The sequence below is a fragment of the Kitasatospora sp. NPDC088548 genome (assembly GCF_044753005.1).
Lineage (GTDB): Bacteria > Actinomycetota > Actinomycetes > Streptomycetales > Streptomycetaceae > Kitasatospora.
Genome location: NZ_JBIVMI010000021.1, coordinates 80,352 through 137,163 on the forward strand (window position 1 = coordinate 80,352; position 56,812 = coordinate 137,163).

Annotated in this window: 49 protein-coding genes and 3 pseudogenes (1 of these 52 running past the window's edge); 33 read left to right on the forward strand and 19 right to left on the reverse strand. The window is 72.8% G+C overall.

All coding sequences use genetic code 11. The features are described from left to right. Positions 1–122: 122 nt before the first annotated feature. On the reverse strand, positions 123–2,606 hold the full coding sequence (locus ACIP82_RS25220; RefSeq protein WP_400656468.1) for a Tex family protein: 2,484 nt from the start codon (positions 2,604–2,606) through the stop codon (positions 123–125). A 234-nt stretch (positions 2,607–2,840) separates the two neighbouring features. On the opposite strand from ACIP82_RS25220, the gene ACIP82_RS25225 reads away from it, so the two are divergent. Then, the gene (locus tag ACIP82_RS25225) at positions 2,841–3,572 is read left to right on the forward strand and encodes a maleylpyruvate isomerase family mycothiol-dependent enzyme (RefSeq protein WP_400656469.1); all 732 of its coding nucleotides are present in this window, start codon (positions 2,841–2,843) and stop codon (positions 3,570–3,572) included. A gap of 68 nt (positions 3,573–3,640) precedes the next feature. Here ACIP82_RS25225 and ACIP82_RS25230 read toward each other — a convergent pair whose 3' ends face one another. Beyond that, positions 3,641–3,901, reverse strand: coding sequence for a hypothetical protein (locus ACIP82_RS25230; protein ID WP_400656471.1), 261 nt, complete (start codon positions 3,899–3,901; stop codon positions 3,641–3,643). 74 nt (positions 3,902–3,975) lie between these two features. Between ACIP82_RS25230 and ACIP82_RS25235 the strand changes: the two genes are divergently transcribed. The 3 genes from ACIP82_RS25235 to ACIP82_RS25245 all read left to right on the forward strand — a co-directional run bounded on the left by ACIP82_RS25235 (position 3,976) and on the right by ACIP82_RS25245 (position 9,584). Beyond that, positions 3,976–4,872 (forward strand): aminoglycoside phosphotransferase family protein, encoded by an 897-nt coding sequence (locus ACIP82_RS25235; protein ID WP_363612361.1) that lies wholly within the window; start codon positions 3,976–3,978, stop codon positions 4,870–4,872. Between the two features lie 162 nt (positions 4,873–5,034). After that, positions 5,035–5,466, forward strand: a complete 432-nt coding sequence (locus tag ACIP82_RS25240) for a hypothetical protein (RefSeq protein ID WP_363612359.1) — start codon at positions 5,035–5,037, stop codon at positions 5,464–5,466. Beyond that, positions 5,463–9,584: a hypothetical protein gene (locus ACIP82_RS25245; protein ID WP_400656474.1), complete on the forward strand. Its 4,122-nt coding sequence runs from the start codon at positions 5,463–5,465 to the stop codon at positions 9,582–9,584. Before ACIP82_RS25240 ends, ACIP82_RS25245 begins: the two co-directional genes overlap by 4 nt. Before the next feature lie 60 nt (positions 9,585–9,644). Here ACIP82_RS25245 and ACIP82_RS25250 read toward each other — a convergent pair whose 3' ends face one another. Both ACIP82_RS25250 and ACIP82_RS25255 read right to left on the reverse strand, forming a co-directional pair. Then, positions 9,645–9,941: a DUF4190 domain-containing protein gene (locus tag ACIP82_RS25250; protein WP_363612355.1), complete on the reverse strand. Its 297-nt coding sequence runs from the start codon at positions 9,939–9,941 to the stop codon at positions 9,645–9,647. A 359-nt stretch (positions 9,942–10,300) separates the two neighbouring features. Continuing rightward, the gene (locus ACIP82_RS25255; RefSeq protein WP_400656477.1) at positions 10,301–11,239 is read right to left on the reverse strand and encodes an oxidoreductase; all 939 of its coding nucleotides are present in this window, start codon (positions 11,237–11,239) and stop codon (positions 10,301–10,303) included. Between the two features lie 104 nt (positions 11,240–11,343). Between ACIP82_RS25255 and ACIP82_RS25260 the strand changes: the two genes are divergently transcribed. From ACIP82_RS25260 to ACIP82_RS25290, 7 genes and pseudogenes are all read left to right on the forward strand, one after another. Next, the gene (locus ACIP82_RS25260) at positions 11,344–11,925 is read left to right on the forward strand and encodes a TetR family transcriptional regulator (RefSeq protein ID WP_400656554.1); all 582 of its coding nucleotides are present in this window, start codon (positions 11,344–11,346) and stop codon (positions 11,923–11,925) included. A 319-nt stretch (positions 11,926–12,244) separates the two neighbouring features. Beyond that, positions 12,245–12,388, forward strand: a pseudogene (locus tag ACIP82_RS25265) (peptidyl-tRNA hydrolase); the annotation flags it as partial. Positions 12,389–12,946: 558 nt separating this feature from the next. After that, positions 12,947–14,383, forward strand: a complete 1,437-nt coding sequence (locus ACIP82_RS25270; protein WP_400656479.1) for an MFS transporter — start codon at positions 12,947–12,949, stop codon at positions 14,381–14,383. A gap of 20 nt (positions 14,384–14,403) precedes the next feature. Continuing rightward, entirely contained in the window at positions 14,404–16,056 is a 1,653-nt protein-coding gene (locus ACIP82_RS25275; protein WP_363612419.1) for a glycoside hydrolase family 13 protein, read from the forward strand. Positions 16,057–16,159: 103 nt separating this feature from the next. Beyond that, positions 16,160–16,708: a TetR/AcrR family transcriptional regulator gene (locus ACIP82_RS25280; protein ID WP_400656481.1), complete on the forward strand. Its 549-nt coding sequence runs from the start codon at positions 16,160–16,162 to the stop codon at positions 16,706–16,708. 281 nt (positions 16,709–16,989) lie between these two features. Then, positions 16,990–17,481 carry a DUF6232 family protein gene (locus ACIP82_RS25285; protein WP_400656483.1) on the forward strand — a complete coding sequence of 164 codons (492 nt, stop codon included), beginning with the start codon at positions 16,990–16,992 and terminating at the stop codon, positions 17,479–17,481. Next, positions 17,478–17,801, forward strand: coding sequence for a hypothetical protein (locus ACIP82_RS25290; RefSeq protein WP_400656486.1), 324 nt, complete (start codon positions 17,478–17,480; stop codon positions 17,799–17,801). Before ACIP82_RS25285 ends, ACIP82_RS25290 begins: the two co-directional genes overlap by 4 nt. A 55-nt stretch (positions 17,802–17,856) precedes the next feature. Here the strand turns inward: ACIP82_RS25290 and ACIP82_RS25295 are convergent, their stop codons facing one another. After that, a complete protein-coding gene (locus ACIP82_RS25295; RefSeq protein ID WP_363612345.1) occupies positions 17,857–18,282 on the reverse strand; it encodes a hypothetical protein in 426 nt (141 codons plus the stop codon). A gap of 172 nt (positions 18,283–18,454) precedes the next feature. Here ACIP82_RS25295 and ACIP82_RS25300 point away from each other — a divergent pair, with 172 nt between their 5' ends. Further along, positions 18,455–19,519 carry a Scr1 family TA system antitoxin-like transcriptional regulator gene (locus ACIP82_RS25300; RefSeq protein ID WP_363612343.1) on the forward strand — a complete coding sequence of 355 codons (1,065 nt, stop codon included), beginning with the start codon at positions 18,455–18,457 and terminating at the stop codon, positions 19,517–19,519. A 198-nt stretch (positions 19,520–19,717) separates the two neighbouring features. Next, positions 19,718–20,296, forward strand: coding sequence for a class IV adenylate cyclase (locus tag ACIP82_RS25305; RefSeq protein WP_400656489.1), 579 nt, complete (start codon positions 19,718–19,720; stop codon positions 20,294–20,296). 16 nt (positions 20,297–20,312) lie between these two features. On the opposite strand, the gene ACIP82_RS25310 is transcribed toward ACIP82_RS25305, so the two are convergent. Both ACIP82_RS25310 and ACIP82_RS25315 read right to left on the reverse strand, forming a co-directional pair. Further along, positions 20,313–20,537: a hypothetical protein gene (locus ACIP82_RS25310; protein ID WP_400656491.1), complete on the reverse strand. Its 225-nt coding sequence runs from the start codon at positions 20,535–20,537 to the stop codon at positions 20,313–20,315. A 320-nt stretch (positions 20,538–20,857) separates the two neighbouring features. Continuing rightward, positions 20,858–21,424 carry a MepB family protein gene (locus ACIP82_RS25315; RefSeq protein WP_400656493.1) on the reverse strand — a complete coding sequence of 189 codons (567 nt, stop codon included), beginning with the start codon at positions 21,422–21,424 and terminating at the stop codon, positions 20,858–20,860. 203 nt (positions 21,425–21,627) lie between these two features. Here ACIP82_RS25315 and ACIP82_RS25320 point away from each other — a divergent pair, with 203 nt between their 5' ends. From ACIP82_RS25320 to ACIP82_RS25355, 8 genes and pseudogenes are all read left to right on the forward strand, one after another. Beyond that, entirely contained in the window at positions 21,628–22,641 is a 1,014-nt protein-coding gene (locus ACIP82_RS25320) for a hypothetical protein (protein ID WP_400656495.1), read from the forward strand. A 115-nt stretch (positions 22,642–22,756) separates the two neighbouring features. Further along, a complete protein-coding gene (locus ACIP82_RS25325) occupies positions 22,757–23,524 on the forward strand; it encodes a hypothetical protein (protein WP_400656497.1) in 768 nt (255 codons plus the stop codon). Between the two features lie 179 nt (positions 23,525–23,703). Continuing rightward, complete coding sequence (locus ACIP82_RS25330; protein WP_363613575.1) at positions 23,704–23,985, forward strand: hypothetical protein; 282 nt, start codon at positions 23,704–23,706, stop codon at positions 23,983–23,985. A 91-nt stretch (positions 23,986–24,076) separates the two neighbouring features. Next, positions 24,077–24,807: pseudogene (locus ACIP82_RS25335) on the forward strand (tyrosine-protein phosphatase). A gap of 350 nt (positions 24,808–25,157) precedes the next feature. Beyond that, positions 25,158–25,559: a hypothetical protein gene (locus ACIP82_RS25340; protein ID WP_363613579.1), complete on the forward strand. Its 402-nt coding sequence runs from the start codon at positions 25,158–25,160 to the stop codon at positions 25,557–25,559. Positions 25,560–25,748: 189 nt separating this feature from the next. Continuing rightward, the gene (locus ACIP82_RS25345; RefSeq protein ID WP_363613581.1) at positions 25,749–26,495 is read left to right on the forward strand and encodes an ATP-binding cassette domain-containing protein; all 747 of its coding nucleotides are present in this window, start codon (positions 25,749–25,751) and stop codon (positions 26,493–26,495) included. Positions 26,496–26,497: 2 nt separating this feature from the next. Continuing rightward, positions 26,498–27,796 (forward strand): hypothetical protein, encoded by a 1,299-nt coding sequence (locus ACIP82_RS25350; protein ID WP_400656500.1) that lies wholly within the window; start codon positions 26,498–26,500, stop codon positions 27,794–27,796. Continuing rightward, positions 27,793–28,395, forward strand: coding sequence for a hypothetical protein (locus ACIP82_RS25355; protein ID WP_363613585.1), 603 nt, complete (start codon positions 27,793–27,795; stop codon positions 28,393–28,395). Before ACIP82_RS25350 ends, ACIP82_RS25355 begins: the two co-directional genes overlap by 4 nt. A 74-nt stretch (positions 28,396–28,469) precedes the next feature. Here ACIP82_RS25355 and ACIP82_RS25360 read toward each other — a convergent pair whose 3' ends face one another. After that, positions 28,470–29,072 carry a DUF4240 domain-containing protein gene (locus ACIP82_RS25360; protein ID WP_363613587.1) on the reverse strand — a complete coding sequence of 201 codons (603 nt, stop codon included), beginning with the start codon at positions 29,070–29,072 and terminating at the stop codon, positions 28,470–28,472. Positions 29,073–29,126: 54 nt separating this feature from the next. Continuing rightward, the gene (locus ACIP82_RS25365) at positions 29,127–30,071 is read right to left on the reverse strand and encodes a pentapeptide repeat-containing protein (protein ID WP_400656503.1); all 945 of its coding nucleotides are present in this window, start codon (positions 30,069–30,071) and stop codon (positions 29,127–29,129) included. A gap of 213 nt (positions 30,072–30,284) precedes the next feature. Here ACIP82_RS25365 and ACIP82_RS25370 point away from each other — a divergent pair, with 213 nt between their 5' ends. Together ACIP82_RS25370 and ACIP82_RS25375 are read left to right on the forward strand one after the other, a co-directional pair. Then, on the forward strand, positions 30,285–31,910 hold the full coding sequence (locus tag ACIP82_RS25370; protein ID WP_400656505.1) for a DUF2079 domain-containing protein: 1,626 nt from the start codon (positions 30,285–30,287) through the stop codon (positions 31,908–31,910). 85 nt (positions 31,911–31,995) lie between these two features. Then, entirely contained in the window at positions 31,996–32,742 is a 747-nt protein-coding gene (locus ACIP82_RS25375) for a hypothetical protein (RefSeq protein ID WP_400656507.1), read from the forward strand. 9 nt (positions 32,743–32,751) lie between these two features. Here the strand turns inward: ACIP82_RS25375 and ACIP82_RS25380 are convergent, their stop codons facing one another. Continuing rightward, positions 32,752–33,624, reverse strand: a complete 873-nt coding sequence (locus ACIP82_RS25380; RefSeq protein WP_400656558.1) for an SGNH/GDSL hydrolase family protein — start codon at positions 33,622–33,624, stop codon at positions 32,752–32,754. 388 nt (positions 33,625–34,012) lie between these two features. On the opposite strand from ACIP82_RS25380, the gene ACIP82_RS25385 reads away from it, so the two are divergent. After that, a complete protein-coding gene (locus tag ACIP82_RS25385; protein WP_400656509.1) occupies positions 34,013–35,002 on the forward strand; it encodes an LPXTG cell wall anchor domain-containing protein in 990 nt (329 codons plus the stop codon). Positions 35,003–35,112: 110 nt separating this feature from the next. Here ACIP82_RS25385 and ACIP82_RS25390 read toward each other — a convergent pair whose 3' ends face one another. Both ACIP82_RS25390 and ACIP82_RS25395 read right to left on the reverse strand, forming a co-directional pair. Next, positions 35,113–35,565 (reverse strand): DUF3291 domain-containing protein, encoded by a 453-nt coding sequence (locus ACIP82_RS25390; protein WP_400656511.1) that lies wholly within the window; start codon positions 35,563–35,565, stop codon positions 35,113–35,115. A 67-nt stretch (positions 35,566–35,632) separates the two neighbouring features. After that, a pseudogene (locus tag ACIP82_RS25395) lies at positions 35,633–35,995 on the reverse strand (winged helix-turn-helix transcriptional regulator); the annotation flags it as partial. A gap of 120 nt (positions 35,996–36,115) precedes the next feature. On the opposite strand from ACIP82_RS25395, the gene ACIP82_RS25400 reads away from it, so the two are divergent. Together ACIP82_RS25400 and ACIP82_RS25405 are read left to right on the forward strand one after the other, a co-directional pair. Then, complete coding sequence (locus tag ACIP82_RS25400; RefSeq protein WP_363613597.1) at positions 36,116–37,330, forward strand: pyridoxal phosphate-dependent aminotransferase; 1,215 nt, start codon at positions 36,116–36,118, stop codon at positions 37,328–37,330. 62 nt (positions 37,331–37,392) lie between these two features. Continuing rightward, positions 37,393–37,725 carry a YnfA family protein gene (locus tag ACIP82_RS25405; protein WP_363613599.1) on the forward strand — a complete coding sequence of 111 codons (333 nt, stop codon included), beginning with the start codon at positions 37,393–37,395 and terminating at the stop codon, positions 37,723–37,725. A 65-nt stretch (positions 37,726–37,790) separates the two neighbouring features. On the opposite strand, the gene ACIP82_RS25410 is transcribed toward ACIP82_RS25405, so the two are convergent. Continuing rightward, positions 37,791–39,458: a metallophosphoesterase family protein gene (locus ACIP82_RS25410; RefSeq protein WP_363613601.1), complete on the reverse strand. Its 1,668-nt coding sequence runs from the start codon at positions 39,456–39,458 to the stop codon at positions 37,791–37,793. Between the two features lie 143 nt (positions 39,459–39,601). Here ACIP82_RS25410 and ACIP82_RS25415 point away from each other — a divergent pair, with 143 nt between their 5' ends. Next, a complete protein-coding gene (locus tag ACIP82_RS25415; RefSeq protein WP_400656514.1) occupies positions 39,602–40,267 on the forward strand; it encodes a ThuA domain-containing protein in 666 nt (221 codons plus the stop codon). Between the two features lie 88 nt (positions 40,268–40,355). On the opposite strand, the gene ACIP82_RS25420 is transcribed toward ACIP82_RS25415, so the two are convergent. From ACIP82_RS25420 to ACIP82_RS25430, 3 genes are all read right to left on the reverse strand, one after another. Continuing rightward, entirely contained in the window at positions 40,356–40,610 is a 255-nt protein-coding gene (locus tag ACIP82_RS25420) for a hypothetical protein (protein WP_363613605.1), read from the reverse strand. A 61-nt stretch (positions 40,611–40,671) separates the two neighbouring features. After that, positions 40,672–41,076 carry a (2Fe-2S) ferredoxin domain-containing protein gene (locus ACIP82_RS25425; protein WP_363613607.1) on the reverse strand — a complete coding sequence of 135 codons (405 nt, stop codon included), beginning with the start codon at positions 41,074–41,076 and terminating at the stop codon, positions 40,672–40,674. A 29-nt stretch (positions 41,077–41,105) separates the two neighbouring features. Then, positions 41,106–43,043: a heavy metal translocating P-type ATPase gene (locus ACIP82_RS25430; protein ID WP_363613609.1), complete on the reverse strand. Its 1,938-nt coding sequence runs from the start codon at positions 43,041–43,043 to the stop codon at positions 41,106–41,108. A gap of 65 nt (positions 43,044–43,108) precedes the next feature. On the opposite strand from ACIP82_RS25430, the gene ACIP82_RS25435 reads away from it, so the two are divergent. After that, the gene (locus ACIP82_RS25435) at positions 43,109–43,459 is read left to right on the forward strand and encodes a metalloregulator ArsR/SmtB family transcription factor (RefSeq protein WP_363613611.1); all 351 of its coding nucleotides are present in this window, start codon (positions 43,109–43,111) and stop codon (positions 43,457–43,459) included. Between the two features lie 75 nt (positions 43,460–43,534). After that, a complete protein-coding gene (gene lepB / locus ACIP82_RS25440) occupies positions 43,535–44,221 on the forward strand; it encodes a signal peptidase I (RefSeq protein ID WP_400656518.1) in 687 nt (228 codons plus the stop codon). Positions 44,222–44,479: 258 nt separating this feature from the next. Here lepB and ACIP82_RS25445 read toward each other — a convergent pair whose 3' ends face one another. Continuing rightward, the gene (locus tag ACIP82_RS25445) at positions 44,480–46,135 is read right to left on the reverse strand and encodes an FAD-binding dehydrogenase (RefSeq protein WP_363613615.1); all 1,656 of its coding nucleotides are present in this window, start codon (positions 46,133–46,135) and stop codon (positions 44,480–44,482) included. A gap of 307 nt (positions 46,136–46,442) precedes the next feature. Between ACIP82_RS25445 and ACIP82_RS25450 the strand changes: the two genes are divergently transcribed. Then, positions 46,443–47,318, forward strand: a complete 876-nt coding sequence (locus ACIP82_RS25450; protein ID WP_400656521.1) for an SGNH/GDSL hydrolase family protein — start codon at positions 46,443–46,445, stop codon at positions 47,316–47,318. A 128-nt stretch (positions 47,319–47,446) separates the two neighbouring features. Here ACIP82_RS25450 and ACIP82_RS25455 read toward each other — a convergent pair whose 3' ends face one another. Together ACIP82_RS25455 and ACIP82_RS25460 are read right to left on the reverse strand one after the other, a co-directional pair. Then, on the reverse strand, positions 47,447–49,876 hold the full coding sequence (locus ACIP82_RS25455; protein WP_400656523.1) for a lamin tail domain-containing protein: 2,430 nt from the start codon (positions 49,874–49,876) through the stop codon (positions 47,447–47,449). Between the two features lie 266 nt (positions 49,877–50,142). Continuing rightward, positions 50,143–51,129: a LuxR C-terminal-related transcriptional regulator gene (locus ACIP82_RS25460; protein WP_363613621.1), complete on the reverse strand. Its 987-nt coding sequence runs from the start codon at positions 51,127–51,129 to the stop codon at positions 50,143–50,145. Between the two features lie 385 nt (positions 51,130–51,514). Between ACIP82_RS25460 and ACIP82_RS25465 the strand changes: the two genes are divergently transcribed. From ACIP82_RS25465 to ACIP82_RS25475, 3 genes are all read left to right on the forward strand, one after another. Beyond that, positions 51,515–51,730 (forward strand): hypothetical protein, encoded by a 216-nt coding sequence (locus ACIP82_RS25465; protein WP_400656527.1) that lies wholly within the window; start codon positions 51,515–51,517, stop codon positions 51,728–51,730. A 7-nt stretch (positions 51,731–51,737) separates the two neighbouring features. Next, complete coding sequence (locus ACIP82_RS25470) at positions 51,738–52,007, forward strand: hypothetical protein (protein ID WP_363613625.1); 270 nt, start codon at positions 51,738–51,740, stop codon at positions 52,005–52,007. A gap of 243 nt (positions 52,008–52,250) precedes the next feature. Continuing rightward, a protein-coding gene (locus ACIP82_RS25475; RefSeq protein ID WP_400656529.1) for a DNRLRE domain-containing protein crosses the window boundary here: on the forward strand, positions 52,251–56,812 show its 5' portion. 1,630 nt of this gene lie beyond the right edge of the window; only the first 4,562 of its 6,192 coding nucleotides appear in the window; it begins with the start codon at positions 52,251–52,253; its stop codon lies beyond the right edge, outside the window.

The window sequence follows — 56,812 nt, forward strand, 5'->3', positions numbered from 1 at the left end:
GCGGCGTTCCCCCCGGGCCCCCCACACCCCGGGGGGGCCCCCCCCCCCGCCCGGCGCGGGGGGGCCGGGGGGGGGGGGGGGGGCGCCCCCCCCCCCCCCCCCCCCCCCCCGCCGTCGTCTGCTCAGCGCCGCCCGGAGCGGCGGTTGCCGGACCCGCCCTGGCCGCTGCCCTGGCCGCTGCCCTGGCCACTGTTCTGGCCGCCACCGGTCAGACCGGCCCGGCGCAGCGCGTCCGCCATGGCGCTGTTGCCCAGCGGCGCCGACCCGCCGGAGCCGGAGCCCGAGCCGGAGCCGCGCCGGTCCTGGCGCGGCGGACGCGCCGCCCGCTCGCCGCCGCGCTCGCCACCACGGCCCCGGTCACCGCCCCGGTCACCGCGGTCGCCGCCACCGCCCCGGCCGACCTCGTCGTCCAGCCGCAGCGTCAGCCCGATCCGCTTGCGCGGCACGTCCACCGAGGTCACCCGCACCGTGACGATGTCACCGGGCTTGACCACCTCGCGCGGGTCCTTGACGAAGTTCTTCGACAGCGCCGAGACGTGCACCAGCCCGTCCTGGTGGACGCCCACGTCCACGAAGGCGCCGAAGGCGGCGACATTGGTCACCACGCCCTCCAGCACCATGCCGGCCTCCAGGTCGCCGATCTTGTCGACGCCCTCCTTGAAGGTGGCCGTACGGAACGCCGGGCGCGGGTCGCGGCCGGGCTTGTCCAGCTCGCCGAGGATGTCGGTGACGGTCGGGATGCCGAAGGTGTCGTCGGCGAAGTCGCCCGGCCGCAGCGCCCGCAGCGCGGTGCCGTTGCCGATCAGCTGCCGCAGCTCCCCGCCGGTGGCGGCGAGGATCCGCCGCACCACCGGGTACGCCTCCGGGTGCACGCTGGAGGCGTCCAGCGGGTCGTCGCCGTCCGGGATCCGCAGGAAGCCCGCGCACTGCTCGAAGGCCTTCGGGCCGAGCCTGGCGACGTCCTTGAGCGACTTGCGGGTGCGGAACGGGCCGTTGGCGTCACGGTGGGCGACGATGTTGTCCGCGAGCGTCCCGGTGATCCCGGAGACCCGGGTGAGCAGCGGCGCGGAGGCGGTGTTGACGTCCACGCCGACCGCGTTGACGCAGTCCTCCACCACGGCGTCCAGCGAGCGGGAGAGCTTCACCTCGCTGAGGTCGTGCTGGTACTGGCCAACGCCGATCGACTTGGGGTCGATCTTGACCAGCTCGGCCAGCGGGTCCTGGAGGCGGCGGGCGATGGAGACCGCGCCGCGGATGGACACGTCCAGCTCGGGCAGCTCCTGCGAGGCGAACGCGGAGGCCGAGTAGACCGAGGCGCCGGCCTCGCTGACCATCGCCTTGGTGAGCTTCAGCTCGGGGTGGCGCTTGAGCAGGTCCTCGGCGAGCTTGTCGGTCTCCCGGGAGGCGGTGCCGTTGCCGATCGCGATCAGGTCGACGGAGTGCTTCTTCGCCAGCGCGGCCAGGGTGGCCAGGGCGGCGTCCCACTTGTTGGCGGGCTGGTGCGGGTAGATCGTGTCGTACGCGACGACCTTGCCGGTGTCGTCCACGATCGCGACCTTCACCCCGGTACGGAAGCCCGGGTCGAGGCCCATGGTGGCGCGGGTGCCGGCCGGGGCGGCGAGCAGCAGGTCGCGCAGGTTGGCGGCGAAGACGCGGACGGCCTCGTCCTCGGCCTCCTGCCGGAGCCGGCCGCGCAGGTCGATGCCGAGCCGGACCAGGATGCGGGTGCGCCAGGCCCAGCGGACGGTGTCGCCGAGCCACTTGTCGGCCGGGCGGCCGTGGTCGGCGATGCCGAACCGGGCGGCGATCCGCTGCTCGTAGTCGCTCTCCCCGGGCAGGTCGCCGTCCTCGCCGTCGAACGGGGACAGCTCCAGGTCCAGCACCTCCTCCTTCTCGCCGCGCAGCATCGCGAGGATGCGGTGCGAGGGGAGCCTGGTGTACGGCTCGGCGAAGTCGAAGTAGTCGGCGAACTTGGCGCCGTCCTGCTCCTTGCCGTCCCGGACGGTGGCGACGAGGCGACCCCGCGTCCACATCCGCTCACGCAACGTGCCGACCAGGTCGGCGTCTTCCCCGAACCGCTCGACCAGGATGGCGCGGGCGCCCTCCAGCGCGGCGGAGGCGTCGGCCACCGACTCGTTCAGGTAGCCGGCGGCCAGCGCGGCCGGGTCCTGCACCGGGTCGGCGAGCAGGGTGTCGGCGAGCGGCTCCAGGCCGGCCTCGCGGGCGATCTGCGCCTTGGTGCGCCGCTTCGGCTTGTACGGCAGGTAGATGTCCTCCAGCCGGGCCTTGGAGTCGGCGGCGAGGATGCGGGCGCGCAGCGCGTCGTCCAGCTTGCCCTGCGCCTCGATGGACTCCAGGACGGCGGTGCGGCGCTCCTCCAACTCGCGGAGGTAGCGCAGCCGCTCCTCCAGCGTGCGCAGCTGGGTGTCGTCGAGGGAGCCGGTGACCTCCTTGCGGTAGCGGGCCACGAAGGGCACGGTCGAGCCGCCGTCGAGCAGGTCGACGGCCGCCTTCACCTGCCCCTCGCGGACGCCCAGCTCCTCGGCGATCTGCCGCTCGATGGCCTGCTGGGCCTGCTTGACCACCTGTTCGGCTGACGTGCTCACGAAGCCGGTCACCTTCTCCAGAGTTGCTGTCCCCGTTGTTCCCCGTACGCCCTGCATTCTGGCAGGTACCGGTGACCGGTCCCGGACGCCCCCGGGCGCGCCGGGCGTGGCGCGACTCCGTTCCCGGCTCCGTTCCCGGCCGCGCCGCCTCCTCCGCCGCCGTCTCCGTCCCGCCCCCGCGTCAGCCGAAATCGGTTCGGCGGGCGGTACCGGCGCGGGGTAGCGTCCGCCGGTATGGAGAAGAGCGACTACGCGGCCGCGATGCGGCGTGACACCACCCGGTTCCTCACCGCCGTCACCGGCGATCTCGGCCTGACCGTGCCGAGTTGTCCGGGGTGGCGGGTGGCCGACCTGCTCTGGCACGTCGGCGAGGTGTACCGGTTCTGGACCAGGGTGGCCGAGGGGGAGATCACCGACCCGCACACCCAGTACACCGAGCCCGAGCGGCCCGCCGACGACGCCCTGCCGGGCTGGTTCGCGGAGGGCGCCGAGCAGTGCGCGGCGGTGCTGGAGCGGCTCGACCCGGCGGAGCCGAGGTGGAGTTGGTCGACGCAGGCGAACGCCGGCTTCATCCAGCGGCGGATGGCCCAGGAGATCGCCGTGCACTGCTGGGACGCGGTCAACGCGGTGGGCCGGGACGAGCCCGTCGAGCGGACGCTGGCCCTGGACGGCATCGACGAACTGCTCACCCTCTTCCTCCCCCGGGCCGCCCCCGACGGCCTCCCGGAGGCCGGCCTGCACCTGCACGCCACGGATGCCGAAGGCGGCGCCGGAGAGTGGACCCTCCGCGCGGTGGGCGGGAGTTGGCAGCTCGGACGGGAACACGGCAAGGCCGCGGCGGCGGTCCGCGGCACGGCCTCCGACCTGCTGCTGATGCTCTGGGGCCGGCGCGACGCGGACCGGCTGGAGGTGTTCGGCGACCCGGAGGTCATCAAGGCCTACCGGGCGGCCTTCGAACTCGACTGATCCGGCGGGCCGTTCGAGCCAGGCCCGTTCAGGCCTGCTCAGGCCCGCCCGGCACCTCCCCGGCCCGTTCAGGCCGGGGAGACCGACGAGCGGGGCTCCCCCGACTCGGCCAGGTCGATCAGGTGGACCTGGCCGGTCGAGAACACCAGGGCGACGAAGAGCAGCACGAGGATCAGCGTCCCGAACAGCAACGGCTCGTCAAGCCACTCCCGCAGCACCAGCAGCCCACCGGACCGCCGGCTGAACCGCCCGGTCACCGCCGCCACCGCCAGCGCCGCCACTCCGCCGAGCGCCCCCCACAGGACCCAACGCTCCCGCCTGTTTCTCATCCCCTTCTCATCCCCACACCCTGGTGTTCGAAATCCGGCTGAGGGTCGGGGAGATCCGCTATAGGCTGCCCGCCATGTGTGCTGCCGCGCGGATGCATCCCGACGAGCCGGACATCGACGCGGCCCTGGTCAGGCGACTGCTCGCCGTCCAGTTCCCGCAGTGGGCGTCCCTGCCGCTGGAACGGGTCGCCTCCTCCGGCACGGACAACGCGATGTTCCGGCTCGGGCCCGAACTCGCCGTGCGGCTGCCCCGGGTGGGCTGGGCCGCCGAGAGCGTCGACCGCGAACAGCACTGGCTGCCCCGGCTCGCCCCGCAGCTGCCGCTGCCCATCCCCACGCCGCTCGCGCAGGGCCGGCCCGGCTCCGGCTACCCCTGGCAGTGGTCGGTGATCCGCTGGCTGGGCGGCGGCAACCCGATCGTCGGCAGCATCGCCGAGCCGGTCCAACTCGCCCGCGACCTGGCCGGGTTCGTCACCGCTCTGCGCGCGGTCGACCCGGCCGACGGCCCGCCGTCCTCCCGGGGCGTCCCACTGGCCTCCCGGGACGGCGCCACCCGCGCCGCGATCGCCAGGCTGGACGGCGCGATCAACACCGAGGCGGCGACCGCGGTCTGGGACAAGGCGCTCCGCCTGCCCGAGCACGCCGGCCCGACCGTCTGGGTGCACGGCGACCTCTCCCCCGGGAACGTCCTGCTCGCCGGGCGGCGGCTGGGCGCCGTCATCGACTTCGGCCTGATCGGTGTCGGCGATCCGACGGTGGACCTGATCGTCGCCTGGAACCTGCTGCCCGGCATCGCCCGGTCCGCGTTCCGGACCGCCCTCGCCGCCGACGAGGCCGCCTGGGCCCGCGGCCGCGCCTGGGCGCTGTCGATCGCCCTGATCCAACTCCCCTACTACCGCCACACCAACCCCGCCCTGGCCGCCAACGCCCGCCATGTGATCCGCGAGGTCCTCGCCGACCGCAGCGTCTGAAGCCGGGCGCCCGACCTCGCACACGACCGTTCGGGCCCCCTCGCCCGGGGTGCCACGCCACGGCCTCACCGCCGGGCGGGTTGTCCGGGGCGCCGGTCCGGTCTCAAAATGTGGTGGCATACGCATCTGATGTGACGTCATAGAAAAGGTGGCGGGCTGGAGATGGATCCCGAACTGGTAGCGCTGGCCTCGACGGCCGCGGCCGCGCTGGTCGGCCGGCTGGCCACCGACGGCTGGGAGCAGGCCAAGCAGGCGCTCGAGGCGCTCTGGCGGCGCCGGCACCCGGACCGGCCCGAGGAGACGGAGGCCGTCGAGGCCCGGCTGGTCGAGACGCGCGAGGAACTGCTGGCCGCCCGGCTCTCCGGCGACCGGCAGGTGGAACAGGAACTGGCCGTCGAGTGGCGCACCCGCTTGCGCGACGCGCTCAGGGCCGACCCTTCGCTCGCGACGGAGCTGCGCGGGATGCTGACCGAACTCGACCGCGCGAGCCCCGAGTCCGGCGCCGGCGGAAACCGGGTGACCATGCGGGCCACCGCCTCCGACCAGGCGAAGATCTTCATGTCCGGCAACGACATGCACATCACCGGCCAGTGAGTGGACCGGGGCTCCGGCTGGAGGCCTACGCATCCGGCTACGGCACCATCTACCTGGCCGCCGGGGACCAGCACATCACCGTACGTGACCTGCACGTGCACCACGGGGACGGTGTCCACCGCGTCCGCCGGATCGAGTCCCACCCGGAGAGCGGCGACGACTGCCCGTACCCCGGCATGACCGCCTTCGGAGCGGAGCAGTCGAAGTGGTTCTTCGGCCGGGACAGAGCCCTCGCCAAGCTGACCGGCCGGCTGGACGAGTGCCTGCGGGACGGCGGGGCGGTCGCGGTGGTGGCGGCCTCCGGCACCGGCAAGTCCTCGCTGCTGCAAGCCGGTCTGGTGCCCGCGCTCGCCCGTGGGACGCTGCCCGGCTCGCGCCGGTGGCCCTGCCTGCTGTTCACGCCGGGCGCCCACCCCGTGGCCGCGCTCACGAGGCACCTGGCCGCGCTGACCGACAGCGAACCCGACGACGTCGAGGGCGAGTTGGACGGCGATCCACGGGCCCTCGCCGACCGGCTCGGCGGCGCGCTCCGCAGCCGGGGCGCCGACCGGCTGATGGTGATCGTCGACCAGGCGGAGGAACTGTTCACCCAGACCGCCTCGGAGGACGAGAGACGACGGTTCATCACCGCGCTCGCCCGCCTCACGGACTCCCCCGGCCCGTCCACCGGCGGCCCGCCGGCTCTGGTCGTCTACGGCGTCCGCGCGGACTTCTACGCCCGCTTCGCCCAATACCGCCCCGTCCACGAGGCGTTGGAGCGCCGCCAGGTCTTCATCGGCCCGATGTCGGAGACCGAGCTCCGGGAGGCGATCCTCTTCCCCGCGCAGCGGGAGCGGCTGGAGTTCGAAGAGGGCCTGGTCGAACTGCTCCTGAGCGACCTCGGCGTCGCCGCCGGCGGTCTCCACCGGCCCGAGGAGGACGGGAGCGCGGAGCCCTCGGCACCCGGGCGCGGCTACGAGGCCGGACGCCTCCCCCTGCTGGCCCACGCGCTCCGCACCACCTGGCAGCAGAGACACGGTTCGACCCTGACCGTCGACGGCTACAAGGCGTCCGGCCGGATCCAGGGCGCCGTCTCGGACACCGCCGAGACCATCTACCGGGGGCTCGACACAGCCGGGCGGGAAGCCGCCGAGGTGCTCTTCCGGCGTCTCGTCAGAATCGGCGAGGGATCGGAGGACACCCGGCGCGCGGTCACGGAGGAGCGGCTCACCGAAGGGCTCGTCCCCGCTGCGGCCGAGGCCGTGCTCGCCGGGTTCACGGGCCGCCGGCTGCTCACCCGGAGCCGTGACACCGTACAGATCACCCACGAGGCCCTGCTGCACGCCTGGCCCCGCCTGCGCGCCTGGGTGGACACCGACCGCGCCGACAACCTCCTCCGCCAGCAGCTGGAGGAGGCGGCCGCCGCCTGGGCCCGAACGCCCCGCCGCGACCCCGCCCTGCTGTACCGGGGCAGCCGGCTGGAGGCCGCCCGTGCCTGGGCAGCCCGCACCGGGCGGGCCGGTCTCGGCGCCACGGCCTCGGCCTTCCTGGACGCCTCGATCCGCCTGAGACGACGCACTACCCTCACCCGCCGCACCGCCGTCGCACTGCTGATCGCGCTCTCGCTGATCGCCATGACGGCCGCGGAGTCGGCCCGGGACCAGAAGAAAGTGGCCGATCAACAGCGCCGGACGGCCGTGGAACAGGGCAACCTCGCCATGGAACGCCTGCTCCAGGCCCGGGCCGAGAATCTGCGCGGGACCGATCCCCAGCTGTCGCTCCAGCTGAGCCTGGCCGCGCTGCGCCTCCATCCGACCCAGGAGGCCCGGACCGGGCTGATCACCACCCTTCAGCAGACCCGTCTCGACGGCGGTTCACAGCCGGGCGCCGTCGGATCGCTCATGGACACCGCCGCCTTCAGCCGGGACGGCGGCATGCTGGCCGTCGGGCGGGCGAAGGGCCAGGAGAAGGGGACGGTCCGGCTCTGGGACACCACCGATGCCGGGTACCCGAGTCTGCTCGCCACCCTGACCGGTCATGCCAACGAGGCCCAGGCGGTGGCCTTCAGCCCTGACCTGCGCCGACTGGTCACCGTTGCGGCCCCCACCCCCGATGGCGCGGCCGCAGGCGAGAAGCCGGCCGACAGCGATGTCATCCTGTGGGACCTGACGGACCGCCACCACCCGCGGCGGATGGCCTTCGACGCCGAGGTCGGCGACCGGGTACAAGCCGCGGTGTTCAGCCCGGACAGTCGCAGGCTGGCCCTCCTCGCCGGCGGCTCGACCGGCACGCTGACCCTGTGGGACGTCGGCGACGGCGCGGCCCCGCGCCGGCTCGCCGGCCCGGTCGCGGCCACGCAGGCCCAGTACGCGGCATTCAGCGCCGACGGCCGCCTCCTGGTCACCGGTTCGGGAACGTTCGAGGCCAAGGACGAGTCGGGCACCCCGGGTTCCGTCACCCACGGGACGGGTTGGCAGGTCTGGGACGTGACGGACCCGACGGCCCCGAGGGCGACAGCCGAAGAGCGGCTGATCAACGGGCCGGTCGTCCTGAGCCCGACCGCCCCGGTCCTGGCCACGGGCTGGAGGCGGACGGTCCTCCTCTGGGACCTCACCGACCCGGGCTCGCCGAGGAAACTGGCGGCCCTCAACAACTCCGACGACGTTTCGGCGTTCGCGTTCGGGCCGGACGGCCGGTCCCTCATCACCTCCTCCTCCGACGGCGGCTCCGTGCTCTGGGACCTCACGGACCCGGCGCACCCCCGGCCCCAGCCGCCCCTGGTCGGCTCGCACGGCGCCGTGGCCGCCTCCCGGAACGAGCTCGACCAGCAGACCCGGGCCGGGAGTTTCCGGCGGATCGAGTCCGTCGCGTTCAGCGGGGACGGCCAACGGGTCCTCCAGGTCGACGGCGGCGGGACGGTCTCCCAGTGGCTGGTCGGCGGCCGCCCGGCCCCGGCCGTGATCGCCCCGGTTCCGGGCACGGATCTGCGCAGTGCCGCGTTCAGCCCCAACGGCCGCCGACTGGTCGTCGGCGGGCGGTCGGGTGACGCGCACCTCTGGGACACCTCCGACCCGGCCAGGCCGCAGGAGCTGGCGGTGCTTCCCGGCCGCGCCGGGTGGCAGGCCGTGGCCGTGGGGTTCAACCGGGACTCCACCGTGGTGGCGGTCGGCACGCGGTACGGAGTGTCCTCCGGGCAGGGCGGCGAGGTCACCCTCTGGGACGTGTCCGACCAGGGCCACCCCCGGCGGCTGACCACTCTCGCGGTGCCGTCGGGGGTGGGATCGCTGGCGTTCAGCCCACGGTCCGGAGTGCTCGCCGTCACGGGCGGCAAGGACTGGGCCGACTCCTGGGTGGGCCTCTGGGACACGGACGATCCCTCCGCCCCCGTCCAGCTGAAACTGATCGAGCGGCTCAGCCCGCTGGTCAACTCCTTGACGGCCCCGACGGGCTCCGGCGGCGGACCCCTCGTCACGCTTCCGGACCCCCTGCCCTCCATTCAGCACACGCCGACGGTGTTCAGCCCCGACGGGCGGCGGCTGATCCTTCCGGGATCGCTCTGGGACGTCTCGGATCCCGCCGCGCCGGTTCTGGTGCCCGTCGCCAAACCTGCCGACCCGCTGGCCGGCCTGCTGGCCGGCATCACCAGGCCGCTGTCCGGCACGTCCGCCGCGGCCTTCGGACCGGACGGAACAGTCCTGGCGGACGACGGCCTCGACGGCGTCCGCCTCTGGCAGTCGGGGCAGAGCATCGGACCGGCCCCGCTGGCCACCATCCCGGTGACCGCGGAGCTGGTCCAGGTCGCCTACCACCCGGACGGTGGGCTGATCGCCCTCGGCCAGCGGAACGGTGTCGTCCGGCTCTACGAGACGGCCGATCCGACCGTGCCGGGCTGGGCCGCCGACCTGCCCGATTCCGCCACCGACCTGGCGGACGTCCGTTTCAGCCCCAACCGCAGATCCCTGTTCGTCGTCCGCGACGACGGCTCCGGCCAGCTCTGGGATCTCGGTGCCCTTCCCGCCATCACCGCCGACCCCGTCGGTCTGGCCTGCCGGATCGCGGGAGGCGGCCTCTCGCGCGGCGACTGGGAGCTCACCTACGCCAAGGGGCTGCCCTACCAGGACACCTGCGCACGAAGCTGAGCCCTCACGCCGACGGAGCCGACGGGAGAGGCGTCCGCCCGGGGACGGGGCCGGCCCCGGTCAGTGCCCGGTGAGCTGCTGGTGGACGCACTGCTGGTACTGCCGGAGGCTGTCGGGCCGGTAGCACTCCTGCGTGTTGTTGGCGTACCAGACCATGAAGACGGCGACCAGGACGGACACCACGATCGCGAGGAACGACGCCACCACTCCGGTGATGGCCATGCCCCGGCCGACGCCGCTCCGCCTGGCCTTCGTCAGGGCCACGATGCCCAGGATCAGGCCGATGACGCCGAACAGGCCGCCGACGGAGATGATCGAGGTGATCAGACCGATGACACCCAGCACCATGGCTGCCACGGCCAGGCCGTTCCTGCCGACCGGGGACCGCATGCCATGACCGGGACCCTGGGAGCGGGGGGAGTACGGGTCCGTCCCCGTGGCCCACGTCTCGCTGCCTTGCGTGTTCAACAACCGTCCTCTCGTCGACTGAGCAGGACACGATCCTCGCCTCCGGGGTATCGGGCGCGCATCGCGGGAAGGCGGGAGAAAACGCTCCCCCGATCGGGGGAGGCCACCGGTGAGCCACCAGGACATCGGCGGCCGGCTCGGGCACCACGCACGGCGGAAGAGCACCGGAAGAGCACCGGATGAGCAGAGGAAGCCGGGCCCGTCGACTTCCTGTTCAACCGCCCCCACCGGTCCGGCCGGATCCGTCGTCAGGCCGGGGTCGGAAACGCGAACCGCACGTCGGTCAGCTGCTCCGACACCTCCCACAGACGGCGGCCGGTCCCCTCATCGGCGGCCCCGGCCGACAACCGCACCCGCGTCGGTCCGCCGCGCAGCTCGGCCGGTCCGTCCGGGCCGATGAACTGCCCGCCCTCCACCGTCGGCTCGGTCGCCGCGTACAACTGGGGCAGGGCGCCGCGGTCCGGGGCCTGGGCGAGCAGAGGGTTTCCGACGCTGCCGAACACCACCCGCCACAGGCCGACCGGCCCACTCGTCTGCAGGCTGGTGGCGGTGTAGCCGGGATGGGCAAGCACGCTGCGCACCGGGCTGCCGGCCTCGGCCAGCCGTCGGTGAAGCTCCCGGCCGAAGACGGCGTTGGCGAACTTCGACTGGTCGTAGAAGGCCATCGGCGAGTAGCCGCGCCCGCCCGCGAGGTCGTCGAAGCGCAGGCGACCGTTCCGGTGCCTGAGCGAACTCACCGTGACCACGCGGGGATCGCGCCCGACGGCCAGCAGGTCGAGGAGCAGCCCGGTGAGCGCGAAGTGACCGAGATGGTTGACGGCGAACTGCAGCTCATGGCCCTGCGCGCTCAGCGATCGCGGCGGCGCCATCACGCCCGCGTTGTTCACGAGCACGTCCAGCCGCGGATGATCGGCGCGCACCTGGTCGGCGAAGGACCGGACGGAGTCGAGATCGGCCAGATCGAGGTGGCGCACCTCAAGACCGGCGCCCGGATGCTGATCGGTGATCTCCGCGACCGTCCGGTCCCCCTTCCCCACGTCCCGCACCGCGAGGATCACGTGCCCGCCCCTGCGGACGAGTGCGCGGGTGGTCGCCAGGCCGAGGCCACTGCTGGCTCCGGTGACGACGAACACCCGCCCTGTCTGGTCCGGGATCTGATCGATCGTCCAGCGCTGTTTCTGCGTCATTCGGCACATGCTGTCGCTGGTGTCACTCGGTGTCAAGATGCCCCCGAGTGCCGCGGAAGGCATGGCGTTACCATGGGCCGGTGAGCACCCGCCCCGAATTCACCATGGCCGAACGCAAACGCCGACTCGTCTCGGACGAGCTCACCGCGGCAGCGCTGGAGCTGCTCACGGTGAAGGGGTTCGACGTGGTCACCATCGACGAGATCGCGGCCGCCGCCGGCGTGTCCAAGCGCACGTTCTTCCGGTACTTCGCGTCCAAGGAGGACGTGGTCGTCCAGTTCCTGGCCGACCTGGGCACCGGCATGCGCGCCGGACTGGCAGCCCGCCCCGTCGGGGAGCGGCCCTCCGTGGCACTGCTGCACGCCGTCTCGGTCCCCGTCAGGGCCTGCGGCGACCACGCCGACCGGGCCCTGCGGGTGGTGCAGCTGATCCTGCGGACCCCCGCCCTGCTCGCCCGCTTCCTGGAGCGCCAGGCGCGATGGCGCGACGAGCTGACCGCAGAACTGGCGCTCCGCCAGGGGCTCGACCCCGACACCGACCTTTATCCGCGACTGGCCGCCGGAATGGCACTGACCGCCTTCGACGCCGTGCTGCAGCGGTGGAGCGACAGCGACGGCAGCGAGGATCCCGCCGAACTGACCGCCCGGGCCTTCGCCGTCATCGCCCCGGCACTGGACGCTTCCTGACCTGCTCGCGCTCGACATGGCCGAGCACACCCGGGAGACAGGTCACGCGGGGTTCGCGCAGTTCACCGCCGTGCACGTGACGGTTGCGGTCGCAGAGCCGCCGGAGCAGCCCACAAGCCCCCGTGCCGGACCGGGAAGGGGTTCCCGGCCCGGGCCCCCTGGTCCCGCCCGCGTACATCCCACGGTGCGTGGGTGGGACCCCTGAACCCGCCCCGCCCGTGTGCGCCTCAGCAGCGCACGGGCGGGGCTTCAAGCCGTCCAAGGTCCGAATAGAACTCGCAGGTAGCCTGTCACGGTTGCCTCACTTTCCGAGCCCTTCGACGCCCCGAGCCCAGTCGGCGCCCCCACCGACCGCGACGCCAATCCGCAGTACGTGCTGCCGTTGGTGCTGCACCTGGAGAAGGCGGACCCGCCGGGGCGCACGGACGCGCTGGAGACCTCGGCGCGGGCGGTGCTGACCCTGACCATCACCGACCAGCCGCCGCGCGGGCGGTCGCCGAGGCACTGGAGGCGCGAAGGGCCGAGCCCACGGTGCGGCGCCCGACGAAAGCGCCGCACCCCACCGCCCCGCCGACGAACCCGCCCCCCGCACCTCGCCACCGGAGACCCCTGGTCTGCGAGAGGCGATCGCCGGACTGATCGCCTCCTGCTCGCGCATGTCCACGTACAGGCCTGCGCCGTCCGCGTGCAGCCATGCCTCGCCCGGACCGCTCGCGGTGCGGAGATCCCCTGGGCCGAGTTCCGCACGACGGGGCGACACGGCACCGATCGACAGCTTCCCGGCGCCGGATCGAGGCGTTGGACGAAAGCCGCATCGGCTCGGGGAGCATCAGGGTGGAGCAAGTCGAACGCCGGGTGTACGGTCGTACACGTCGTGGTGTACGGTCGTACATCATCTCGGCGATCGGCCGACGACAGCGACTCCGCGCGCCGCCCGTGAAGCGGTGTGCGCACGCAACGCATGCCTTTCCTCACCTCAGCGACGAGGCGCTCTGCCGGAGCCTCGAAAGGACCGTTTGTGATGCCAAGAACCAGCGGCTCGGTGACAGCTCGCGTCCCATTTCCGGAAAAAGTCGCCTACTCGAGCGGTGACCTCGCGTTCAACCTCGTGTATGTCGCGACGGGCACGTACCTCATGTTCTTCTACACTGAGGTCGTCGGAATTCCGGCAGCAACCGTCGGCACGATGTTCCTGGTGGCCCGTCTGCTCGACGGAGTATGGGACCTCGTTGTCGGCGTGCTGATGGAGAAGCTCAGCTCAAGGTTCGGAAAGGCCCGGCCGTGGCTGCTTTTCCTTGCCGTTCCTTATGGCGCGAGTGCGGCACTTCTGTTCTCGGCTCCGAACCTCGGTGAGACCGGTAAAATAGTCTACGCATTCGCGACCTATATGCTCTCGGGTGTCGTCATCTATACCGCGATGAACATCCCCTACGGGGCTCTCAGCGCTCTTATGACCGAAGACGCCGGGGATCGTGGCCTGTTGAGCACGTTCCGAATGGTCGGTGCTTATGTGGGGACACTCATCGTCGCCGCGCTCACCATGCCGCTCGTCGATGCGTTCGGCGGAGGCGCCAGTGCGTGGACGCTGACGTTCTCGCTGTACGGCGGACTTGCCGTTGTCCTCTTCTTCATCGTGTTCGTGTTCTGCAAGGAGCGCGTCGGTTCGTCCCGCGCGCCGGACGAGGCCGGTTCATCCGACGCGGTGACCCCCGTCGTGGCGGTGGGCCGCCCGTTCACGACCCGTGAGGGTCTCGCGTCGCTGCTGCGCAACAAGTACTGGCTCCAGCTCACGCTCCTCGGAATCCTGCTGCTGTCGGCGTACGGCCTTGTCGGGGTCTACCCGTACTACGCCCAGTACACGCTGGGTGACGAGAACCTCGCGACGATGCTCTTCACGTTCCGCACGATCGTCGAATTCGCCGGTGTGTTCCTTGCGATCCCCCTGGTGAGACGGATCGGCAAGCGCAATATCTCGCTGCTGGGATGCGTCGCGATGGTCGTGGGGCAGTTGGTCATCGCGGTGGCTCCCGCGTCGCTTCCGGTCGTCCTCACCGGTCTCTCGGTCGGCGGCGTCGGCGTGGGAAGCATGTTCGCGGTTCTGTTCGGCATGGTCGCCGACACGATCGAGTACGAGGAGTGGCGCAGCGGTTTTCGCGCCGAGGGGCTCGTCTTCGCGGGTGCGACCATCGGGCAGAAGATCGGCGGCGCCCTCGGCGGTGTCTCCATCGGCTGGATGCTTGGATTCGGCGGATTCCGAGAGGGCGGTGGCGCGACTCAGCCGGCATCCGCCATCAGCGCGATCGACTTCGTCTTCATCTGGCTGCCCCTGATCTTCGCCATCGCGATGGCCGCCGTCCTGGCCTTCTACCACCTCGACAAGGAGCATCCGCAGATCCTCGCTGACCTGCGGAGGCGTCGTGCCGAGTCCGTTTCTCTCGCACCGGAGGGCGAGGCATGAGCCTGCGAAAGCACCACGCGATGACCGGTTCCGCCGTCGAGCACGTGCACGATGCTCTCGACACCGCGGAATGGTGGCGCACCGCGGTGATCTACCAGGTGTACCCGCGCTCGTTCTCCGACTCGGACGGCGACGGGAACGGCGATCTCGGCGGCATCAAGCACCGCCTCGCCTACCTTCGGGACCTCGGTGTCGACGCGATCTGGATCTCTCCCTTCTATCCTTCTCCGCAAGCGGACGGCGGATACGATGTCGCCGACTACCGCGACGTCGATCCGATGTACGGAACGCTCGCCGATGCGGACGACCTGATCGCGACCGCACACGCGCTCGGTATCCGGGTGATCATCGACATCGTGCCCAACCACACGAGTGACGAGCATCCCTGGTTCCAGGCGGCACTCGCGGCCGGCCCGGGTTCTCCCGAGCGTGCCCGGTACTGGTTCGTCGATTCCCCAGGGGTGCCGAACAACTGGCCCAGCGAGTTCGGCGGACCGGCGTGGACGCAGGTGGCGGACGGACAGTGGTACCTGCATCTCTTCGACCGGAAGCAGCCCGATCTCAACTGGGAGAATCCCGAAGTCCGGGAGATGTTCGCGGGGACACTGCGGTTCTGGCTGGACCGGGGCGTCGACGGTTTCCGGATCGACGTCGCCCACCACCTGGTCAAGGCGCCCGGCCTCTCCGACTTCGATGCCGACTGGGACGCGTACAACAGGGGCGCGCTCCCCACCAACGCCGTGCCGTTCGCCGATCAGGACGGCGTGCACGACATCTACCGGGAGTGGCGGGCGATCCTCGACAGCTACCCCGGGGAGCGGGCGATGGTCGCGGAGGCCTGGGTGACGCCCCACGACCGGCTCGCCCTGTACGTGCGACCGGACGAGTTCCAGCAGGCGTTCAACTTCGACTACATGCGCGCGACCTGGGATGCCGAAGCCCTGCGGGCACAGATCAGGACCACGCTGCGGAACGCGGATTCCGTCGGCGCGCCGGCGACCTGGGTGCTCTCGAACCACGATGTCATTCGTCACGCGACCCGGCTCGTGCGGGCCGACCCGACGATGGCACCGTGGATACTCGAGGCCACCGAGCCCCGGCCGGACACCGAACTCGGGCTGCGAAGGGCGCGGGCGGCGACGGCGCTCATGCTCGCCCTCCCCGGCAGCTCGTACCTGTACCAAGGCGAGGAACTCGGCCTTCGCGAGGTGATCGAGCTCCCCGCCGACGCCCGCACGGACCCCGACTTCCTTCGTGGGGGCGGGCACCGCCTCGGTCGCGACGGATGCCGGGTGCCGATCCCCTGGAAGAAGGACGCCCCGGCGTTCGGCTTCAACGACACCGGCGCCTCATGGCTCCCGCAGCCCGCCGACTTCGGTGACTACGCCGTGGACCGGCAACACGGCCGAGACGGCTCCACCCTGGAGCTCTACCGGAGCCTGCTCGCCGTACGACGGCAGCGACAGCTGGGGAACGGGTCGCTCGCGCTCGTCGACCTCGGACCGGATCTCGTGGCACTGGACGTCACCAACGACCGGGGAGCCACCCGGATCGTGCTCAACCTCGGCTCCGCGCCCTGGCCGATTCCCGCGAGCGCGCGCGTGCTCGTGGCGAGCGCGGACGGCGTGACGGACCTCCTTCCCGCCGACTGCGCCGTCTGGCTGGCGGAATAGGCCAGCGGGTGGCCGCCCGACAGGGCCGCCACCCGCTGTGTCGGCTCGCGTACGATCATCCCTGTACAACGCGCAGCCCATACGCAGTCCGGAGGCGGAATCGATGGCCAATCAAGTCGACGCGGGACGTCGGGACCGCATCATCGACGCCGCCGTCGACTGCATCGCGGAACAGGGCGTGGCAGGAACGTCCCACCGGGTGGTCGCCAAGCGCTGCGGAGTCCCGCTCGGCTCGATGACGTATCACTTCTCCGGCATCGACGAACTCCTCTACGAGGCATTCCACCGCTTCACCCAGCGGATCCGCGACCTCGTCCAGAAGAGGTTCGAGCGCACCCTGGAACCCGCCGACGCCATCGATGCGGTGATCGCGCTCATCTACGACGACTTCGGCGTGGACCAGAACATCTACCACCTCACGTACGAGCTCTACGCCATCGCCTCTCACCGCTCCGAATTCCGTCCGCTGGTCCACGAGATGATCGACGCCGGATTCACCGCACTCCGGACCTACTTCGACGAGGAGACAGCCCGCGCGATCAACACGTACATCGAGGGTGCGTCCACACACCTCACCTTGGACACCCGCCCGCAGACGGTCGATCAGGTGCGCCACGCCCTCCAGCGGCTGGCCGGTCTCGACGCATCCTGACCCCCGAGGCCCATGGCGCGCCCGCCCGGTGATCCGCGAGGTCCTCGCCGGCCGCAGCACGTGAAGCCGGAACGTCCGGACCGGACGGACATCCGTTCGGGAGCCCTTTCGCATGCTCTGTCGTTCCGTCAATAACCTTTCCGCAGAGAGCAGTCCCCGCAGCGGAAGCTGTTGCTAAGGTGCTGCTCCTCCGCAAGGTCTGCGGGGCCGCCGGCGGGGTGGCGGGACGGATCGGGGGAACGTGTCCCATGGCACGGAGACGCGACGTCATCGACGTCAGAGTGAGCAGGCGGGTTCTCTGGGTGGGCGCCGACGCCTACCCGCTGCAGAACATCGCGCGGGCCCGGCGGTTCGAGATCGTGCCCAGACGCGGGTACGCCGTACGGGCCTTCCTGAAGGCCGAGATCCTGGTGGTGGTCCTCGGGGCGGTCGCCCTGGCGATCACGGAGAACATCGGCGACTCGTCGTCGCCGTCCGGCCTGGCCACGTTCGCGGCGCTGGTGGTGATGGCGCTGTTCGTGCTGAACATCGTCAAGCTGGTCAGGCGGCTGCGCCGGCCGATACTGCACCAACTGGTCATCGAGACCTCCAGTTCGTCGGACACGGCGGTGGTGAGCACCGACGTCAAGGAGGTGAACCATCTCATCGGCCTGATCATGGAGGCGATCGACAACCCCCAGGCCGAGTTCCAGCTCCAGGTGGAGAACGTCCACATCGGCGACCAGATCAACCAGTTCGGAGACAACAACACCGGAAAGAAGGTCAACTGGTGAGCGGAAGCTTCCACATCGGCGACTCGGTCACCCAGCACGGCGACCACAACGTCGGCATCATCAAGAACCAGGCCCCGGCCGACCCCCGGGCCGCGATGCGGGAGATGATCACCGCCGTCCAGTTCCTGCGCAACCAGGTGCCGGCCGAGGACCAGCAGGTCATCGACGAGTCCCTGGAGGCCATCGGGACCGGCGAGAACGTGCCGCCGGGCACCCTGCGGCAGGCGCTCAGGAACATCAACGGCGTCGCGTCGATGGTCACGGCGGGCGTCCCGGTGATCGAGGCGGTCCGCCGGGTGCTGGAGTCCCTGGGCATCTGAGAGCGGCGGCGGCGCGGATGGCGCCGCCGCCCCTTCGGGTGTGGGCCCGTCCGCGTCAGAGGGGTGGCGGCGGTGCGAGGTGCGCCCAGAAGCGGCTGGTCACCGTGCCGCACTCGACCAACTCGTGGCCCCAGTCGGCGGACAGCTCGCGGACCAGCCGCAGGCCCGGGGATCCCCCGCCGCCGACCGGGAGGCGTTCACGGACCGGCAGGCCGGTGTCGCACACCTCGATCCGCAGCCCGGTGAAGGCGGAGTGGTCGAACACCACGTCAATGGGCAGGTGTTCGGGTCTCCAGGGCCGCAGCACGGCGGCGGTGATCAGCTCGGTGATGATCAACTCTGCGTCCTCGATGTAGTGTTCGCCGCCCTTGAAGTCGGACAGGAACCCTCGGAGGAGTATGCGCGCCGCCGCAGCCGAGGTCGGGTGGCGGGGCAGCGAGCAGAACTGGTCACCGAGGGTTCTGTCAAGGGCTTCGGGCATGGATGTGCCACCTTCTGGATGCATGGGGGTTTCCGCGCGCGGGCGCGGCGCTTCGTGCACTCACTAGTGCAAGTACGTCCGGCAGTTCCATGATTAAGCATCGGCTGTTCCGGATCGGGTGACGAGGGATCAGCCAGTTCCAAGGCACGCCATGACACAGGGGGCTCGCACCATGACCCGCAAGAAGTCCACGAACCCGAACCTGCGATCGAGCGCGGGCGCCGTGTTCGGCGCCGTCCTGCGCCGCCTCCGGGAGGCCAAGGGCGTCTCCCAGGGCGAACTGGCCGCGCTCGTCCCGTGCAGCCGCCCCCACGTCTCCCGGATCGAGGCCGGCACGCGCACCCCGCCGGAGGACTTCGTCATCACCGCCGACGAGTTGCTGGAGACAGGCGGTCAGCTGATGGCGCTGTGGAAGGAGATCGACTGGTACGCGCGGGTGGATCACCCGGACTGGTTCCGGCGCTACGCGGGCTTCGAGGAGAAGGCCTCGACGATCTGCGAGTTCCAGATCGCACGTATCTCAGGTCTCCTCCAGACAGAGGCCTATGCCCGAGCTCTGTTCGAGTCGGGAAGCGCAGCAGGCAACCCCGAGTTGATCGAGGAGCGGGTGACGTCCCGGCTCGCTCGTCAACACCGGCTGACCAGTCCTGACGACGGGCCTCTCTTCATGGTTGTGCACTCCGAGGCAGCCATCCGCTCGCTGGTAGGCGGCCCCGAGGTCATGTACGAGCAACTCGGACACTTGCTGCGGATGGGGGAACTCCCCGACATCGTGCACCAGATCGCGCCATTCACTCTCGGTGCACGCGCCCCGTTCGGCACTCCCATGTCGCTGATCACGTCGCCTGACGGCAAGACGCGGATCTACTCCGAAAGCCTGGATTATGGACACTTCATCGAGGATCCAAGGGAGGTCCAACGCACGCAGCGGACTTATGATCTCCTCCAGGCGAACGCGCTGTCTCCCCGAGAAAGCGCCGCCCTGATCCGCAGTGTGAGGGAAGGACTTCTCAACATGGCACCCATCAAGGCCAATGCCTCCAAGGCTCCATGGCGCAAGTCGAGCTACAGCGACAACAACGGCGGTCTCTGCGTCGAGGTGGCCGACGGCCACCCCGGCCAGCTGGTCCGCGACTCCAAGGACCCCGAAGGCCCCGTCCTCACCTTCTCCCCCAACTCCTGGCAGTCCTTCGTCGACGCCATCCGCGCCAACGAATTCCCCACCCCCAACTGCTGACTCCACCTCAGCCCACCCCACCGAGGCCGGGCCTTGCTCCACGGCCGGCCTCGGGCACGTCCACAGTCACCCACACTGACCCAAGAGCCCCGAACTCCCTCCCATACGGAGGATCGTCGGGCCGCCCTGGGGTCGGCTGTGCATTTCCATTCAGCAATCCGGCCCGCGTGTACTCGGCGGTCAACACGGGAGGGTGACATGGAAGACGGCACGATCGAGGTGGAGCGGAAGCGGGAGCTTCCGGACGGCGGTGCGGGCGTTCGGCCCCTGCTTGCCGAACTCGGTTGTGTGGGCAGCGCGCCGGTGACCGAGATCGACACGTACTACAGCCGCCCCGATGTGGACTACCTGGCGACCGTGGAGTGCCTACGGGTGCGGCACCGGGGCGACTTCGCAGAAATCACGTACAAGCCCGCGTCCAACCCGACGACGCACGGGAGTGACGACGTGGTGTCCAAGGTCGAGACGAACGTCGTTCTCCGCGACGGCGGGCAGGCCTCCACGGCGGAACGGCTGCCCGACTGCATCGGAATGCGGGAGCTGGTCAGGGTCGAGAAGACACGCACCAGCTACCGGCATCCGGATACCGCCGGTGTGACAGTCAGCATCGACACGGTGGCCGGGGTCGGCACCTTCATCGAGACCGAAGTGAACCGGGCCACGGCTGCCGGGGCCGCCGAGCTCATCGAGGAGACCGAGAAGGCTCTCGGCATCATCGGGAACCCGACGGTCGCGATCCCGTACCGCGACCTGGTGCTGCGGCAGCTGAACGACTGACGCCCCGCGGGGGTGGTCAGTCGCCCAGGCAGGCGTGCAGCTGGCCGAGAGCGAAGGAGGCGCCCCCCGCCCAGTAGTTGACGTTGTAGGCCGCCAGGCACTGGTCGGTCTTCGACGGCTGATCAACCCCGGGGTCGAGCGACGTGTGGACCACGGCCGTCGGCGCGGCGTTCGCCTGGGTCCCGGCGGTCAGGACCAGCAGGGGCGCCAGCACAGCTACGGTGGCCGCTGCGGTGGCCATTCGGCAGATTCTCATAGAGCGTCGACTCTCCTTAGAAGCATGGCAGTTTTCCCGGAGCCAGTGCGCACGCGCGGAACGGCAGGCGGGACACCAGGCCCCGTGTCCTGGGTTCCTAGACGGCTTGCGTGGTTCGGCACCCGGTCGGTGGTGCGGCTCCGCGTGCCGCATCCTCGCAGTGGCGGTCGGTGCGGCGACATCCCACATTCCCGGGATGTTCCCGGGAGAGCTCCTGCGGGACCGGGACGTGCGTGGTCCCCGGCGCGGTGAGGTCGCGCCGGCAGAGTTGGGCGAGGTACGCGTGCGACGCCGGGGTCAGTGGCTCACGGGTGATAGAGCGCCCGGGCGCGGGCTGCGTCGATCGGCCCGTCCTCGCCGATGGGCAGGAAGTGGTTCAGCTGCCAGGTCTGCGTACCGCGGGCCTGGCGGTTCGTCGTGGTGACCCACGGCGGGTAGACGCGGAACCCCCGCTTCCCGCCCGTGCCGTTCCTCGCGACGATGTCCCGCTCGCAGAGCACCTCACGGGGGAAGACGAACTGTCCGAAGTCCCGGCCGTCACGGGTACTGATGACGAAGAGGTCATCGGCGTCCTCGGCGTCGAAGGGCTGGATCGGGCCGTCGCCGGACCTCTTCCACACCGTGACGAACTGGCCGACCTTGGTCGGGGTCGTCCTGGCCGCGCGGAACCTGACGGAGTAGCCGTCCAGGACGAAGCCGAACGCCCCGTAATCGGCGCTTTCGGCCTCGGCCACCGGCCGTGAGCACCTGAACCCGTTCGGGGCGTACACCAGCGCCTTCGCCGCGAGGAGGTCCTCATGGACCACGTCTCCGGCGGACCACGGCTCGGAGTCCGCGTCGGGGTGCGAGGAATTCCCATAGTCCGTCGTCATTTGTCCATTCTGCCATCGCCCCGGCCGCCGGGAGTTCCGGCGAACCAGCCGCCCCCCACTCGACCGGGCGGACGTGCCGCGGACCCTGAACTCGCGGGGCCGGGGCGGGCCGAGTGACCATCACGGCCCCGGGGTACAAGTTCACAAGCGGCCCACCGCGCCAGGCAGAGCGGTGGCCGGGGGTGAAGGGCGGCGATGCGCGGATGACGGCAGGCAGCGCGGAGGAAGCCGGGACCGCCACAGCCGCAGGGCGGGCCGGCGCGGCAACGACACAGGTCCTCCGGGCCGGCGCGGGAGGTCTCACCGCCTGGACCGCCGCACAGATCACCGGCGGCGTCGAACTGAACGGACCGGCGGGGCGGCAGGCGGCGGTCGCGCTGGTCTTCCTCGTACTGTCCCAACTCCCCATCTGGGCTGGCCGATTGGCGAAGCGACTGCTGAGGCGCGTCCGGTGGAGCGAGGGTGCCGCTGCGGCCGTCTCCTGTATCGCCGCCCTGGGCATGCTGATCGGCGCGGTGACACTGGGGCCCGTGCAGTGGTGGCTGACGGAAGTCCTCTGCGACCACCTCGGTCTCCCCCTGCACATCTCCGGCTTCTGGCCGTTCGTGGTGGCCCCCCTGGTCGATCTCCTCCTGTCGGTGGCCCTGGCGATGCCGGGCGCGTGCCTCACCCGCAAGGGGCGGGCCACCGGGTCGGTGGGGCGGTTCACGCGCCTGGTCGCGTGCTTCGGGGCGCTGTGGCTCCTGACGTCGGGGCTCGGCATCGGCCGTCTCGGTGCCGACGAGTGGTGGCGGTCGACGGCGACCATGGCGGCGCTGGCCGTCCTCCTCCTCGCCCTGGCCGGCCTCGGCGCCACGGTGTACAGCGACTTCGGCTGGCCGCACCTGCGCTCGCTCCTGCTCGCGGGCCTGCCCTTCGTCGCCGCCTTCGGCGTCTGCGCCATCGCGCTGACGCTCTGGCTGCTGTCCTGGTTGAGCACGGCCATGCGACCCACCCTCGGCATCGAGGGCTTCGGCACCTTCCTGTGGGCCGGCCTGATCACGACGGCGGTGCTGTGGGCGGCGAATCTGCCGTCCTTCCTGCACGGACTGCGCCGTCGGCGCCACAACTCGCCCACCGGGGACGGCGGGTACGGTCCGGCCCGGCCACCGGCGGTGTGGGCGAACGGGTTCGGCTATGTCTGGATGACGGCGGACGAGACCGCCGGCCGGTCCTGACACACCGGCCGCGCCCGGCCGTCCACGACACCTGCACCGCCCCCGCACGGGCCGCTGCCGGCCAGTGCGGCCGATCGCCTCCCTCCGGGCCCGCCGGGACGGTACGGTGCGAGCCATGCAGACGACCGAACGCCGTTTGATTCCAGTGGTGTTGGCCGCCGGAGCGCTTCTCCTGGCGGCCTGCTCGGCGGGCGGCTCCGCCTCGTCGTCCAGCACCACCGCCCCCGCGGACGATCCGGCCTCGGACCACCCGGACCTGAACGCCCGGCACATCGCGCAGATCCTGCAGTCCGGTTACGTGCCCGGGCTGGCCGGCCTGCACGGCGCGGGCATCGACTACACCTCCCGGACAAAGCCGGTGCAAGTGTCGCCGTGCCGTCTGGAGGTGCCGGAGAAGAGCGGCAGCCTCACCCCGACCGGAGGCGGTCAGACCGGTCGGCCGACCGTGGGCCTGGGCGTGCGCTACTCGGCGCTGATCCGCGAATACACGAACGGCCTCCAGGTGCGGGCGTACCTGCTGCCGCCGAAGCCGGACGCCCAGAAGGTGTTCGCCGAGCTGGCGGCGGCCGCCCGGGCCTGCGAGACCCGTACCGTCACGGCCTCCGGGGCCAAGGACACTCCGGTCGGGACCACCGCCCGCCCCACCCTGGGCGAAGGGGGCGAAGGACTCGCGGTGACCAGCACGGCCGACCTGACCACGGCCGGCGCCTCCACGCCGACCTACACCCAGGTCATCCGGTACGGCATCAACGGCCGGATCCTGGTCGAGGCCCTGGAGGTCTCACGACCGTGGAACGCCGTCTACGGTGAGGCCGACGCCGAGGAGGACACCGACACGGCCATGAAGGCGATCCTGCCGAGCTTCAAGGGCCTGCCCGAGTGACACCGCGGCCACACGGCGCGGGGGCGCCCCCGCGCCGTGTGGCCGTCCGGGTGACCTTGCCCCCCGGACGCCCGCCTCCGGTGGCAGTGCGTGAGCGCGCGTGTGTTGATGGTGAAGGGCCGCTTCGTCACGGCGGCCGACCGAACCATCACCTTCAATGCCTGGAAGGGCTTTTCCTCATGCGCACTGTGCACCGCGTCCTGGCCGTCTCCGCCATCGCGCTCCCGCTGGTCATCGGCGGGGCGACCATCGCCTCGGCTCACGACGGTTCCCCCGTCCCCAACGCCAACTTCGACCAGGGCGCGTTCGCCGTCGGCCCGAACGGCAGCGCCGCCCAGCTCACCGACGTCGACTTCGGCCCCGGCGGTGCCTCCTTCCTCAGCGCCGCCCTGGCGATCGGCGCCAACGGCGTCGGCGGCAACTTCACCGAGACCGGCATCAGCCCCGGCCACGTGGGCTGACCCGGCCCGCCCCCGGCTGCCCCGGACCACCACCCGGTCCGGGGCAGCCGCATGCCGCCGGGCGGCCACGGCGACGCCCTAGAGTGCGCGCATGACACGACACATCGTCTTCGACCAGTTGCACAACTTCCGTGACCTGGGCGGCTACTCCGCCTCCGACGGCCGGTCGGTCCGCTGGGGGCGCCTCTACCGCGCCGACTCGCTCGGCCGGCTCGGCTCGCCCGCCGATCTCGAACGGTTCCGGGCGCTCGGCGTCCGCACCGTCATCGACCTCCGCTACCCGTGGGAGACGGCCCGCACGGGCCGCGTGCCGGAGCTGGACGGCCTGAGCTACCACAACCTCTCCATCGAGCACCGCCCGTACGACCAGGCCGAGATCGACCCGGCCCTCGATCCCTGGCGCTATCTCGCCGACCGCTTCGCCGAGGTCGCCGAGGACGGGGGGCGGAGATCCGCCGAGTGCTGGAACTGATCGCCGGCGCCGACGAACCGCTGGTCTTCCACTGCGCCTCCGGCAAGGACCGCACCGGCCTGATCGCCGCGCTGGTCCTCTCCCTCCTCGGCGTCTCCGAGGACGACATAGCCGCCGACTTCGCGCTCACCGAACTCGCCACGCCCCGGCTGGTCGCGCGGTGGCACGCCGCCAACCCCGGCCGCGAGCTCCGCTGGCCCGGGTTCGGGCGCGCCCCCGAGACCGTGATCCGGCTGGCTCTCGCCGACCTCACCGCCGCGCACGGCTCCGTCCACGCCTATGTCACCGACACACTCGGCCTCGGTGACGACCTGATCGGCGAGCTGCGCGCCCGACTGCTGACCGGATAGCCGACCGGGGGTCGGGAACCAGCCAGACCGGCGCTCGGCGCCCAGCTCGAACGGACACAAGCAGTCAGCCATTTCGATCAAACAGCGACATTTTCCGACCCGTCATGCTGCAATCAATCGAACACGCTAAATCTGCGATCATTTTCGTCCGCCCTCTTGCGCGCGAACGATCCTGCGGCAAGGCCTGCCGAATGGCCGAAATAAATGGTGCTCCCCGCCGGTTCGTGCACGCTAATGTCTTCCCCGGCGGGGGGATCGTCCGACCGGGGTGAGCTCGGTAGTCGAACCGCCGGTCATTTCTTTTTGCCTGCATGGCGCCCGCACGGCGTCACCGAAAAGATCGGACGAATATGCACGCAAAGAATCGCAAGCTCGTTCGCGGCATTCTGGTGGCCGCCGCGATGCTCGGGTTCGCGGGGGCCACGCCGGCCCTGGCGGAGGGTTCCTGGACGTCCCACATCAGCAACTGGGGGCCCGGCTCGGAGTCCCGCCGCTGGGGGGACAGCGACCGGGACGACACCGTCACCACCGTGGCGTTCCAGGGCTGCACCACCGACAACAACGACTTCAAGAACGCCGATCTCCAGCTGTACAAGGACGTCTTCGGCCCCGACAAGGCCTACGGCTACCGGCTGAACCACTGCGATCTGTCCGCCTGGGGGGACCAGAGCGCCGGCGACTACTACTTCGCACTGGAGGGGGTGCGCTCCGGCGGCAAGCTCTGGGTGGATTCGGTGAGCGTCCGGTACTGACCCCGGCCACCGCCCGCGACGGGCGTCCGGGGTGTTCCGGCGGAAGCCCCCTCCCGCCGGAACACCCCGGACGCTCCCCGCTCCTCCGCTCTCCCCTCACGGATCCCGGACCGGGATCCCGGCTCCGGACCCCGAACCCCGGATCCCGGACCCGCCACCTCACCGAGCGAAATGCGTCGAGCCCCCGCCATGACCCTTGAATTCCACCGCGTCGACTTCCAGTACACCCAGAAGGCCCAGTTGTTCACCGGCCTCGCCTTACGGATCGACAATCCGGCCACGGTCCTGCTCGGGCCGAACGGCGCCGGAAAGTCCACTCTCATGGCCCTGGCCGCCACCCAGCTGACGCCGGGCCACGGCTCGGTCTCCTGGCGCGGCCGGACCGCCACCGGGCGCGGCGAACTGGCCGCCTACCGGCGGGCGGTGGCCTGGCTGCCGCAACAGGTGACCCCGGTGCCCGGGCTCAGCGTGCGCGAGCAGGTCGCGTACTCCGGCTGGCTCAAGGGCATGTCGCGCGGGGCCGCCTGGCACGCCTCGGCGGGCGCGCTGGAGCGGGTCGGGCTCGCCCAGCTCGCCGACCGCGGCGGTCACCAGCTGTCCGGCGGCCAGCTGCGCCGGATGGGCATCGCGGGGTGCCTGGCCCACCACAGCGAACTGATCCTGATGGACGAGCCGACCGCCGGGCTCGACCCGGCCCAGCGCGGGATGTTCCGCAGCCTGGTCGAGGACCTGGCCGACGAGGTCCATGTGATCGTCTCCACCCACCAGACCGAGGACCTCGCCGACACCTACCGGCACGTGGTGGTGCTGGACCAGGGTGAAGTCCGCTTCCAGGGCGGCACCGAGGAGTTCCACGCGCTCGCCGCCGGGGCGAGCGGTTCGCCGCGCGAGCGGGCCGAGGCCGCGTACACGCGGCTGGTCGAACGGGAGGCCTGACCATGCTGCTGCGCACCGTTCTGCGCACCTCCGCCGCCACCCGCGCGCTGCCGTTCCTCGTCGGCTTCGTCCTGGTCGCCCTCGGCGACGACCTCACCGCCTGGGTCACCCCGGCCTACGGGCTCTCCGCCGCCGGGCACGCGACCTTCGCCCTGCCCTTCGTCTGCGCGGCCTGCGCGGCCGCGGGCGCCTGGGAGGCGGGCCGGCTGCACCGGGGGCGGGTCTTCGACCACTCGCCGGTGCGGTCCCCCCTCACCATCACCGCGCCCGTCCTGCTGCCGGTGGCCGTGATGGGCGCGCTCGGCATGGCCGCCGCGCTCGGCAGCACGGCGCTGGCCGGCGGCACGGCCTCCGGGGTGCCGCAGCCCGGCGTCCTCGCGGTCTGGGCCGGGCTGCTCGTCGCGAACACCCTGGTCGGGTCGATCGTCGGGCGGGTCCTGGCGTCCGTCCTCGCCGTGCCGCTCGCGCTGATCAGCAGCTTCGTCCTGAACGCCTATCCGGCCTCCTTCGACGAGTTCTGGCTGCGGCACCTGGTCGGCGGCGGCCTCTCCGACTGCTGCTCGGTGGATCAGGTCCTGGACGAACGTGCCGTGTTGAGCGCGCTGGCGTTCTCCGGCGCGGTGTCCGCGGCGGCCGTCCTGGTGATCCGCCGGCGCGGTGCCCCGATCGCGCTCGCCACCGGGCTGGCGGTGACGGCCGGCGGGATCGGCCTCGCCGCGTACCTGGCCCAGGACCTCGGCCCGACGCCCGTCCTCGCCCGGCCCGCCAGTGCGCTGGTCTGTGACGGCGAACGGCCGAGGATCTGCCTCTGGCCCGAACTGGGCGGGGCCCGCTCGGGCGCGGTCCGCGAGGAGGCCCGACGGGTCGTCACCACCCTGGCCTCCGGGGGCGTACCGGTGCCTGGCGTGCTCACCATGGCGGCCCAACCAGGCCCTGGCGAGGCCAAGTTCGGTATCCCGACCACCGCCAGGGCGGCGGACGTGATGCCGGGCGTGGTCGGCGGGCTGGTCCCCCGCGTCCCCGCGTGCGCCCTGCACGGGGACTCGTACCCGGCCGGCGTGGCCGCCGGACCGGTGACCGCCTGGCTCACCGCGAAGGCAGCACCCGGCAGCGCGCCGCACCCTGCGGACGGACGGTTCGGGGAGGCGGACGTGGCCCTCGCCGAACAGGTACTGCGGCTCCCTCCGGAGGCCCAACTCAACTGGTACCAGCGGAATGCGGAAGCCATGCGGCGCTGCGACGCGCCACCCGCGCTGACCCCGCCCGCACCGGCCGCGCTCGCCGACGGCGGTGACCGGTGATCTGGTGGAGCAAGGCCCGCTCGGTGCCGGCCATCGCCGCCGCACTGGCCGGGACGTTCGCGGTGGGCCTGCTCATCGGCGACGGCGAGCTGCCGGTGCCCGCGCTGCGCGGCCAGGCCGGGCACTTCCTGGTCGCGCACCTCGTCACCCTGTTCCCGGCGGTCTACCTGCTGCACGGGCTAGGCCGGGGCGACCTGCGGACGGAGGCGGTGGCCGGACGGTTCCTGCGCGGGCTGGACACCGGGCTCGCCCTCGCGGTCGCGGCCGTCGGCGCACTGGCGGGCGTGCTCGTCTGCGCGGCCGGACAGGGCGACCTCGCACTCGTCCTCGGCCGCAACATCGCCGGGTACACCGGTCTGGCGCTGCTGCTGCACCCGCTGATCGGCCACCGCCCGGCCGCCGCGGCCGTCGCCGTCGTCCCGCTGCTCTGCTCCGCCGCGGGCTGGCGCCGGGGCGGCGGACCGCAGCCCTGGGCCTGGCCGCTCCACCCCGGGGACTCCCCGCAGGCGCTCACCCTGGTGGCGCTCACCCTGCTCGCGGGCGCGGCCTGCGCCCTGCTGCGCCGCCGCCCGGCGGTGGAACTGCGCGTCCTCGCCTGAGCAGGCCCCCTACCCCGGAATGGGAAGTCGACGGGGCCGACTTCCCATTCCGGTCCTCCCGCCGGGCCCCGGGGTCAGCGCCCGGGCCAGCCCTCCCGGTTCGAGCAGGACTCGTAGTCGTAGCGGGTCGGGCGGTCCCACTCCGCCCCGGTCACCAGCTCGAACGCCTCCTCGTGCACGTACAGCAGCGACTCGCACGAGCTCGCGGTGAACGGCGCGAACCGCTCGGGGTGGCCGAGGACGTCCTCGTACACCTCTCGGCCGGCGGCCACCACGGCGGCCCGCGCGTACAGGAAGCCGTCGTCCGACTGGGGGAACGGCGAGCCGTCGGGCAGCTCCATCCCGAGCACGGGCAGCCTGCCGAAGTCCTCCCGGTCCAGCCGGTACAGGGCCTCGGCGAGCCGCTCGCCGAAGCCGATGATCTCCTCCAGCGGCCGCTCTGCCAGGACTTCGGTCAGCCGGGCGCAGGCGTCATCGAAACCCTGGCAGTCCGCGGTCCCGGCCGCGCCGCCGAGCCCGTCGATCAGCTGCCAGAACCGCTCCCAGGGCATCGCCGGCTGATCGGGCGCTCCTCCGCCCGCCACCCGCACGGCCTCGTCGTCGAACCGCATCGCCCGCTCCTTGTCCGCCGTCGCCCCCTGCGCGAACAGCATCCCCGACGGCACGGACAACGGCACGGGCAGCAAGCGCTCCCGGTAGTCACTCAGCCGCAGTCCCTCAACGGCGGTCGCTCAGCGGCGGCGCGGCCTGCCGGTGCGCCCGGCCGGACGGCCGCTCTGGGGCTTGCCGGGCCGGCTGCGCTCGGCCGCCGGGGCGGCCCCGGCAGCCGTGTCCGGCCAGTGGGCGGGCCGGGTGAGGGCGGACGGAAGCCGGGTGGAGGCGTCGCCGCGCGCCGCGTTGAGCTGGGCCTGGGTGAGGAAGAGGGCCTCGGTGAGGTCGGCACCCGCCAGGTTGGCGTCCCGCAGGTCGGCCCCGATCAGATCCGCGAGCCGCAGGTCCGCACCGCCGAGGTCGGCGGCGACGAGCAGGGCGCCACGCAGGTTGGCGCCCCGCAGGTCCGCGCCGCGCAGGCGGGCGCCGAACAGGTCGGCCCCCCGGTGCTCACGGCGGCGCGGGACGGCGGCCCGGACGAGTTCGCCGGCCCGCAGCAGCAGCTCGCTCACCCGCTGCCGGTGGGCCGGCACGTCCACCGCGAGGATCTCGGCCGGGCTGCCCTGGGCGAGCCGGTCGGTCTCCTCCAGCACCCGGCGCAGCTCGGCGTGCACGGGTCGGGCGGGGGCGAAGGTCAGCGCCTCGGTGAGGTACCAGAGCAGCTCGTGCAGCTGCCGCACCACCGGGAACACGTCGAACATCCCCTGCGCGTCCTCCGGCGCCTCGCGCCAGCTCCGGCCGCCGAAGGTCACCTGGGAGACGCGCTGACCGGCTCCGAAGCAGTCGTACACCGTGCAGCCCTGGAAGCCGCGGTCCCGCAGCTGGACGTGGATGCCGCAGCTGAAGTCGGTCCGCAGATTGCGGCACGGGGTGCCGGCGGCCTTGTTGACCGCGAAGTCGGTGGAGGCCGCGAAGGGCAGCGCCACGCAGCACAGCCCGAAGCAGCTCCCGCAGTCCGCCGCCAGGGCCACGCCCGGGCTCGCGCCGGTGCCACCGCTCGTGCCAGTGCTCGTGCTGTCGGTCACCTGTGAGTCCTCCGTACTGCGGCGCCCGGCCGGCCCGGGTCCGCAGTAGAGCGTACCGATGTGGAGCGTGCCGATCCCGCTCGCGGGCCCTGGGCGGCCGGGGCCGCAGGGGCGGCCGGGAACCGGCGGAGTCCCGGCCGTAGTCCGTTAGTGTGGTCGGCCGGTGTCGGTTCGGTCCGCCGATCCCGCCCCGGACGCAGGAGGAGAGCAGGAATGTCCCGGCACGACGTCACGGCACACCCGGACGCCGAGGGCACCAGGGACGACCCGCCCGCCGCGCCCGTGACGGCCTCGGCCCCGCGCCTCTCGGCGCGCACCCGCACCCTCGGGTTCACCCTGCTCTGCTTCGCCGTCTGCCTCGCCATCGGCGCGCAGCAGTGGACCACCGCCCAGCTGGGCGGCTTCGACCTCGGCATCTTCGACCAGGGTGTGCGCGGCTACACGAACCTCGGCCTGCCGGTGTCGACGCTGAAGAGCTTCCACCACGAGTTCCCCCCGGGCTTCTCCCTCCTCGGCGACCACTTCTCCCCCGTGATCGCGCTGATGGCGCCGCTCTACTGGATCTGGGACGACCCGCGCTCGCTGCTGATCGGCCAGGCGCTGCTCTTCGCGGCCGGCGTCCCGCTGATCCGCCGGGTCGCCGACCACTGCTTCGCGGACGCCGACCCGCGCACCGCCCGCCGCGCCGCCGACCTGGCGGCGCTGGCGTACGGGCTGGGCTGGCCGCTGCTGGTGGCCTCGCGCGGCGGCTTCCACGAGGTGGCCTTCGCGGTGCCGCTGACCCTGCTGATGCTGGAGCGCGGCCTGGCCCGCCGGTACGGCACGGCCGCACTGGCCGCCCTGCTGCTCTGCTGCACCAAGGAGGACCTCGGACTGGCGGTCGGCGCCTACGGGCTGGTGCTGATCCTGCGCGGCCGCAGGGACGAGGACACCGCGCGGCGCCGGCGGACGGTCCGCTGGGGTGCCGGTTTCCTGCTCGGCGGGCCGCTCGCCTCGGTGGTCGCGATCGCCTGGCTGGTGCCCGCGATGGGCGGGGTGCCGGGCTACTACTGGAACTACGATTCGCTCGGCGAGGACGGCGGCTCGGCCGTCTCCCATGTGCTGTCCAACCCGACGATCCTCGTCTCGTCGATGTTCGACGCGCCGCTGAAGCCGCTACTGCTGCTCTGGCTCTTCGGCACGCTGTTCGCCCTGCCGCTGCGCTCCGCGACGGTGCTGTGCGCGGTGCCGCTGCTGGCGGAGCGGGTACTCTCCAGCAACCCCAACCACTGGTCGATCGCCCGGCACTACGACGCGTTCCTCTGGCCGATCCTGCTGGTCGCGGCGCTGGAGGTACTGGGCCGCTGCCACGGCAGCGTGCGCACCCGGCGGCTCGGGGTGGCGGCCGCCGCCGTGACGGTCGCGGCCGCGCTGCCGCTCGGGGTGGCGAACCTGTTCGTCCCCGCCTACTGGCAGCCGAAGCCGAGCGAGGCGGCGCTGATCCGGGGCGCCGCGCAGATCCCGGACGGCGCGACGGTCGAGGCCGACAACCAGGCCGCCCCGCGGCTGACCGCCCGGACCGACGTGGTCCTGGTGGACGGCACCCCGCGCGGCCGGGAGTACGTGCTGATCCGCTCCGACAAGCGGGCGTTCCCGTTCAAGACCGACCGCGAGCAGGCCGCCCGGATCGAGCTGCTGCTGGCGCACGGCTACCGGCAGATCTGGGCCGAGGACGGCGTGGTGCTGCTGCACCACGAGAGCACCGAACCGGTCCCGGGCGAGCACGTCCCCGGCCCGGACAGCACCGGCTACCAGGACGAGGTGCCGAGCGACGTCGGCCACAACCTCTTCCGCGGCTGAGCGGCCGGCCCGTTCGGACGTCCGCGTCCTGGGGCCGTCGTCGAACTCCCGCCTGCGCGCCGACCACAGACCCCAGGCTCCGGGCATGGCGATCGAGGTGGGAGCGCGCGGGCTGTACGAGGCCCTGACGGCGTACGAGGGGCCGGAGGCGTACGAGGCGGTCAGCGACCTGCTGCTGCTCTCCTTCCAGCCGCCCGGCGACGGGGTCGATGCCCCGGGCCCGTGGCTCGGGTTCTCGGAGGACGAGTACCTCGGCCTGTTCACCGCGCTCGGCATGACCTCGTTCAAGGACGGCGGCTTCGACCCGTTCCGGCACGAGATCGGCGAGGTCGAGCAGGCCGACGACCCGGGCACGCCGATCGAGCTCACCGGGGTGGTCCGGCCCGGCCTTCGGCTGGGCCGACTGCTGTTCGGCCGGGCCGGCGTCCGGGTCCGCGCCGGAGTGGAGCACACCCAGCGCGGCGTCGCCGACCGCCCGCCGCTCTACTGGGCCTTCCGGCGGCGCCACCGGCCGACGGTCGACCTCTCCCACGGGTGGGGCAGCAACTCGCAGTGGTGCACCGACCTCCGCCTCGACTACCGGACCCCGGCCGGCGATCTGCTCAACGTGGCGGAGGACCGCCCGATCGACGGCAGCCCGGACCTCCACCCGGACCACCCGGCGAACCTCAGCCCGGAGGAGCGGCTGCTGACACCCGCCGAACGGCGTGAGCTGCTGCGCCACCGCGGTCTGCTGCGAGCCCCGGAGGCCGCCGCCGCGCCGGCCGGGCCACCCGGCTGGGAGCGGGACCTGATGCCCTTCGGCCGGCGGCTGCCGGATCCCGGGCGGTGACCCTCCGGTTCAGCCCCCGTACGGCTCGGACGACTTGTACGACTCGGACGGCTCGGACGGCTCGGACGGCTCGTACGGCAGCAGCTCCGCGCGCTTCGGGGGCCGGCCGTCGCCGGAGGAGCGGCCGGTGAGACGGCGGCCGATCCAGGGGCCGACGTGGGTGCGCAGCCAGCGGGCGTCGGCGGCCAGCTTCTCGGTACGGCCGGGCGGGGCGGCGGCCGGCAGCGGGGCGCGCCAGTCGAAGGCGGCGGGGCGGCCGAGGGCCTCCAGCACGCCCTCGGCGACCCGGCGGTGGCCTTCGGGCGAGAGGTGCAGGCGGTCCTCGGCCCAGAGGCGGCGGTCGTCGAAGCAGGGCGCGGCGAACAGGTCGACCACGGCGATGCCCCGGTCCTGGCCCAGCTCGTGCACGAAGGCCTTCATCCGCAGGATGGCGGGGAGCAGCCGGGCGCTGCCGGCCATCCGGCGGGTGGGGTCGGTGCTGGTGAACAGGACCACGGTGGCGCCGGTGGCGCGCAGCGCGGTGGCGGAGCGGCCGAGCAGGTCCTCGATCCGGTCGATGTCGCAGCGCGGCCGCAGGACGTCGTTGAGGCCGCCGGCCAGGGTGACGAGGTCGGCGCGCAGCGCGGTGGCGGGGGCCAGCTGCTCGTCGTGGATCTGGCCGATGAGCTTGCCCCGGACGGCGAGGTTGGCGTACCGGAACTCCTCGGCGGGCCGCTCGGCGGCGAGCCGGGCGGCGACGCGGTCGGCCCAGCCCCGGTAGTGGCCGTCGGGCAGCAGGTCGTCGCACATGCCCTCGGTGAAGGAGTCCCCGATGGCGACGTAACTGGCGTACGCGGTGGGCGCGGTGGGCTTGGCGGGCGCGGTGTGGGTGGCGTTCTCCATGACCCGACGATGGTACGCGCGCCCCTCCCGGCGGCTCGCTTCGGCCCGCGCCCTGCCACCCCACCACGCCGGTGGCGTCCGCGACGGCAGGCCACGGGGGTGCCGGCCGCGGCGCCGCAGATGCTCGGCGGGCACCTCCTCCTCCGCTGTGCAGCTGTGGACGAAGTGGTGGACGTGGACGGCGAACGCGGCCGCGACCACCGCCCAGGAGACGATGAGCGCGACCACACCTTCGCGCAGATCGCCGCCCGATCCCGCACCCATCGGCGCGCACAGCTGACGACTGCTCCGGGGATCGGGTGACGAGCACGTACAACCGTTCGCATCATTCGTACGTCCTCTCATCAGACCTTCATCCCCATCACTTCTCACAGCCGGAGCCGTGATCGTGCGCACCTCCCGTCTGACGGCCACCGCCGCCCTGTTCGTGCTCACTGCGAGCGCGATGGTCTCCGGGACCACCGGCGCCTTCGCCGACGACGCCACACCGAGCCCCTCTGCGACGGCGTCGGCGCCTGTCACCACCACGCCGTCCGCCGAGGCGACGGACACCCCGTCCGCCACCGCCACCGCCACGCCCTCGGACACCACCACGCCGTCCGCCACGGCCACCCCGACGGCCACCCCCACCCTGCCCCAGGGCTGCATGTACGTGCGCGAGGAGGGCATGCCGGTCCACGGCGTCACCCTCGGCACCGACGGATCCACCCGGGACATGGCCGTCTCCTTCTTCAACAGCAGCTCGACGACGCTCACCGACTTCCGGATCACCGCCGTGATCAGGAGCGCGACGGGGGCCGTCCCGCCCGAGATCGGGGTGAAGTTCCAGGGCGACACCGTCTGGGCCCCGGTCACACCGGACTCCGCCACCGGGTCGGTGTCCCTCGGTCACCACAAGATCCCGTCGCAAGAGATGTTCACCGTGGTGCTCCGGATCTCCGCCGACCCGGCGGCGAAGGCCCAGGGCTACACCCTCTCCGTCTCAGGCGCCTCCGAGGTGCTCCCGTACGGGGCCGGCCCCACCAACGTGAAGTACACCTGCAACCGGCTGACCGGATCGTCCACCAGTCTCGTCACCTTCCGCGACGAGCCGACCGCCACGGCCTCCCCGTCGGCGAGCACCTCGCCCACCGCGAGCGCCTCCCCGTCCGCCTCCCCGTCCGCCTCGCCGTCCGCGACCTCGACCGCCACCGGCGCCGTCGTCCCGGCCGGTGCCCGCAGCACCGGCACCGGCACCACGACCGCCACCGGCGGCCGCCTCGCCGAAACCGGCAGCAGCTCCAGCACTGTGCCGCTCGCCGTCACCGGCGCCGCCGCCATCGCCCTCGGTGGCGTGGCGGTCCTCGTCGCCCGCCGCCGTAAGAACGCCCGCGGCTGACCCACCGGCCCGACACGCTCCGCCCCGCCCACGCACCCGCGCGGGCGGGACGTCGTCGTTCCGGACCAGGCGTTCCTGAACTCCTGGGCGGAGGCGGGGCGGAGGCGGGGTCACCCCGCCGGTGGGGCGAAGGGCCGGCGCATGGTGAAGGCCGCCGGGGTCGGGCCGTCCGTGCGCAGCAGGGTGAGGCGGTGCTGGGCCTCCTGCGGGGTGGGACGGTGGCCGGCCGGGACCCACCAGAGCGCGGTCATCGCCTCGGCGGGCCGGGCGAACCACTCCCGGCGCCGGCGCATCACGGCCCGGTGTTCGGAGTGGTGGACGAAGGCGTCCAGGGCCTCGGGGTCGCGCCAGACCGAGAGGTTGACCAGCAGCCACTCGTCGTCGAAGATCCGGAAGCCGGTCGCGTACCCCTCGTCGCTCGTGAGTCGCCAGACGAAGCCGTCGGCCTCGTCGGCGAGCGCGTTGACGGGCCCGAGGGCGGCGACGAAGCCCGCGAGCAGGGGGCTGTCGATGGGTTCGAGCATCCGGGAGATGTTGACCTGGGCGAGTTCGTGGGACGTCACCGGCAGGACCCTAACCGGCCGGCACCGCGGTGTCCGCCGAATTCCGCTGCGCCGCCCGGTCGTCGGCGGGCGGGGTGACCCAGTGCGCCCGGACGGCGTCGGTCGGCCGCTGCTCGCCGAGCGCGTCGAGGCCCCAGGTGCCGAGCGCGTCGACGACCTGGCGCAGTGCCGCGCCGCGCCCGGTGAGCTCGTAGACGGTGGCGTTGGCGGGTCGTTCGAGCCGACGGCGGGTCACCAGGCCCTCGCCCTCCAGCTGCTTGAGGCGGGCGGCGAGGATGTCGGTGGAGACGCCGGGCAGGTCGGCGTGCAGGTCGGTGTAGCGGCGCGGGCCGGCGAGGAGTTCACGGACGATCAGGAGGCTCCAGCGCTCCCCCACCGCGTCCAGGGCGCGGGCGACGGCGCAGTACTGGTCGTAGCTTCGGCGTGACATGTGGATCAGCATAGCCAAAAGGTTGGACTTTCCAAGTGCTTACTTGGTAGAACAAAGCAACCAGGACGGCGCGCCGGTGGCGCGTACGGCCACGGCGGGTGACGGGTCGGGAGGCCGCAGATGGAGTTTCGGCAGTCCAGCAAGCTGACAGGCGTGTGCTACGAGATCCGGGGCCCGGTGGTCGACCGGGCCAACGCGCTGGAGGAGGCCGGGCACAGCGTGCTGCGGCTGAACACCGGCAACCCGGCCACGTTCGGCTTCGAGGCGCCCGAAGAGATCCTCCAGGACATCATCCGCAACCTGCCCAACGCGCACGGCTACAGCGACTCGCGCGGCATCCTGCCGGCCCGGCGCGCGGTGGTGCAGTACTACCAGCAGCGCGGCGTCGACGGGGTCACCGTCAACGACGTCTATCTCGGCAACGGCGTCTCCGAGCTGATCCAGATGGCCGTCACCGCCCTGGTGGACGACGGCGACGAGGTGCTCGTCCCGATGCCCGACTACCCGCTCTGGACGGCGGTGATCCGGCTCGCCGGCGGCAAGGCGGTGCACTACGCCTGCGACGAGGAGGCGGAGTGGTACCCCGACCTCGACGACATCGCGTCCAGGATCACGGCCCGCACCAAGGCCATCGTCGTCATCAACCCCAACAACCCCACCGGCGCGGTCTATCCGAAGGAGCTGCTGGAGGGCATCCTCGACCTCGCCCGCCGCCATCAGCTGATGGTGCTGGCCGACGAGATCTACGACAAGATCCTCTACGACGGCACCGAGCACCACTGCCTGGCCGCGCTCGCCGACGACGTGCTCACCCTCACCTTCAACGGACTCTCCAAGTCCTACCGGGTGGCGGGCTTCCGCAGCGGCTGGCTGGTCGTCTCCGGGCCGAAGCAGCACGCCTCCGACTACCTGGAGGGCCTGACCATGCTCTCCGGCATGCGGCTCTGCCCCAACGTCCCCGCCCAGTACGCGGTGCAGGCCGCGCTCGGCGGCCACCAGTCCATCAACGACCTGGTGCTGCCCACCGGCCGGCTGGCCGAACAGCGGGACGTCGCGTTCAAGGCGCTGAACGAGATCCCCGGCGTCAGCTGCGTCAAGCCCAAGGGCGCGCTGTACGCCTTCGCCAGGCTCGACCCGGCGGTGCACCGGATCGTCGACGACGAGCAGTTCGTGCTGGACCTGCTGCTCCGCGAGAAGATCCACGTCGTCCAGGGCACCGGCTTCAACTGGCCGCGCCCGGACCACTTCCGCTTCGTCACCCTCCCCCGGGCCGACGACCTGGAGACGGCGATCAACCGGATCGGCCGCTTCCTCACCACGTACCGGCAGGTCTGAGCGGACCGGCCCGGCCGGCGCGGTTCCGGCGGCCCGGGACCGACGACGTAGGCTCGGCGTCCATGACCGTGCTGCGTTCCGTCGCCCTGTTCGCCCTCGCCGCGCTCGCCGAGATCGGTGGCTGCTGGCTGATCTGGCAGAGCGTGCGCGAGGCCCGGCCGTGGTGGCTGGCCGGGGTCGGCGTGGTGGTGCTCGGCGGCTACGGCTTCGTCGCCGCGCTCCAGCCGGACAGCCACTTCGGCCGGGTGCTGGCCGCGTACGGTGGGGTGTTCGTGGCCGGCTCACTGCTCTGGGGCATGGCGGTGGACGGCTTCCGGCCCACCCGCTACGACGTCGCCGGGGCACTGATCTGCCTGGCCGGGGTCGCCGTCATCATGTACGGGCCCCGGCGCTGAGGCCCCGGCACCGGGGGCTCCCCTTCGGCGCCGGGGCCCGTCAACACGCTTCCCCGCAGGGCCGGTTACCAGCCCCAGCCACCGCCGTGGCCGTCGTCGTCGGTGGTGCTGTCCCAGCCCTCGCCGACCTTGCGCAGGATCGTGTAGTGGTCGACCTGCGTGCCGTCCTCGGCCAGCGCGGTCACCTTCATGGCCGACTTCTGACCCAGGTGGGCCGGGGTGACGTCGACCTTGATGAAGGAGTAACCGGTGTAGCGCACCCGGGACCACTCGACCGTCTCGGTCACCTTCACGCCGCCCTTGGCGAAGTGGTAGGTGTTCACCGAGTCGAGCCGCTTCTCGTGGCCCTCGTAGGTGTCCGGCGCGTCGAAGTAGTACAGGCTGCGGCCGGCCGCGCCCGCCGTCACGTACACCACGCCGTCGGTGGCCGGCTCGATGGTGGCGCCGCTCGGCACCGCCTTGGAGACCTTGTTGCCGAGGATCGCGTCGGTGCGCTCGTAGACGTGGTTGTGGCCGTTGATCACCAGGTCCACCCGGTACTTCTCGAACAGCGGCACCCACGCCTCGCGGACACCGCCCTCGGAGGCGTGCTGGTGGGTGGTGGAGAAGGCGCAGTGGTGGAAGAAGACCACGACGAAGTCGATGGTCTCGTCGTTGCGCAGGTCCTTCAGGGTGCGCTGCAGCCACTTGGTCTGCTTGCCCGCCGAGATGCCCAGGTTGGCCGGGATCTCGTAGGAGACGTCGTTGGCGTCCAGCGAGATGACGCCGACGTTCTTGTAACGGAAGGTGTAGACGCCGGGGACGGTGCGCGGGTCCGGGCCGTTGTCCGGCAGGAAGAAGCGGGTGTTCTCGCCGCCGTAGCCGTTGTGCGAGTACCAGGCCTCCATGTCGTGGTTGCCGTAGGAGACCATCCACGGCACCTTGGACGCCACCGTCTCGGTCTGGGCCAGGAAGGCGTCCCAGGTACGGGCGTTGTAGGAGGTCTTGTCCGAGTCCTGGCCGGAGCCGGCCGGGTCGGCGTAGCAGATGTCGCCGGCGTGCAGGTGGAAGGCCGGGTTCTGGGCCAGGATGATGTGGTCGTTGCCGGCCGCGTGCGAGCTGACGCCCTGGTCGCCGAAGGCGGTGAAGGTGAACGGCTCGTACACCTTGCCCCAGCGGTGGTCGCGCGAGGGCGCGGTGCGGAAGGTGCTCAGGGTGGAGATCGCCTGCTGCGAGGCCGGGTCGAAGCCCTGGTGGCCGACACCGTAGTAGTAGGTGGTGTCGGGCTGCAGGTCCTCCAGCGCGACGTGCAGGTAGTACTGGTCCACCGGCTGGCCGGTCGGGGTCAGCGCGGGGGTGTGCAGGGCGCGCACCTCGGCCTGGACCTTGTGGCTGAGGTCCCACGGCTGCTTGCCGAAGCGCAGGTACGGCTTCTTCACCGGGGCCGGGACCTGCCAGGAGACCCGGAACTGGGTGTCCGGCTCCGGCCCGAAGGAGAGGTGACGCCCGATCGGGGCGACCAGCGAACCGTCGATGCCGTCCGCCACACCGCCCGTCAGCAGCTGGGGGCCGGCCGGCGCCGCGGTCGCGGTGCCGGTGCCCAGCGCACCGCCCACCGCCAGCGCGCCGACGGTGACGGCGCCGGCCCGCAGCATCCGGCGGCGGGAGTGACGGGCCCGCAGGTACTCGTGCTGCTCGGCCATGCTCATGCGGTCGGCGAGCTTCGCGGGCACGCCCATGTTCGGAATATCCATGGGCGGGACTCTTCCAGCGACGCGTTGACCGCACGCGGACGCGCGGTGAACGAGCCGCAGCGCGCCGGTCAGTCGAACGCCAACGTTCGACCATGCTTCGGTAAAGGGCCGGTGCGTATGCGTACCTGGCAGGATCATCCGTCATGACCCGGATCCTGATCTACAGTCGCAACCTGCGCTTCTGGCACGCCTCGGCCGTCGACGGCGCCCGGGCCTTCCGCGAACTCGGCGAGCGGCACGGCTTCACGGCCGACGCCACCGAGGACCCGGCGGCCTTCCGGCCGGACGCGCTGCGCCGGTACGCGGCCGTGGTCTTCCTCTCCACCGGCGGCGACGTCCTCGACGAGGCCGGCCAGGACGCGCTGCGCGCCCACCTGACCGCCGGTCACGGCTGGCTGGGCGTGCACGCGGCGTCCACCACCGCGTACGACTGGCCCTGGTTCGAGGGCCTGGTCGGCGCCCGCTTCGCCGGCCACCCGCCGATCCAGGCCGCCCCCGTCCGCGTCGCCGACCCCGGCCACCCGGCCACCGCCCATCTGCCGGCCCGCTGGGAGTGGACCGACGAGTGGTACGACTTCCGCTCCGACCCGCGCGAGAACGGCGCCCGCGTCCTGCTCACCGTCGACGAGGCCGACTACCGGGGCGCCACCATGGGCCGGGGCCCGGCCCACCCGCTCGCCTGGTGCGGCGAACACGACGGCGCCCCCACCTTCTACACCTCCCTCGGCCACTCCCCCGAGGCCTACGCCGACCCCGCCTTCCGCACCCACCTCCTGGGCGGCCTGCGGCACCTGGGGATCTCGCCCTGACCGCTGCCGACGCACCAGGACCGCCCGTTCCCCCTGCCGCGGTGCGCCGCCGGGCGCGCCGGCTCGCGGCCGTGGCACGGGCAGGCGTCTACGAGGCCGGGTCGTCCCAGGTGGAGGGGGCCCGGTTGCCGGTGCCGTCGCAGGTGCGGCAGATCTCGTCGCGGTAGGCGTGCTTGGCGCCGGTGGCGTCGACGCGGTAACGGACGTAGACGCCGGTGCCGTCGCAGAGGAAGCAGTTGCCGCCACCGCCGCCGACCTCGGTGGTGCCGGTGCCCTGACAGGTGCGGCAGCTGAGGCCGGCGGTGCGGCCGGTGCCCGCACAGATGCGGCAGACCGTGGTCACGTCGTCATTCCTCCCATGCCGGCACTGCTGGAAATGGTAGTGCCCGGCGGCGCGGTCCGGATCAGCCCGGGAGACCGTCGCGGACCCGGCGGGAGACGGTGATCTGCTGGAGGTCCAGCAGACCGGGCGGGTCGGCCAGGCCGGGGCCACCGGCGTGCACCCACTCGGCTATCTCGTCGATCATGTCCTCGGCCAGCACCCAGCCGAGCCAGACCGGGCGGCCGCCCGCCAGCCGGCCCTCGCCGGAGGGGCCGACCACCACGACGTTGGACTGCGCGCAGGCGTCCAGGCACTTCACCGCCCGGACCTTGCCGGCGGCGCCGACCGCCTCGCGCAGCCGCTCGTACTGGCCGGCGTGGTCGACGCCCGGGTGCTTCTCCTGGGTGCCGCAGCAGCAGCCCCGGCAGACGGTGACGGTCACCGGGGCTGCGGGCGCCGGCCTGCGCTCGCGGTCTCGACGGCTCATCGGATCAGCTCTCCTCGTGGTCCAGGGCCCTACTCGTTCTCCAGGGCCCGCTGCCAGGCCCGTTCGCGCAGCAGCCGCAGGCCGTTGAGGCCGACCAGCACGGTGGAGCCCTCGTGCCCGGCGACACCGAGCGGCAGTGGCAGCGTACCCGCCAGGTCCCAGACCACCAGGGCGGTGATGAACGCCCCGGCGATCACCAGGTTCTGCACCACCAGCCGGCGGGCCCGCCGGGAGAGCGCCACCACGGCCGGGACGGCGGTCAGTTCGTCGCGCACCACCACCGCGTCGGCGGTCTCCAGCGCGAGGTCCGAGCCCGCCCGGCCGAGCGCGATGCCGCTGTGCGCGGCCGCCAGCGCGGGCGCGTCGTTGACGCCGTCGCCCACCATCAGCACCCGGCGGCCCCCGTCGGCCAGTTGACGGACGGCGGCCACCTTGTCCTGCGGCAGCAGCCCGCCCCGGACGTCGGTGAGGCCGACCTCCCGGGCCAGCCGGGCGGCGGCGCGCGGGTTGTCCCCGGTGAGCAGGACCGGGGGCCGCCCGGTCAGCGCGGCCAGGCCCCGTACGGCGGCCGCGGCCTGCTCGCGCGGGCGGTCGGCGAGACCGAGGACGCCGACGGGTTCGCCGTCGCGCAGCACCACGGCGGCGGTGCGGCCGGCCTCCTCCAGTTCGACGACCTGCGGGTGGGCGCGGTGCGGGCCCGGCGCGCCGACCGCGATCACCGCGTCGCCGACCACCGCGCGGACGCCGACGCCCGGGGTGGAGACGAAGTCGGCGGCGGCCGGGACGGCGAGGCCGCGCTCGCGGGCGGCGGCGACCACCGCGCGGGCCAGCGGGTGCTCGCTGGGGTGCTCGGCGGCGGCCGCGAGGGCCAGCAGTTCGTCCTCGGTGAGGCCGGCCGACGGGCGCAGTTCGGTGACCCGGGGGGTGCCCTCGGTGAGGGTGCCGGTCTTGTCCAGGGCGGCCGCGTCCACCTGGCCGAGGCGCTCCATCACCACCGCCGACTTGACCAGCACGCCGTGCCGTCCGGCGTTGGCGATGGCGGAGAGCAGCGGCGGCATGGTGGCGAGCACCACGGCGCACGGCGAGGCGACGATCATGAAGGTCATGGCGCGCAGCAGGGTGCCGGTCAGCTCCGCGCCGAACGCGAGCGGGACGGCGAACAGCAGCAGGGTGGCCGCCACCAGGCCGGCGGCGTAGCGCTGTTCGACCTTCTCGATGAAGAGCTGGGTGGGCGCCTTGGTCTCGGAGGCCTCCTCGACCAGGGCGACGATCCGGGCGATCACGGTGTCGGCGGCGTCGCGCCCGACGCGGACGCGCAGCGCGCCGGCGCCGTTCAGCGTGCCGGCGTACACCTCGTCGCCGGGGGCCTTGGCCGCGGGCAGCGGTTCACCGGTGATGGTGGCCTGGTCGACGTCGCTGCGGCCGTCCAGCACCAGGCCGTCGGCGCCGATCCGCTCGCCGGGGCGGATCAGCACGGTGTCGCCGACGGCGAGTTCGGCGGTGGGGACGGTCTCCTCCCGGCCGTCGGCGGTGAACCGGCAGGCGGTGGCCGGGGCGAGGTCGAGCAGGCCGCGGACGGAGTCGGCGGTGCGGGCGGTGGCCAGTGCCTCCAGGGCGCCGCTGGTCGCGAAGATCACGATCAGCAGCGCACCGTCCAGCACCTGTCCGATGGCGGCGGCGCCGAGCGCGGCGACCACCATCAGCAGGTCCACGTCCAGGGTCCTCCCGCGCAGCGCCCGCAGTCCGGCCCAGGCCGGTTCCCAGCCGCCCGCGAGGTAGGCGACGGCGTACAGCGGGCCGTACGCCCAGGCGGGCCCGCCGGGCAGGTGGACGGCGAGCGCGGCCAGGAAGGCGACGGTGGCGGCGGCCGCCCAGCGCGCCTCGGGCAGGGCCAGCACGCGGGTGCGGCGCGGCTGCGGTGCCGCGGGGGCGGCGGGGGCCGGACGGGTGAGCACGGTGGCGGACATGGGCGTCACGATACAGGAACACATGAACAAGCTTTCATTCATCACGGCCACCGTAGGATGCCCCCATGGGACACGCCACCGCCGAGAACGCCGTGCCGCGGATGCGTCTGGACGCGTCCAACGCGGCCAAGGTGGCGAGCACCCTCCAGGCCCTCGCCACCCCCTCCCGGCTGCTGATACTCGCCGAACTCCGCGAGGGCCCGCGCGCCGCCACCGAACTCGCCGACGCCGTCGGCATGGAGCAGTCCGCCTGCTCCCACCAGCTGCGCCTGCTGCGCAACCTCGGCCTCGTGGTCGGCGAACGCCGCGGCCGCTCGGTCGTCTACTCCCTCCACGACGATCATGTCGCCGCCCTCCTCGACCAGGCCGTCTACCACGTGGACCACCTGCGGCTCGGCCTGACCGACGAGCGCTGAGGCGTCCCGCGATCACGACCGCTAAGGTGTCCCGCGATCGCGCGGGGTGTCCGCGCGGTGCGAGAGGAGCGACGCATGGCGCTGGTCACGGGACCGGGATCCGGACGGCCGAAGCGGTGGCCGCTCTGGACATCGGCCGGGGTGGCGGCGGCGGGGCTGCTGACCGCGGTGCTGGGGCTGGTGCTGGTGGCGTTCGACTACTCGCCGCGCACCCTGCAGAGCGGGGGGATGAGCCCGACGCTGAAGCCGGGCGGCCGGATCCTCACCGAGACGGTGCGGGCCTCCGAGGTACGGCGGGGCGACGTCGTCCTCGTGGAGTCGCCGTGGACCATGTCGGGCCTGATCGTCAAGCGGGTCGTCGGCCTCGGCGGTGACCGGGTGACCTGCCGCGCCGACGGGCCGGTCACCGTCAACGGGCAGCCACTGACCGAGCCTTACACCTACGACGGCTCGCCCAACGGGAACTTCCCCGCGTACACCGCGACCGTGCCGCCGGGACGGGTCTTCCTGCTCGGCGACTACCGCGCCGAATCGGTCGACTCCCGGATGTTCCTCGACGACCAGCAGGGCACCGTCGCCGCCGCGGACGTCCGCGAGCGGGTGGTCTGGCACAGCGGCGGCTCGGAGCCGCTGCCGGTCGGCCTGGTCGCCCCGCTGGCCGCGGTCGGCGGGGGCGGGCTGCTGCTCGCCGCCGGGGTGATCGGCTTCGTCGCCGCCGCCGTGCTCCGCTCCCGCCGCCGGGCCGGCGCGTTCACCGGCTGACACCGGCCCGGCGGCGGGGCCGCGGTGTCGGTCCGTCAGGCGGGCCAGGAGTTCGGGGTGGTCCGCCGGCGCCGAATCGAGCATGGCGCGTGCCTGGGGCCTGAAGGAGTCCAGGTCGGCCGGGCTCCCGTCGATACCGCCCAGGGGCGGCTGCGGGCCGTACTCGATGAAGAGCTGGACGGTGCGGGCCAGTTGCTCCCCCGCGAGGCGTTCGACCAGGTGGAGTGCCATGTCGATGCCGGCCGACACGCCTCGCCGCTACGCCGTCGCGGCCGCCGCCGCGCGGCCCGCCGTGCGGCCGGAGAAGAGGCAGCCGCCGAGGAAGGTCCCCTCCAGGGAGCGGTAGCCGTGCACACCGCCGCCGCCGAAGCCGGCCGCCTCGCCGGCCGCGTACACGCCTTCCAGGACCTCGCCGCCGGGCCGCAGGACGCGGCCGGAGAGGTCGGTCTCCAGGCCGCCGAGCGACTTGCGGGTGAGGACGCGGAGCCGGACGGCGATCAGCGGGGCGGCGGCCGGGTCGAGGAGGCGGTGCGGCGCGGCGGTGCGGATCAGCTTGTCGCCGAGGTAGCGGCGGGCGCCGTGGATGGCGGTGACCTGGAGGTCCTTGGCGAAGGGGTTGGCCAGCTGGCGGTCCCGGGCCTCGACCACCCGGCGCAGTTCGTCCGGGTCGATCAGCGCCTGACGGGTCCTGGCGTTCATGCCGCGGGCCAGGTCGGACAGGTTGCCCGCGACCACGAAGTCGGGGCCGTGCCGCAGGTGCGCCCGGACCGGACCGGGCGCACCGGGCAGCGCGCGGCCGAGGACGCCCCGCAGGGAGCGGCCGGTGAGGTCGGGGTTCTGCTCGGAGCCGGAGAGGGTGAACTCCTTCTCGACGATCTTCTGGTTGAGCACGAACCAGGTGTGGTCGTGCCCGGTGGACATGATGTGGTCGAGCGTGCCGAGGGTGTCGAAGCCGGGGAAGAGCGGCACGGGCAGCCGCCGCCCGCGGGCGTCCAGCCAGAGCGAGGAGGGGCCGGGCAGGATGCGGATGCCGTGCCGGGCCCAGACCGGGTCCCAGTTCTCGATGCCCTCGGTGTAGTGCCACATCCGGTCACCGTTGATCAGGTTGCCGCCGGCCCCGCCGGTGATCTCCAGCATCAGACCGTCCACGTGCGCGGGGACACCGGAGAGCAGCCGGGCGGGCGGGGTGCCGAGCCGGGCGGGCCAGGCCTTGCGGACGAGGTCGTGGTTGCCGCCGATGCCGCCGGAGGTGACGATCACGGCCTGGGCGCGCAGTTCGAAGGCGCCGGCCACCTCCCGGGAGCTCGCCGCGCCGCGCACGGCGCCGCTGGGCACCAGCACCTCGCCGCTGACGGTGTCGACCGCCCCGGCGTGCGCGGACAGGCCGGTGACCCGGTGGCGGAAACGCAGGTCCACCAGGCCGCGCCCGGCGGCGGCCCGGACCCGGCGGACGAAGGGTTCGAGCAGCCCGGGCCCGGTGCCCCAGGTGATGTGGAACCGGGGGACGGAGTTGCCGGGGCCGTCGGCGAGCAGCCCGCCGCGCTCGGCCCAGCCGACGACCGGGAAGAACCGCACCCCCTGCGCGCGCAGCCAGGCCCGCTTCTCCCCCGCCGCGAAGTCGACGTAAGCCTCGGCCCAGCGGCGCGGCCAGGCGTCCTCGGGGCGGTCGAAGCCGGCGCTGCCGAGCCAGTCCTGCCAGGCGAGCGCGGGCGAGTCGCGGATGCGCATCCGGCGCTGCTCGGGCGAGTCGACCAGGAAGAGGCCGCCGAAGGACCAGTGCGCCTGACCGCCGAGCGAGGCCGCGGGCTCCTGGTCGAGCAGGATCACCTTCCGTCCGGCGTCGGCGAGTTCGGCGGTCGCGGCGAGCCCCGCGAGTCCGGCTCCGATGACGATGACGTCGGCGTCCAGGGCCATGCGGGTCCTCCATCGGCCGTCCGGGCGGCGAGGGGGCGCCGCCGCTGTGCGCCCGATACTGCGGCCTGCGGCGGGGCCAGTCAACCGGTCGGTAACAAGCCGCGGCGGGAATTCCGCTCCGCGGTGTACCGGAAATACCGCCGATACCCGGTGGAGCGTTATTCGGGAATATCCCTGACGGTTTTTCGGGAAATTCCGCCCGGTGCATGGACGGAGGCGAAACCTGGCAGTAACTTACCTGCCAGTAGCAGTAGCTGTGGCCCGGCTCGCACGCCCCCCACCCGTTTCTCTCCCCCCAGGAGGAACCGTGCTCCGCCCTGCCCGGAAATCCCGTTCGGCCGAGAAGTCCGCCCTGCTCGGCGCCGTCGCCCTGGGCGCCGCGCTCGCCCTGACCTCCACCAGCGCGCAGGCCGCCACCGCCACCCCCCGGCACTACGTCGCGCTGGGCGACTCGTACGCCGCCGGCGCCGGTGTGCCCGGTCAGTCGGCCGGCCTCTGCCTGCGCTCCGACCGCAACTACGGCCACCTGGTGGCCGCCGCCCTCAAGGCGGGCGCGTACACCGATGTCACCTGCGCCGCGGCCAAGGTGAAGGCGATGACGCAGCCCCAGTACGACGCCTTCCTCCGGGTCAACGACCCGCAACTGGACGCCGTCACCGCCGACACCGACCTGGTGACCCTCGGCATCGGCGGCAACGACCTCGGCACCAGTGACCTCGGGGTCGGCGACGTGATCGCCACCTGCCTCGCCGGCGCGGTGGTCAACCCGCTGGGCACGCCCTGCCGGGACGTCTACAACCACGGCTACTGGGACTGGAGCAGCTGGTCCTGGCAGTACGGCAACGACGACCTCGCCGACCGGATCGCCGCCGCCGGGCCGAAGATCGCCGACGCACTGCGGCGGATCCACGCCAAGGCGCCGAACGCCCGTGTGCTGGTGGTCGGTTACCCGTCCGTGCTGCCCGCCGACGGGGCGGCCTGCGTACTGCGCCAGCCCATCACCCCGGGGGACGTCGAGTACCTGCACGGCGTGCTCGGCCGGCTGAACACCATGCTCCGGTCGACCGCCGCCGCGGGCGGCGCCACCTACGTGGACACCGCGGCCCCGACCGCTGGATCGAGGGCGCGCTGCCGGGCTCCCCCGCCGTGCCGTTCCACCCGAACGCGACCGGCGAGAAGGTGATGGCGGACGCGGTGCTCGCCGCCCTGCGCTGACGCCGGCCCGGGCGGGCGGCCGGCCCGGACAGCCGACCCGGAAAGCGCCCGAGGGGGCGCGACCGAACCCCGGTCGCGCCCCCTCGGTCTCGCACACTACGGCTTGATGCGGACCACCTGCGGGTCGTGGTCGCTCGCCTGCTGGGCGAACTCACTGTTGATGTGCACCACGTCGTACTTGGCGTACCCGACCTCGGGGCTGACCAGGATGTGGTCCAGCACCTGCGAGTTGCCCTGGTAGACGTAGGAGTACTGCTCCTTCTCCGGCAGCTCGTTCACCAGGTCGCGCAGCACCCGGTCCTTGGTGAGCGCGGCCAGCGCGGGCGAGAACTGGTAGTCGTTGAAGTCGCCCAGCGAGACGATCTTCGCGTTCCTGTCCGCGGCCAGCAGCTTGGCGACGAAGGCCTGCTCGACGGTGGCCTGCTTGATCCGCTGCACCTCGGAGCTGCGGACCGGGGCCTGGAAGCGGCTGTCGATGCCCTGGTCGCCGCCCTTGCTGTTGAAGTGGTTGGCGATGACGAAGACCTTCTTGCCGCGGAAGTCGAACTGGCCGACCAGCGGCTTGCGGCTGTTGGCCCAGGCCTCGTCGGTGGGCGAGATCCGGCCGGGCGAGGCGGTCAGCGAGGCGGCGGAGCCCTTGCCGGCCACGTCCACGGCGGAGGTCGCGGAGCCGCCGGGGATGTCGGTGAAGGAGACCCGCTGCGGGTTGAACAGGAAGACCTGGCGGATGTTGCCGCCGGGCTCGCCACCGTCCTTGTTGTTCTCCGGGTCCACCGAACGCCACTCGTAGGCCGGGCCGCCGGCCGCCTTGATCGCGGCGATGAACTTGGCGACGGTCTCGCTCGCGTCCACCGTGCCGTCGTTGGTGGCGCCGTTGTTGTCCTGGATCTCCTCCAGGGCGACGATGTCGGGCGAGCGCAGGTTGGTGACGACGCCCTGGGCCAGCTCGGCGAACTTGGCGTCCGGGTTGCCGGGGGCGAGGTTCTCCACGTTGTAGGTGGCGATGGAGAGTTCGCGGTCGGCGGTCGGGGCCGTCACCTCGCGCTGGAGGTGGTTGTCCTGGAGCGCGCCGAGGGTGCCCGCGACGAGGGTGTAGCCGCCGAAGGCGTTGTAGTCCAGCGGGCCGGTGGTGGTGCCGGTCAGCACGTCGCCGACGTTGGCGACCGGGAACGGCTGCTGGGAGACCGGCGCCTGCTGCTGCACCATCAGGCGGCCGACGTTGGGCTCGGCGTACGACTCGTACAGCACGCCGCCGCGCGCGCTCTTCTGGTCCTGCTTGTCGGCGGCGACCCAGAGCTCGTTGTACTTGTCCGTCGCCTGGATCACCCGGACGTCCTTGACCTGGACGAGCATGCCCTCCAGGGACTCGAAGAAGTCCAGGGTGTACTTCTCCGGCTGGAGCGGGAGCGACTCGATGGTGCCGCCCGCCGGGGCCTGCGGGGTGTAGGTGCCGGGGATGTTGCGGGTGTCCACGACGACCGGCGCCGGCAGCGGGTTGCCGGAGGAGACCACGGTGACGGCCGGGTTGGTGAGCTGGGTGAGCGACTGCGAGCCGCTGTTGAAGTTCGGGTAGTACTCCGTCACCTTGCCGGTGACCAGCACCGAGTCGCCGACCTTGACGGTCGGGGTGGCGCTGCCGGTGTAGACGAAGATGCCCTCGCTGGTGGCCGGGTCGGCGTCCGGGTTCGGGTCCTGGATCCAGAAGCCCTTGGAGCCGTAGCCGCGGACGCCGGTGACGATGCCGGGCACGCCCGCGATGGTCGCACCGGTGCGGGTCGAGAGGCGGGTGCTGCCCTGGATGTCATGGATCCGGACGCTGCCCGGCTCGGTCGGGCCGGTCGGGGTGGAGCCCTCGGCGACCTCGCCCTTGCTGTTGGTCGGCGTCGGGGCGCCGGCGGTGAAGTCGGCCGCGTTGTCGTCGGTGTCGGCGAGGTCGGCCCGGCGGGCCACCGAGGCGGTGTTGGAGGCCCCGGCGGCGGCGGCCGAGCCCTCGTGGATCACGGCGGTGCCGAAGCCGGCCAGGTCGCGCACGCGCGGGTCGGCGGCGCAGTCGGCGGCGGTCTTGCAGGTCAGCGGGTCGGTGCCGCGGACGAGGGCGACGGTGCCGCTGGTGCCGGACAGCGCCAGCGAGCCGGCCGCGTCCGGGGTCGGCAGGTCGACGGTGCCGCCGGCGCCGGCCGCCTCGCCGACCAGGTAGCGGCCGCCGGGGGCGATCGAGCCGGTCAGCGGGGTGACGCCCCACTGGGAGGCCGGGCCCGGGGTCCCGGATATGTACTGGACGCTCCAGCCGTCCAGGCCGAAGGCCGCACCGCCCTTGTTGGCCAGCTCGACGAAGTCGTTCTTCAGGGTGGCACCGGAGTTGCCGCCACCGCCGTACACCTCGGAGATCACCGCGTCGGCGGAGGGCGCGGCCACGGCGGCCGGCAGCGGGACGAGCACCAGCGAGACGGCCAGCCCGGCCGGGAGGAGGGTGGCGCGCAGCAGGGCCCGGCGGGAGCGGGGGCGGGGAGCGGGGGGCGTGGTCACCGGGGCAGGACTCCTTGCTCAGCCGTGCGGCACGGTCGGGACACGGCGGACGGGGGTGGCACGTTCGCCCGGCGCAGGTGGGACCGCCGGGCCGTGAGGGTGGGTCAGGCAGGCGCGGACAGCGCGCTACCCGCGTAGAATACAGCCGCGGGAGCCGGACGGCCGTCCCCCGCAGCGCTCAAGATACGCGCGTAGAAAATGACGCGACAAGACCCCGGTGGTGAACTTTCGGTACCGCCGCCCAGGTCTCCGGCCCGCACGAAGCCCTACAGCCAGCCCCGCTGAGCCGCCTTCAGACCCGCCTCGAACCGGCTCGCCGCGTCCAGCCGCTCCATCAGCGCGGCCATCTGCCGGCGCACCGTCCGCACCGAGACGCCGAGCCGCTTGGCCGCCGCGTCGTCGGTGAGCCCGGTGGAGAGCAGCCGCAGCAGCTCGCGCTCGCCGGCGCTCAGGCCCGTGCCGACGTCCTCGGGCTGGTCGTCGCCGAGCGGGACGGCGGTCTCCCAGGTCTGCTCGAAGAGGGCGACCAGCGAGGCGACGATGCCCGGCTCCTCCGTGCACAGCGCGCCGAGCCGGGTGTTCTCCGGGTCGATCGGCACCACGGCCGCGCGCCGGTCGAACACCAGCATCCGGGGCGGCAGCACGGGTGCGGTGCGCACCTTGCCGCCGAGGCCGGTCATCCAGCGGGCGTAGGCGAAGGTCTCCGGGTCGTTGCGGACGCTGTCCTGATAGATGGTCCGCAGACTCATCCCGCGCCGCAGGGCGTCCTCGTCCAGCGGCCGGGAGGCGGCCAGGCTGGCCGCGGACTGCGCGCCGCCGGGCATCACCGCCAGGCACTCGCCGGCCAGCCGGGCCGTCAGCACCTCCAGCTTGGCCTGGATCGCGTCCAGGCCCACCAGCCGCTCGCCACCGTCCACCAGGGTGCTGGTGCGCAGCATGGCGTACTCGGCGACGGCCCGCGCGACGGCCGCCTTGGAGACGGCCAGCTCCTGCTGGCGGCGCGCGAGTTCCTCCTCCTGCCGGCGCAGCAGCAGCTCCAGGCCGCGCTCCGGGCTGACCGGCCAGAACGCGCCGGGGCGGTCACGGGAGGCCCGCAGCAGGGTGAGGTCGGCGAGCCGGTCCAGGGCCTCGCGGACGGCGGCCTCGGGGAGTCGGAGCCGCTCGCAGAGTTCGGCGACGCCACCCTCGGGGTCGGTCAGCATCTCCCGGTAGACGGCCTCGGCGGTCGCGTCCAGCCCCAGCAGCTCCAGCACTTCAGCGACCCCTGATCAGTCGAACGGATGTCCGGTCGGCCCACCGGTTCGATCTTTCCGCCGCCGCGGCGCCGCCACAAGACATGATCCGGTCAAGCGCCCGGGCGGCCCCGCGTGGCCGCCCGGCGGGGTGCGCCCGGCGGGGGTTGCAGCAAGCTGCCTGTCCTGATGCTGCCCACGGTTGCCCCTCCCGCCGCCGGGCGGACGCCGGGAGGATTCACCCTGCGCGCAGCCATCCTCGTGACCCACCCTCACCTCCGTTCAGCCCCGTTCGCCTCCGTTCGTCCCAGAGCCCGGCCGAGCCCTGAACCCGGCCGGGTCCCGGGCCCGAACAGCCCTGAGCCCGAACAGCCCCGCACCTCCCCTGCACAGAACAGGAACCGTCGTGCCCAAGACCGTCCGCCCGCTCGCCGTCACCGTTCTCGCCCTCGCCCTCGCCGCGGCCGCCGCACCCGCCTTCGTCGCCCAGCCCTCCCCCGCCGCGCCCGCCACCGCCGCCGGCGGCGCCGACGACGGCGGCATCGGCTGGGACACCCCGCCGGCCGGACCGGTCGGCTGGGACAGCGCCCCCGTCGACGGCGGCACCATCGGGTGGGACTGACCTCCCGGTGTTCGCCGTCCACCTGACCCTCCTGGACGTCTCCGCCACCCCGCCGGGCGAGGCCGGGGCCGCCGACGTCCAGGCCGCCCTGTGGGGGTCCGCGGGCCCGGGCGACGGCCTGGAACACGTGCGTGCCCGCGCCGTCCCGGAGGGCGTCGGTCTGGTGCTGTACGTCCGGGCGCCGGACGAGGCCGTGGCCGAGCTGCGGGCGAAGGCCCTGCTCGACCGGGCCCTGGCGGCCGGGCCGTCCGGTCGCTTCGCACTGCCGCTGGGGTAACTCCGCGACCGCGCGCGCTTTCTGATCTTCCGGGCGGGTTTCCCCCCATCCCGGTCCCCCGCCATTTTGGCCGATTCATATCGATCGCTTTACCCCCTCATGACTGGCATGGCCACATCACGTGAGCCGTGCGCAGCTCCGTCGGCATGCTCCACCAGCCGTCGGAGCCGACCGCCGGAGCCGAGCCGTCGAGCCCGCCGGAAACAAGCCCGTCGAAGCCGTCAAGACCCTCAAAGGAGCCCGATGCCACACCCCCACGGCGCACTCCCCCGCCCAGGAGCCGGAGACGCCGCACCGCCCCCGACCGCCCGGCGCCGCCACAACGGCGTCCTGCGCAAGACCGCCGTCGCGCTCGCCGTCGTCCTGGCCGCCGAGTCCGCCGCCGTCATCATGGCGACCGGCCAGGCCGTCGCCGTCACCCCGCAGGCCCCGACCCCCCGGCAGGCCCAGGCGCTCGGCCCGGCCGAGGCACCGGACCTCGCCACCGCCCACCTCAAGGCCCGGCTGGAGAACCGCCGGATCGAGGTGACGGACGAGCGCACCGAGTCCACCACCACCTGGATCAACCCGGACGGCACCACCACGCTCGACATGGCCACCGGGCCGGTCCGCTACAAGGACAAGTCCGGAAAGCTCCAGCCGATCGACGTGAACCTCGCCCGGCAGGCGGACGGCAGCGTCAAGGCCAAGGGCCACCCGCTGAACCTCGCCCTGGCCGGCGCCACCCCGCCCGCCGCCGTGTCCGGGTTCAAGGCGGCCGGCGCCCCGGCCGGCGACCAGCAGGCCCCGGCGACTCCGCTGCTCTCGCTGGACAACGGCGCCGGCACCGCGATGTCGCTGTCCTGGCGCGGCACCCTGCCCGCGCCCACCGTGGACGGCGCCAAGGCCCGGTACGAGAACGCGCTCACCGCCACCGACCTGGTCATCGAGTCCACCCGGACCGGCTTCGAGCAGTTCCTGGAGCTCAAGGACCGCTCGGCGGTCGCCGCCAACGGCAGCGTCACGCTCACCCTGAACGCGGCCGGCCTCCAGGCCCGGCACAACGCCGACAACTCGGTCTCCTTCCTCGACCCGAAGACCGGTCAGGAGGCCGGCCAACTGCCCGCGCCGGTGATGTGGGACGCCCAGGTCGACGAGCGCAGCGGCGACCACACCCGCACCGCGCCGGTCACCCTGAAGGTGACCCAGCGGGGCGACGACGTCGACCTGACGCTCACCCCCGACGCGGCCTTCCTGAACGACCCGAACACCAAGTACCCCGTCACCATCGACCCGGCGGTCAACATCGGCGTCGGCTTCGACACCTTCGTCCAGGAGGGGTACGGCACCGACGTCTCCTCCCAGACCGAGCTGAAGCTGGGCAACAACGGCTCCGGCCAGAAGGCCCGTTCGTTCCTGCAGTTCCCGATGGCGAAGATCAGCGGCAAGCAGATCAGCAGCGGCAAGCTCAACCTGTGGAACTTCCACTCCTGGTCCTGCACCGCCAAGGGCTGGGAGGTCTGGGACACCGGCAGCGCGAGCACCAGCACCCGCTGGACGGCGCAGCCCGGCTGGAACCGCAAGTGGGCCACCTCCACGGCCACCAAGGGCTACTCCAGCTCCTGCAACGACGGCTGGGTGAACCAGGACATCACCGCCCTCGTCCAGGCCTGGGCCGGCAACGGCAACGCCAGCAACACCCTGGGCATCCGGGCCACCGACGAGAGCGACCCGTACGGCTGGAAGAAGTTCAACTCCGGCAACGCGTCCTCCAACACGCCGTACCTGTCGGTCACCTACAACACCCCGCCGGCCGTCTCCACCCTGCTCAGCCCGGCCGACGGCGCGCTCACCGGCGACGCCAAGCCGACCCTGTCCGCCAAGGCGACCGACCCCGACGGCGGCAACATCAAGCTGGACTTCGAGGTCTGGGCCGCCAACGGCACCGCGGCCCTCCAGGCCGGCAACACCCCGTACGCGGCCTCCGGCTCGACCTTCACCTGGTCGCCCACCACCGCGCTGGCGCCCGGCGGTTACAAGTGGCGCTCGCGCTCCTGGGACGGCACCGCCAACAGCGCCTGGTCCGGCTTCCGCTCGTTCACCGTGGACACCACCGCGCCGGGCACGACCACCGTCTCCTCCGGGGACTTCCCGGCCGGCCAGTGGGCGGGCACCCCGGACGCGAACGGCGGCTACAGCGGCTCCTTCACCTTCACCCCGCCGACCAGCGACGTGAAGGACATCCAGTACCGGCTGGACGGCGGCGCCTGGGTCACCGTCGCCACCACCGGCGCCCCGGTGAAGGCCACGCTCGGCTTCAAGGCGGGCGCGCACACCGTCACCGCGCACACCCGGGACGCGGCGGGCAACGTCTCCGCCGACAAGACGTACACCTTCTACGCGGGCAAGGGCTCGGCCCTGGTCGCCCCCGGCGCCGGCGAGCGCCCGGCCCGCCGCACCTCCCTCCAGGCGGAGGGCAACAGCACCTACACCGGCGTGCGCTACCAGTACCGGCGCGGTGAGACGGACGCCTGGAAGGACGTGCCGGCCGCCAACGTCACCACCACCGACGGCAAGGCCGTCACCGGCTGGCCGTTCACCGCCCCCGCGGGCAAGCCGGCCGCGCTGACCTGGAACATCACCGACACCCTGGCCGAGAACGGTCCGGTGGACGTCCGCGCGGTGTTCACCGACGGCACGGCCACCGACGCCACCGAGCCCAACACCGTCACGGTGGACCGCAACGCGGGCACGGCGCCCGAGACGACCGTCGGACCGGGCAAGGTCAACACCCTCACCGGTGACCTCGCCCTCGCCGCCACCGACGCCGCGGGCTTCGGCCTCTCCGCCGAGCGCTCCTACTCCTCCCGCCGCCCCGCCAACGGCTCGGCACAGGAGGGCCAGGCCGCGATCTTCGGCCCGCAGTGGAGCTCCGGCACCACCGCCGACATCACCGACGTCGCCTACCGGTACGTCCGTCAGACGTCGCCGACCTCGCTCGCGGTGGTCTCCGCCGACGGCGCCGAGACCGGCTTCACCGCCACCGGCGCCGGCGGCTGGAAGCCCGAGCCCGGCGCCGAGGACCTCACCCTCACCGGCGCGCTGACCGGCTCCTTCACCCTGAAGGACACCGCCGGCACCACCGTCACCTTCGCCAAGGTCGACCCGGCCGCCACCACCTGGCAGGCCACCGGCTCCTCGCTGCCCAGCGAGAACTCCACCACCAGCGTGGTCTCGGAGAAGGTCGTCACCGGCGGCAAGACCCTGGCCCGCCCGAAGTACGTGGTCGCGCCGACCTCGGCGGCCGCCTCCGCCACCTGCGCCGCCGTGCCCGCCACGGCCGGCTGCCGGGTGCTGGAGTACGTCTACGCCACCGCCACCACCGCCACCTCCGCCGCGCTCGGCGACGTCACCGGCCAGGTGAAGCAGATCCGGCTCTGGTCCACCGACCCGGGCGCCGCCGCGGCGACCCCCGTCGTGGTCACCCAGTACGCGTACGACGACGCGGGCCGGCTGCGCGAGGTCTGGGACCCGCGGATCAGCCCGGCGCTGAAGACCGCGTACGGCTACGACGCGGCCGGCCGGGTCACCACCACGACCGGGCCCGGCGAGCTGCCGTGGACGCTGGAGTACGGCAAGGCCGGCAACGCCGCCACGGCCGGCGACGGCATGCTGCTCGCGGCCTCCCGGCCCGCCCTCAAGCAGGGCAGCAAGGACGTCACCAGCGGCACCGCCACCACCTCCGTCGTCTACGACGTCCCGCTGAGCGGTGCCAACGCGCCGTACCCGCTGGGCCCGTCCGACGTCGCGGCCTGGGGCCAGAGCGACGCCCCGACCGACGCCACCGCCGTGCTGCCGCCGGACGCCGTTCCGGCGAGCCACGACGGCAAGGCGCTCGGCACCAACGCGTACACCCGCGCCTCGCTGACCTACACCAACGCCTCCGGGCGCGAGGTCAACACCGCCACCCCCGGCGGCGGCATCACCACCACCGAGTACAACGCCTTCGGCAGCACGGTGCGCACCCTCTCCGCGGAGAACCGCATCCTGGCCCTCGCCACCACCGGCAAGGACCTCGCCACCCTGCGGGAGCTGGGCATCGCCGGCCGCTCCACGGCCGACCGCGCCCAGGTGCTCTCCTCGCTGTCGGCGTACTCGGCCGACGGCAAGCGCCTGGTCGACCAGCTCGACCCGCTGCAACTGGTCACCCTGGAGCACGGCCTGGCCGCCTCCGGCACCAGCCCGGCCCTCGCGGCCGGCGCCGAGGTCCCGGCCCGTGCCCACACCGTCACCGCCTACGACGAGGGCCGCCCGGCGGACGCCGCCGTCAGCGACCGCTCCACCACGGTGACCTTCGGCGCCCGGGTCGACGGCTACCCCGCCGACGCCGACGCCCGCACCACCGCGACCGGCTACGACTGGGCCAAGGGCCTGCCCGTGCGGACCGTCCAGGACCCGGCCGATCTGAAGATCACCACCACCACCGGCTACGACGCGGCCGGCCGGGTCGTGACCCAGAGCCGCCCCAACTCCAACGGCTCCGACGCGGCCACCACGGTGACCACGTACTGGAGCGCCACCGGCACCGGCGCCTGCGCCGGGCGCCCCGAGTGGGCCGACCTGGTCTGCTCCGCCGGCCCGGCCGCGCAGATCGCCGGCGGCGGCGCCAACCCGCTCCAGCTGCCGACCAAGACCCAGCAGTACGACCGCTGGGGCAACCCGACCGTCCTCACCGAGGTCGCCAACGGCGTCACCCGCACCACCACCCGCGGCTACGACGCCGCCGGGCGCCCGGCGAAGGTCTCCGTCACCGGCGGCACCGGCGC

What these genes read in the sequence shown, in the direction of transcription:
- ACIP82_RS25310 (WP_400656491.1), bottom strand. Translation starts at nt 20,537, where the DNA reads ATGGCCACCGCAGCGGCCACCGTAGCTGTGCTGGCGCCCCTGCTGGTC.
- ACIP82_RS25315 (WP_400656493.1), bottom strand. Translation starts at nt 21,424, where the DNA reads ATGACGACGGACTATGGGAATTCCTCGCACCCCGACGCGGACTCCGAG.
- ACIP82_RS25295 (WP_363612345.1), bottom strand. Translation starts at nt 18,282, where the DNA reads ATGCCCGAAGCCCTTGACAGAACCCTCGGTGACCAGTTCTGCTCGCTG.
- ACIP82_RS25300 (WP_363612343.1), top strand. Translation starts at nt 18,455, where the DNA reads ATGACCCGCAAGAAGTCCACGAACCCGAACCTGCGATCGAGCGCGGGC.
- ACIP82_RS25370 (WP_400656505.1), top strand. Translation starts at nt 30,285, where the DNA reads ATGTCCCGGCACGACGTCACGGCACACCCGGACGCCGAGGGCACCAGG.
- ACIP82_RS25340 (WP_363613579.1), top strand. Translation starts at nt 25,158, where the DNA reads ATGCACGCAAAGAATCGCAAGCTCGTTCGCGGCATTCTGGTGGCCGCC.
- ACIP82_RS25255 (WP_400656477.1), bottom strand. Translation starts at nt 11,239, where the DNA reads ATGACGCAGAAACAGCGCTGGACGATCGATCAGATCCCGGACCAGACA.
- ACIP82_RS25430 (WP_363613609.1), bottom strand. Translation starts at nt 43,043, where the DNA reads ATGTCCGCCACCGTGCTCACCCGTCCGGCCCCCGCCGCCCCCGCGGCA.
- ACIP82_RS25375 (WP_400656507.1), top strand. Translation starts at nt 31,996, where the DNA reads ATGGCGATCGAGGTGGGAGCGCGCGGGCTGTACGAGGCCCTGACGGCG.
- ACIP82_RS25445 (WP_363613615.1), bottom strand. Translation starts at nt 46,135, where the DNA reads ATGGCCCTGGACGCCGACGTCATCGTCATCGGAGCCGGACTCGCGGGG.
- ACIP82_RS25325 (WP_400656497.1), top strand. Translation starts at nt 22,757, where the DNA reads ATGCAGACGACCGAACGCCGTTTGATTCCAGTGGTGTTGGCCGCCGGA.
- ACIP82_RS25345 (WP_363613581.1), top strand. Translation starts at nt 25,749, where the DNA reads ATGACCCTTGAATTCCACCGCGTCGACTTCCAGTACACCCAGAAGGCC.
- ACIP82_RS25410 (WP_363613601.1), bottom strand. Translation starts at nt 39,458, where the DNA reads ATGGATATTCCGAACATGGGCGTGCCCGCGAAGCTCGCCGACCGCATG.
- ACIP82_RS25230 (WP_400656471.1), bottom strand. Translation starts at nt 3,901, where the DNA reads ATGAGAAACAGGCGGGAGCGTTGGGTCCTGTGGGGGGCGCTCGGCGGA.
- ACIP82_RS25235 (WP_363612361.1), top strand. Translation starts at nt 3,976, where the DNA reads ATGTGTGCTGCCGCGCGGATGCATCCCGACGAGCCGGACATCGACGCG.
- ACIP82_RS25305 (WP_400656489.1), top strand. Translation starts at nt 19,718, where the DNA reads ATGGAAGACGGCACGATCGAGGTGGAGCGGAAGCGGGAGCTTCCGGAC.
- ACIP82_RS25270 (WP_400656479.1), top strand. Translation starts at nt 12,947, where the DNA reads ATGCCAAGAACCAGCGGCTCGGTGACAGCTCGCGTCCCATTTCCGGAA.
- ACIP82_RS25425 (WP_363613607.1), bottom strand. Translation starts at nt 41,076, where the DNA reads ATGAGCCGTCGAGACCGCGAGCGCAGGCCGGCGCCCGCAGCCCCGGTG.
- ACIP82_RS25405 (WP_363613599.1), top strand. Translation starts at nt 37,393, where the DNA reads ATGACCGTGCTGCGTTCCGTCGCCCTGTTCGCCCTCGCCGCGCTCGCC.
- ACIP82_RS25415 (WP_400656514.1), top strand. Translation starts at nt 39,602, where the DNA reads ATGACCCGGATCCTGATCTACAGTCGCAACCTGCGCTTCTGGCACGCC.
- ACIP82_RS25435 (WP_363613611.1), top strand. Translation starts at nt 43,109, where the DNA reads ATGGGACACGCCACCGCCGAGAACGCCGTGCCGCGGATGCGTCTGGAC.
- ACIP82_RS25275 (WP_363612419.1), top strand. Translation starts at nt 14,404, where the DNA reads ATGACCGGTTCCGCCGTCGAGCACGTGCACGATGCTCTCGACACCGCG.
- ACIP82_RS25225 (WP_400656469.1), top strand. Translation starts at nt 2,841, where the DNA reads ATGGAGAAGAGCGACTACGCGGCCGCGATGCGGCGTGACACCACCCGG.
- ACIP82_RS25320 (WP_400656495.1), top strand. Translation starts at nt 21,628, where the DNA reads ATGACGGCAGGCAGCGCGGAGGAAGCCGGGACCGCCACAGCCGCAGGG.
- ACIP82_RS25400 (WP_363613597.1), top strand. Translation starts at nt 36,116, where the DNA reads ATGGAGTTTCGGCAGTCCAGCAAGCTGACAGGCGTGTGCTACGAGATC.
- ACIP82_RS25330 (WP_363613575.1), top strand. Translation starts at nt 23,704, where the DNA reads ATGCGCACTGTGCACCGCGTCCTGGCCGTCTCCGCCATCGCGCTCCCG.
- ACIP82_RS25240 (WP_363612359.1), top strand. Translation starts at nt 5,035, where the DNA reads ATGGATCCCGAACTGGTAGCGCTGGCCTCGACGGCCGCGGCCGCGCTG.
- ACIP82_RS25280 (WP_400656481.1), top strand. Translation starts at nt 16,160, where the DNA reads ATGGCCAATCAAGTCGACGCGGGACGTCGGGACCGCATCATCGACGCC.
- ACIP82_RS25260 (WP_400656554.1), top strand. Translation starts at nt 11,344, where the DNA reads ATGGCCGAACGCAAACGCCGACTCGTCTCGGACGAGCTCACCGCGGCA.
- lepB (WP_400656518.1), top strand. Translation starts at nt 43,535, where the DNA reads ATGGCGCTGGTCACGGGACCGGGATCCGGACGGCCGAAGCGGTGGCCG.
- ACIP82_RS25380 (WP_400656558.1), bottom strand. Translation starts at nt 33,624, where the DNA reads ATGGAGAACGCCACCCACACCGCGCCCGCCAAGCCCACCGCGCCCACC.
- ACIP82_RS25350 (WP_400656500.1), top strand. Translation starts at nt 26,498, where the DNA reads ATGCTGCTGCGCACCGTTCTGCGCACCTCCGCCGCCACCCGCGCGCTG.